Raw genomic sequence first — 57,362 nt, 5'->3', positions numbered from 1 at the left:
CCCACGGTCGAGAGCATGTTGAGCCAGTCCCAGCCCAGCCCTCCGGGGTAGGTGAAGACCCGGCGTGGCATCCCGACCAGGCCCGTCAGGTGCATCGGCAGGAAGGTGATGTTGAAGCCTGCGAAGCTGAGCCAGAAGGCCCAGCGGCCCAGGCGCTCGCTCAGCATCTTGCCGGTGACGACGGGGGCGAAGTAGTAGACGCCCGCGATGACCGGGAAGACGAAGCCGCCGAAGAGCGTGTAGTGGAGGTGCGCCACGACGAAGTAGGTGTCGTGCACCACCCAGTCGAAGGGGGCGACGGCGACCATGACTCCGGTGAGCCCGCCCGCCGTGAAGATGGCGAGCGAGCCCGCGATCCAGAGCATCGGCAGGCCCATCTTCACCCGCCCCACCATGAGCGTCGCCACGAAGGCGAAGAGCTGGATGCCCGTGGGGATCACCACCGCCTCGGAGGCCGCCGAGAAGAAGCCGAGCGACATCGTCGGCAGGCCCGTGGCGAACATGTGGTGGACCCAGAGCCCGAAGCTCAGGAACCCCGTGCCCACGGCGGAGAGGACGATCCACGAATAGCCCACGATGGGATGGCGCGCGAAGGTCGGCACCACCATGGCGGTGAGCGCGATCGAGGGGAGGAAGATGATGTAGACCTCCGGGTGGCCGAAGATCCAGAAGAGGTGCTGCCAGAGCAGGGGGTCGCCGCCCTTCTCGGGGTTGAAGAAGGGCCAGCCGAGGGCGCGCTCCAGCTCGAACAGGAAATCCCCGGCGATGAGCGGCGGGAAGGCGAAGAGGATCATCCCGCCCACGACCAGCACGTACCAGGCGTAGAGCGGCATCAGGTTCACGCGCATCCCGGGCGGGCGGCACTTCAGGACGCCGACGATCAGCTCCACGGCGGCGGCGATGGAGGCGACCTCGATGAAGGACAGGCCCAGGAGCCAGATGTCCGGGCCCATCCCCTCCTCCTGCATGGAGACGGGGGGATACATGAACCAGCCGGACTGCGGGCCGACGCCGAAGAGGATGGAGCCCAGGACGAAGACGCCGCCCACGAGGAAGCTCCAGTAGCCGAAGGCGGAGAGGCGCGGGAAGGGGAGGTCGCGGGCCGACAGGAAGGCGGGGAGGAGGAGGATCGAGACCGCCTCGAACATCGGCACGGCGAAGAGGAACATCATCGCCGAGCCGTGCATGGTGTAGAACTGGTTGTAGGTGCCGGCCGAGAGGAAGTCGTTGTCGGGCACCGCGAGCTGGACGCGCATCAGGAGCGCGAGGACGCCCGCGCCCAGCATGAAGGCGAAGCAGGTGGCCGAATACCAGACGCCGACGGTCTGGTTGTTGACGTCGGACAGGATGCGCCAGCCCTTGGGCCCTTCCCACACCTTCCGCAGACGGTCCTCCTGCGCGCCCCGGAGCTTCGGCTTCACGGGCTCGGCCAGCATCTCCTCGGTCGGCGGGTAGGGACCGGAGGGGGCCGGGGCCTCGTAGAGGTCGGCGGGCGCAGACCCGAGGCGGGGGGGATCGGCGGTGGTCACTTGAGGCCCTCCAGCCAGGTGGCAAGCGTCAGGAGCTCCGCCTCGTCCATGTGGTTGTAGCCGGGCATCTCCACGCCGGGCTTGAACGCCTCGGGGTGGGCGATCCAGTCGGCCAGCGCCTCGGCGGTCATGGGGAGGACGCCGGCCGCCAGCGTTCCGCGCCCGCCGACATGGGTGAGGTCGGGGCCGACCTCGCCCCGCGCCTCGGTGCCCCGGAGCGCGTGGCAGGCGCCGCACCCCTGCTCCTGGAAGATGGCGTGGCCCTCGGCCTGCCGGGCGTTCTCCGAGATGCCCTCCGCCTCGGCGGCGAGCCAGCCGTCGAAGTCGGCGGGCTCCATCGTGACCGCCTGGAAGGCCATGAGGGCGTGGGAGAGCCCGCAGAACTCGGCGCATTGGCCGCGGAAGGTGCCGGCCTCCACGGGCTCCATGGAAATGTGGTTGACGCGGCCCGGGATCATGTCGGTCTTGCCCGCGATGCCGGGGAGCCAGAAGGAGTGGATCACGTCGGCCGCATGAAGCTCCAGGTCGCTGCGCTGGCCCACGGGAAGGCGCACCTCGTTGGCCGAGACGACGGGCTCGGTGGCGCCCTCGGGCCAGTATTCCACGCGCCACCACCACTCCTCGCCGGTCACGCGCAGGCGCAGGCCGTCGCCGGGCTCGCGCTGGTGGGGCATGATCGAGAGGCCATAGGCAAGGAGCGAGGTCAGCACGACCAGCGGCAGGCCGATGCCGCCCGCGACGATGGTCCCCTCGGCGAGCTTGCGGGACATCGGGTGGGGGTGGCGGCGGGTGACGAGGAAGAACAGGCCGTTGATGAAGAGCCAGAGGACGACCGAGCCCGCCAGCATGACCCAGAACAGCCAGCCGAGCTGGATCGCGTCCTCGCCGCCGGGGGAGAGGGCGGATTGCGGGCCGTCGCAGGCGGCGAGAAGGATCAGCGCGAGCGGCGCAACTCGCCGGACGGGAGCGGCCAGGGTGGTCGTTCCGGCTCGGCGTTGCATTCCGTCTCTCGCATGGCCCGTTGGGGATGCGAGCTAGACCGGCGTGAGGGCGCGGAAAGGGGAGGTCAGGCCTCCCGGCGGCTGACCTCGATGGTGGCGTGGCGGAGGCCGTGGGCCTGGACGAGCCTCTCGCGCAGGGCGTGCAGCGCCGACTCGTGGTCGGTGCCGGGCGTGATGCGGGCGTCGAGGGTGACGAGGGGGCGCTCGGGCGTCAACGACCAGAGGTGGACGTGGTCCACCTGCACGACGCCCGGCACGTTCTCCACGAGGTCGGCCGATATGGCCTTGGGGTCGAAGCCCTCGGGCGTGCCTTCCATCAGGATGTGCCAGGCCTGCCCGGCGAGGACCCAGGCGCTCCGCAGGATCAGGACGGCCACGAGGACGGACAGGAGGGGGTCGATGGGCGTCCAGCCGGTCGCGAGGATCACCCCGGCCGCGACGATGGCGCCGACCGAGCCCAGCATGTCGCCCAGCACGTGCAGCACCGCGCCCCGGATGTTGAGGTTCTCCTGCGAGCCGCCGTGGAGGAGCCCGAAGGCCCCGGCGTTGACGAGGAGGCCGAGGACCGCGACGGCGAGCATGGTGCCGCCCAGGACCTCGACGGGCTCGGCGAGGCGGCGGACCGCCTCGACCACGATCCAGAGGGCGACGACGATCAGCGCCGAGCCGTTCACGAGGGCGGCGAGGACCTGGAAGCGGTGGTGCCCGAAGGACCGTTCCGGGGTCGCGGGCCGCTTGGCCACCCGCGCGGCCCACCAGGACAGCGCGAGGGCGGCGGAGTCGGTCAGCATGTGCCCCGCGTCGGCGAGAAGTGCGAGCGACCCGGAGAGCACGCCCGCGACCGCCTCGGCCACCATGAAGCCGCCGGTGAGGAGGAGGGCGAGGAGAAGCCGCCGCTCGTCGCCGTGGTGGTCGTGGGCGTGGGCGTGGCGCATCGTCATGTGCCCGTGGTCGTGGCCTGCGTGACCGTCCTCCTGCGCCGGGGCCACGTGGTCCGGCGTCCCGTGGGCGTGCGGCGCGTGGTCGTGGGGATGGGCGCTCATGCGGGGCGGTCCTCCGTCGGGTCCTGGCCTGTCGTGCTCCGATCCGGCGGCGACCGCAACCGCCCGCGGTCGCATCTGGCGTAGGGCGGGCTTCAGCCCGCCATGCGAGGTCGGCGCTCCCCTTTCGGGTGAAGGACGGCGGGCTGAAGCCTGCTCTACGGGAGACGGCTGCGGGGCCCGTCGGGTTCCTCACCCCGGCGCGCGAAGCTCGAACCCGGCGGAGGCCGAGCGGCCCTCGGCGTCGATCACGGTGATGCGGGAGAAGCCCGGGCCCAGTTCCTCGAAGGGCAGCTCCCGCTGACGCGAGGTGGCGACCGGGCGGCCGTTGGCGAGCCAGGTGAAGGGCGGCGTGCCGTCCGTGACGCGGGCGGTCAGCGCCTCGCCCTCGACGGTCGCCCCGTCCGGCGGGAAGGCGAGGGCGGGGCCGCCCGCGTCCGGGACCTCGTCGCCGCGAAAGCGCCGGAGCGGCGCGGGCAGGGCCTCGTTGCCGACGATCAGGGTCGCGGGCGGGGGCGGGGGGAGGGGGGTGACGGGGCCAAGACGCTCGAAGGCCGCGAAGAGGATGGGCGCCGCGAGGTCCGCCCCGAAGGCCCCCGGCACGGGCGTCCCGTCCGCGCGGCCCATCCAGACGCCCACGACGTGCCGCCCGTCGAAGCCCATGGCCCAGGCGTCCCGGTGCCCGTAGGAGGTGCCGGTCTTGAAGGCGATCCCCTCGCCGCGCACGCCCCAGGGGCGCGGGGTGTCGCGCAGGATGTCGGCGACCTCCCAGGCGGCGACCTCGCCCAGGACGCGGCGGGGGGCGAAATCGGGGGTCGGCTCGGGCAGGGCCCGGAGGTCCACCGACTCGCCGCCGTTCGCGATCGCCGCGTAGACGGCGGTCACGTCGCGCAAGCTCAGCCCCACGCCGCCCAGCGCGATGGCTAGGCCCGGGGTCCCGGCGCTCCCTTGCGGGAGTTCCGGAGAGGCCCCGGCGGTCCGCAGCCCCGCCATCAGGTGAGCGGGGCCGAGCGCGTCCAGCACCTTCACGGCGGGGATGTTGAGCGACATCTGCAGCGCCTGCCGCACCCGCACCTCGCCCCGGAACATCCCGTCGAAGTTCCGGGGCCGCCAGCCGCCGAAATCCGTGGGCCGGTCGGCGATCAGCGTCTCGGGATGCAGGAGCCCCCGGTCGAAGCCCAGCCCATAGATCAGCGGCTTCAGCGTCGATCCGGGCGAGCGCCGCGCCTCGGTCATGTCGAGGAAGCCGCGCCGGGCGTCGTCGGTGAACCGCGAGGAGCCGACCGAGGCGAGGATCTCCCCCGTCTGGTGGTCGGCGACGAGGATCGCGACCTGCAGCCGCTCGCTCCCGTCCCGCACCGCCCCCGCCGCGAGCCGCTCCAGCCGCGCCTGCAGCACGGCGTCAAGCGTGAGCGAGATGACCGGCGCCAGCGGCGTCTCGGCCCGAGCGCGGTCGGCGAGGTGGGCGGCGAGCATCGGGAAGGGGAGGCGGGCGGCAGGCACGGGCTCGGTCAGCGCGGCCTGCGCCTCCTCGGCATCGAGCACCCCGTCGCGGGCCATGCGGGCGAGGACGCGGTCGCGGGCGGCGTGGGCGGCGTCCGGGTGGCGGTCGGGGCGGCGCGCCTCGGGCGCCTGTGGGATCGCGACGAGCAGCGCGGCTTCGGCGGGAGTAAGGCGCGAGGGCGGCTTGCCGAACCAGGCGAGCGAGGCGGCGCGAACGCCTTCGAGGTTGCCGCCGAACGGGGCCCGTTCGAGATAGAGCTCCAGGATGCGTTCCTTGGAGAGCCGTCGTTCCAGCGCCAGCGCGACGCGAATCTGTCGCAGCTTGCCGGCCCAGCGCCCGGTCCCGCTGTCCTCCAGCACCCGCGCCACCTGCATGGTCAGCGTCGAGCCCCCCGAGACCACGCCCCCCGACCGCACCGCTTGCACCGCCGCGCGGCCCATGGCCCGCCAGTCCACGCCGTCGTGCTGCCAGAAGCGCTTGTCCTCGTAGCGGACGAGCATATCCACGTAGCCCGGGTCGATGGCATCCAGCGACACGCCCATCCGCCATCGCCCGTCCGCGACCGTGTAGGCCCGGAGGAGCCGCCCATCGCGGTCCAGCACCTCGGGCGACTGGGCGGCCACGAGCGGCGGCAGGACCGTCGCGTCGACCCAGGCGTCGAAGGCGTCGCGCCCTGCCGCCAGCCCGAAGAGGGCCAGCGCCAGGGCGAAAAGGGCGAGCGCGCCCCGTCTCACGGCTGGACCGTGACCTCGCCCGTCGCGCCCTGCGCCCGCATGGCGGGGCGGTACATGTCCTCCACGGACGCCGCCGGGTGGTGATAGCGGCCCGGCGTCACGGCGCGGACCACGTAGGCCACCTGGAACGGGTCCTGCGACTCCCAGTCCACCGCCGCGAGGAAGCGGTCGTCCCGCGCCTCGGCGTTGGCGGGCTGGATCGCGGTGAGCCAGGAGAGAGCGCCGGTGTCCCCGCCCGAGAGGAGGTCCGGGTTGTCGATCTCGAACCCGCCGGGCAGCGGGTCGTTCACCATCAGCCGCGCCGCCTGGAAGCCCATCGGCGTGACCTTCAGCACCGCGACGAGCCGCGTCCCCACCGCCACGCTGCCGGGCGAGGCGGGCTCGCCCTCCATGGTGTAGTAGGTCCGGTCGATCGCCCAGCCGGTGCCGCCCGCCGGACCCGGCACCTCGGGGACGCCGAGCGCGGTCACGGTCAGGTCCACGTCGCGGTCGCCGGTGTTGGCGATCCGCAGCGGCTCCTCGTTGCCGTCCACATGGGCGGCGACGGGACCGGTGGGGGCGACGCCGTTCACGGTGATGCCGGATTCTCCTGCGTCCTGCGACAGCGCGTGGGCGGCGAGCAGGGTCCACACCGACTCCTGCGTCGAGGCGGGCTGGTTCACGCTCGCCCCCACCTCGGAGGAGAGGCGATCCAGGTTGACCGCCGTGCTCCCCGCCTCGGCGGCGAGGGTCAGGACGGCGGCCTGGTCGCGCCGCTGGGTCCCGTAGTCGGCGCGCCAGATGGACTGGAGCGGGTCAGGCGGGGTGGCGTCCAGCATCTGCCCGGCCTGCGCGAAGAGCCGGTCCGCGCGCGGCTGATCCCCGTAGGCCGCCAACGCCGCGCCGAGCTGCGCCACGGCGAGCGGGGTGGCGAACTGGTCGGCCTTGGCGTCGGCGTAGTAGCGGAGGTCGCCCACCAGCGCCTTGCCCTCCCGCGCCAGCACGAGGAGCGCGTAGGCGAGGTCCTGGCCGCCCTGCTCGAAGTCGCCATAGTAGGCGACCTGGTTCTTGAGGTTGTTGATCGCCGATTCCCAGGCCGCGTCGGGGACCTCGTGACCCTGAGCCCGCGCGCGGCTCAGGAAGTCGGTGACATAGGCGTCGAGCCAGAGGTCGCCGGAGGTGGGTCCCCAGAGCCCGAAGGCGCCGCTCGAGTCCTGGTTGGCGAGGACCAGGGTGATGGCATCGTCCACCTTCTTGTCGAGGTCAGCGGCGGGCGCGATCTCCAGCGCCCGGGCCACATCCGACAGGTAGAGGAGCGGCATCGCCTGCGACGTCACCTGCTCGGTGCAGCCGTAGGGCACGCGGTCGAGCGAGGTCAGCAGCCCCGCCACGTTGAGCCGCGCGAGCGGGCCGACCGACAGCGAGGCCTCGCCCGTGCCGGGCGCGAAGCCCGACAGCACGGTGTGGTCGAAGGTGAAGGTCTGCGACGGCTCCAGCGTGAAGCGATGCGTCTGGGCCACGAGCGGGTCGCGGGCGGCGACGGCGAGGGTGTAGGTGCGATCCAGCACCTCGCCCGAGGGGGTGGTGATGCGGACGGTGACATCCTGCGTTCCGGCCTCGGAGGCCGTCAGCCGGTAGTCGCGCCGCCACGTCCCCTTGGCCGCGAGGTCCACCAGCGGCACCTCGCGCGTCATCGGGATCTGGAGGCCTTCGGAGGTCAGGACCTCGACCTTGTAGGTGCCGCCCGTGCCCTCGGTCTCCGTGAGGTCCACGCGCAGGCGGCTCTCGTCCCCGGGCGACAGGACGCGGGGAAGGGAGGCCGTCAGCACCACCGGGTCGCGCACGATCACCTCGTCCTCGGCCGAGCCCACGCCCCGGGGCGACCATGCGACCGCCATGAGCCGCACGGTGCCGTTGAAGGCGGGGAGGTCGAAGGAGACCTCGGCATGGCCCTGGCCGTCCACCGTCACCGGCCCCTCGAAATAGGCGAGGAGCTGCTCCGTCGGCGGGGGCGACCGCATCCCCATGCCGCCGGCGTCGCCGCCCTCGCGCAGGATGCCCATGGCCCCGCCGCCCGGCTCGATCAGCCGGCCGTAGAGGTCGCGCAGCTCCACCCCGAGGCGGCGCTGGCCGAAGTAGTGGCCCGCCGGATCGGGGCTCTCGAAGCCCGTGAGGTTCAGGATGCCCACGTCCACCGCCGCGAGCGTGACATAGGCCTGCTCGCCCGCCGCGACGCCGTTCACCTGCAGTCCGACGGCGAGCGGCCCGCGCGGGCGCACCTCGTCCGGTGCGTCGATGCCCACCGAGAGATGCCGGTCGCCGGGGTCCACCTCGGCATAGGCAAGGCCCAGCGCGCGGGTGGGCGACCGGGCGTCCCCCGTCGCGCGGCCGTCCACGGGCCGCAGCAGATGGGCCGCGACATAGGCCCCCGTGCCCCACTCGTCGGTGACGGGAAGCTGCACCGTGGTCTCGCCCGGCTGCACCGCGACCGCCTGCATCGCCACGACTCGGTTCGACAGGACCGACACTAGCGCCGTGCCCATGCCCTCCGAGACGATCCGCAGCGTCGCGGTGTCGCCGGGCCGGTAGGCCTCGGCATCGAGCGAGACCTCCAGCCGGTCGGGCGACTCCTCGGCCGCGACCGGCGCGTACCAGCCTGCGTAGAAGGTCGCCGATGCCGCCGCGTAATCGCCGTCCGTCCTCTCGACCAGCACCTCGTACTCGCCCCACTCCACGGGGACGTTCAGGGCCACAGGCCCGTTCAGGTCCATCTCGCCCGAGCCCACCCGGACCCGGCGCGTCTGCGGCTCCCAGCTCCAGCTCCCGTCCAGCGAATACCACTGGTAGCGCGTTTCCAGCCGGTTCACCGTCCAGGCGACGTGCATCGGCACGGGCTGGAGGTCGGGCCCCAGGCCCACGACCTCGATCCGCGCCGTGGTGCTCTCCCGCACGTCTGTCGGCAGCCTGAGCCCCAGGATCGGCCGGTCCGGCGCCACGGGCACCGTCAGCGTCCGCTCCACGGGCCGCCCCGACGACTCCACCGCCCGCACGGCGACCCTGGCCTCCAGCGGCTGCGTCGCGCCCTCTTCCACGAAGGGCAGCGCCACGTCGAGCCGCGCCGCTCCCGTGGCGTCGGTCACCGACCCGCCGAAGCTCTCCATCCGCGTCTCGAAGGGCGCGTCGTGCAGGCCCCAGGTCCAGCCCGCGAAGCCCTCGACCTCCTCGGCCGCCGAGAGCGTCACCTCGCCCTCCAGCGTCAGGTCGGCGGCGGGCGCCCCGAAGAGCCAGTCCGCCTGCACGCCCACGGGAACCGTGCCGTTCAGCGCCGCCCCTTCCGGGCCGGTCAGCTTCACGTCCACCCGCTCCGGCAGGAAGTCCTCGACCAGCAGGCGCGTCTCGGTCAGCGGCTCGTCGGCCTCCGGGTCCGCCTTGACGGCGAGCCGCCACGTCCCGCGCGGCGCGTTCCCGGCGATGTCGAAGGCAAAGACGTGCCCGCCCGCCGCGTCGATGGTGGAGGTCGTGCGCGCATACTCCACCCCATCGGGGCGGGTCAGCACCGCCGTCAGAGGCACGCCCTCGACCGCCTGCGCCTTGTCGTCCCGCAGCAGCGCCGTCGCGTGGATCGTCTCGCCCGCGCGGTAGGCGCCCCGGTCGGTGGTCAGGAACGCGTCCATCGGCCCCGCCGCCTCGCGTCCCTCGACGCCCCGGTCCGAGAGGTCGAAGGCCGGGTCCATCAGCGACAGGAAGGCCATGTCCGTGGGCGCCTCCGGGTCGCCGGTCGTGACCGTCACCAGAGCCGGCGCCGCGCCCCCCTCGCCGCGCGTGAGGCCGGCCGCGAACTGCGCGACCCCGTCGGCGTCCGTCGTGGCGACCCCCAGCTCCCCGTTCGACCGCGACAGCAGCGTCACCTGCGCGCCCCCGACCCCCGAGGCATCGGCCAGCGACCGCACCGCGACGGTGAGCCCGTCCTCCCCCTGGAACGTGGCGAGCCCCAGGTCCGACAGCACGAACCACTGGGTCGTGGCCGGCCGGTCGTCCAGGTTCTCGCCCGGGACTCCGGCCGCGAGCATGTAGACCCCGGCGGGCTGCCCCGCCAGCGCCTCGGCCAGCGGCACCTCCGTCGTCACGTCGGCGTTGAGCGCGCCCCTGGCGACCTCGACCGTTCCCTCCCAGACCGGGGTGCCGATGTTCCTCTCGAACCAGTCGCGGTCCCATTCGTAGAGCGGCGCCGAGAACGACCCCTCCACGAGCGACCTCAGCAGGTTGCGGTCGTTCACGCGCGAGATGCTGAGCGCGACCTCATCGAGGTTCACCGTCTCGACCGGGATCGCCGCCGGGCCGCCCTTGGGCAGGACATAGGCCTGCGACAGCACCCGCACGGCGGGCGAGCGGTCGCGGACATAGAAATCGAGCGGGATGCTCTTGGCCAGCGCCTCGCCCGAGGCCGAAGGCAGCCCCTCGCGCAGCGTGACGGTGACGCGCTGGCCATGCGTCAGCCCCTCGACGCAGAGCTGCCCCTCATCCACGGAAACCGTGAGCGCGTCCGAGGGCAACTGCACGAAGGGCGCGTAGTCGAAGCCCTGGCGCAGCCCCTCGTTGAAGAGGACGCAGGCGCGCGGCTCGGCGGCGTCGCTGTCCACATGGCTCTCGGAGACGTTGAAGCCGAAGAACCCAACCACCCGGTCGAGCGCCGCTTCCACCTCCGCCGAGGGATCGAGCCGATAGGCCAGCCGCAGCGCCGGCACGGTCTCCTGCCCCCGCCCATCGGCCTCGAGCGCCTGCGCCAGCATCAGGAGGCCCTGCGCCTCCTCGGTGGCGTCGCGCCCCCGCATCGTCGCCGCCAGCGCCGCCGGCAGCGCCCGGGCGCGGGCGGCGCTCCCCTCGTCGGTGTCGGTCGGGACCAGCAGCGCGAGCCGCGCGTAGTCGCGCCAGAGCCCGGGGTCGTCCGTCAGCGCGATGGCCGCGCCGGTGAGCTTGAGCGCGAGGAGCGTGTCGCCCTGCGATTCCCAGTCCCGCGCCCAGGCGATCAGGTCGTTCGAGGAGTTCTCGTCCGACGAATGCTCCCGCCCGATCTCGCGGCCCAGCGTCTCGGCCGACTCGAAGTCGTAGGACTGGAGGAAGTTCAGTTGCGCAACCCGCTGCGCCGCGTCGGCGAGCACGGCGGCGTCGGTGTCGAGGACCCGCCCCGAGATGCCCCCCGCGAAGGGCCGCACCTCGCCCACGCCGCCCTTGGGGAAGCAGGAGGAGGCCGCCGTGTTGTAGGTGAAGGCCACGCAGGACGAATCGGCGAGGCAGGTCGCCTGGCAGGCGTCCAACGTCACGTCGAACATCTGCGACAGGTCGGATCCGTAGAAGTCCACGTCGCGCGAGATGGCGACCCGGCGGTCCGGCACCCCGTCCGGGGAGGCGTCCTGGGCGAGGGCCGGCGAGGCCAAGGCGAACAGGCCGGCGGCGATCAGGCGGCGCATGACGAATCCCCCTCTGAAATGCGGAGGCAGGATCGCACCACGGCCCGGTTCCTGTCCACGATCCTGAGGGTCGGGTTATCCCCACCCCTAGGGCCGTTGACCTGGCCTTAACCTCTGCCTGCTAGGCCTGGCGAGGGGGCGGCCGCCGCCCCAGCGCAGAGAAGGGGAGGGTTCCCATGCACCATGGCGTCAAGCAGCCGAAATACGGCATCCCCGTGCGGGTCGCCCTGAGCAACGGAGAGGCGCTCATGGGCCTCGTCTACGTCCGGTGGGGCCAGCGCGTCCGCGACGCCCTGAACGAGAGGGAGCCTTTCCTCGCCCTCAAGACGGTCGAGCAGCTCCGCCTCGTCAACAAGACGGCCATCGTCCATGTGGACCTCCTCACGATGGACGAGATCTCGCGCCAGCAGGGCCTCTTCCCCGAGATCGACTTCGAGTATCTGAGCCTCAACCCCTGCTAGGACATCGCCGCGCGGGGCAGGCGTAGAGCGGGCTTCGGCCCGCCATGCTCCGCCTGTCATGCGCCGTGTCGTCCGCCAAGCTCGACGGCGGGCTGAAGCCCGCCCTACGGCGCTCCGCAGATGCGCAAGGCTCCGGCTCCGCCCCCGCGTGGGACCCGCCGGGCATCCTCCGCCGTTCTGGAAGGGCGACCCGGCAGAGGAGCACGGCCATGGCCACGGAAGCGGACCGGACCTACCCACCCCTCGACACCCTCAAGGAGGTGGGCGATGGCCTCTGGATCGTGGACAGCGTCCTCTCGCTGGCGGGAGTGCCCCTGCCGGTCCGCATGACCGTCGCGCGCCTCGCCGATGGCGGGGTCTGGCTGCACTCGCCCACCCGCCTGACCCCCTCCCTGCGCGAGGAGGTCGAGCGGCTCGGCCCCGTCGCCCATCTCGTCGCGCCGAACTCGGCGCACTGGGTCTTCGTCAAGGACTGGCAGGCAGCCTTCCCCGAGGCCACGACCTGGGCCGCGCCCGGCCTCCGCGACCGGGGGCAGGTGAAGCGGTCCGGCCTCCGCATCGACCACGACCTCGCCTCCTGGCCGCCCGAGGACTGGGCCGCCGACCTCGACCAGCTCCTCGTCACCGGCGGGATGGGCCTGCGCGAGGTCGCCTTCCTCCACCTCCGAAGCCGCACCCTGATCCTCACCGACCTCGTCCAGAACTTCGAGGCCGACAAGCTCAGCCCCTCGATCCGCCCCTTCGTCCGCCTCGGCGGCGGCCTGGCCCCGGACGGCATGGCGCCCCCGCACTACCGGACGGCGATGAACCTGCGCCGCAAGGAGGTGCGGGAGGCCGCGCGCCGGATTCTCGACTGGGCGCCCGAGCGGGTCGTCTTCGCCCACGGCGCCTGGTTCGACCACGACGGCACCCGCCGCCTGCGCCGCTCGCTCCGCTGGCTGTTGTGAGCTGGCTCGTCCAGAGCCGGCTGGTCAACTCGCCCTTCGCGGACCCGGGCCTCCTCCTCTCCTTCCTGTTCCGCCCCCGGGTCATCCTCTTCGACCTGGGCGACCTCTCCGCCGTCGCCCCTCGCGAGCTCCTGCGCGTCACCGATGCCTTCGTCAGCCATCGCCACATGGACCACTTCGCGGGCTTCGACCGCCTGCTGCGCCTTCGCCTGAACCGCGCGGACACGATCCGCCTCGTCGGCCCCCCGGGCATGACGGCGGGCGTGAGGGCCAAGCTCGACTCCTACACCTGGAACCTCCTCGACGAGACCTCCACCGACTTCGCCGTCCTCGTCGCGGACTACGACGGCGACCACCTCGGCCCCTGGACCGCCTTCCGCGCCCGCGACGCCTTCCGCCCGACCGAGGCTGGCCCCGCCGGCCTCCCGCCCGGCCTCGTCCTTCAGGAGGACGACCTCCGCATCGAGGCCACGACGCTCGACCACGGCCTCCCCTGCCTCGCCTTCGCCTTGCAGGAGCACGTCGGCGTCAACGTCTGGACCGAGGGGCTGTTCGAGCTGGGCCTGACCCCCGGCCCCTGGCTCCAGGCCGCCAAGACCGCCGTGCGCCGCCACGACCCCGACGACACGCCCATCGAGGCGGGAGGGCGCGCCATCCCCCTCGGCGCCCTGCGCGAGCGCGCCTTCCGCATCGCCCCGGGCCAGCGCCTCGCCTACGTCACCGACGCCGCCTTCACCCCCGGGAACGCCGACAGGATCGTCGCCCTCGCGAAGGACGCCCACCACCTCTACATCGAGGCCGCCTTCCTCCACGAGGACGAGGCCCTCGCCACGGCCCGCAAGCACCTGACCGCCCGGCAGGCCGGCACCCTCGCGCGCGAGGCCGGGGCGCGGCGCCTCACGACCTTCCACCACTCCCCCCGCTACCTCGAACGCCGCGAGGACCTCGCGCGCGAGGCCGAGACCGCCTTCGGGGGGTGATCCCGCACCCTTCGGAATGCGCTGGCGCCCAGGCGACGATAACGCTACGCCGACGCCCGTCCCGAGAGAGGCCATCCCCATGAGCAGCAACGAGGACAGCCTCAAGGGCTTCGTCCTGGCGACCAGCGTCTACGTCCTCTGGGGCTTCCTGCCCCTCTACATGAAGGCGCTCGCCCACATCCCCCCGGCCGAGGTCATCGTCCACCGCATCATCTGGTCCATCCCGATCGCGGCCGTCGTGCTGATCGCCACGGGACGGACGGCGGACCTGCGCCGCGCGCTGAGGACCCCCCGGATGCTCGGCATGGGCCTCGTCACGGCGGCGCTGATCTCGGTGAACTGGGGCACCTACGTCTGGGCCATCGGCTCGGGCCACGCGCTCGACGCGGCGCTGGGCTACTACATCAACCCCCTCTTCAGCGTGTTCCTGGGCGCGCTCCTGCTGGGCGAGCGGCTCACCCCCCTGCAATGGGCCGCCGTGGCGCTGGCCGGGGCCGCCGTGGCGGTGCTGACCTGGGACGCGGGACGCCTCCCCGTCGCGGCGGTCAGCCTCACCCTCACCTGGGGCTTCTACGCCTACTTCAAGAAGATGCTCCCCATCGGCCCGAACCAGGGCTTCCTGCTGGAGATCCTGATCCTCCTCCCTCGTCTCTCCTCTACCTGGGCTGGCTGGTGGCCACCGGGCGCAGCCACCTCTTCGCCGGCAGCGGCACCGACACCGCTCTGCTCCTCGGCTGCGGGATCGTCACGGCGGTGCCGCTCCTCCTCTACGCCAACGGCGCCAAGCTCCTGCGCCTCTCGACCATCGCGATCCTGCAATACATCGCGCCGACGATGATCTTCCTCACCGCCGTCTTCCTCTTCGGCGAGGAGTTCGGCCAGGCCCGCATGATCGCCTTCCCGATGATCTGGGCGGCGCTGGTCCTCTACACGGCGGCCATGCTGCGCCGCTCCCGCCGGCCCGAGCCCGCGCCCGCCCGTTGACTCCCCCGACCCCCGCCCAGATAGTCGCGCCGCGACAGGGCAGGGGGCGGCGATGGACGAGCACTACGGGCAACTCGACGGCGAGAGCGTGCGGGCCGTCACCCTGGAGAGCGGCGCCCTCAAGGCCCGCCTCATCACCTACGGCGCCCGCCTGACCGAGCTCTGGGTCCCCGACCGGCGGGGCAATCCCGCCGACATCGTCCTGGGCCACGACTCCTTGGACGACTACGTCGCCTCCAAGGCCTATTTCGGCGCCACCGTGGGCCGCTACGGCAACCGGATCGCCGGGGGACGCTTCCTTCTCGACGGTGTCGAATATCAGCTCGACTTGAACGAGGGCGCGAACCACCTGCACGGCGGCCACCAAGGCTTCGACCGCAAGAACTGGACCCTCGGCCACCTGACTCCCACCAGCGTGACCTTCCACGCGACCTCCTGGGAGGGCGAGATGGGCTATCCCGGCCGCTGCGAGCTCACCTCGACCTACGAGCTGACCGACGAGGGCCTCCGCATCGTGATGACCGCCGAGACCTCGGCCCCCACGGTCCTCAACATGGTCCATCACTCCTACTTCAACCTCGCGGGCGAGGGGGACGTGCTCGCGCAGGAGCTGCGCCTCGCCGCCCCCTTCTACACACCCGTGGACGCGGAGCTCCTCGCTACAGGCGCGATCCTCCCCGTCGCCGGCACGCCCTTCGACTTCATGGCCTCGAAGCCCATCGGCCGCGACATCGCCGGCGCGCCGGGCGGCAAGGGCTACGACCACAACTGGTGCCTGTCCGAGGCCGGCGTCGCCCTGCGCGACTGCGCCGAGGCCCATGACCCCACCTCGGGCCGCCGCATGACCCTGCGGAAGAACCAGCCCGGCGTGCAGGTCTACACGGGCGGCTACCTGAGCGCTTCGATGCCCGGCAAGCGGGGCGAGACCCAGCACCAATACGGCGGCTTCACGCTGGAGACGCAGAAGTTCCCGGGCACCCCGAATCACCCGCAGTTCCCGTCCTGCGTCCTCCGGCCGGGCGAGACCTACCGCCACGAGATGCTGTTCACCTTCGCCGCCGACTGATTCGCCGCCGAAACCGCAAGCCCCGCAAGCCCTTGCCGCGCCCGACCCGGGCCGGGCCGCCGTGGCGCGCAGGACACATCCAAGCCGAACCGCTCGGGGCGACGCAACGCCCGTAGCTATTACGAATCGTTAACCCGTCCCTGGGACACTCCTCCTCAATGGCAAGGAGGATTCCCATGCCCATCGTCATCAAATGCCAAGGGCGCAGCCCCGAGAGCCGCGCCCCACGACACCCGGACATCGCGTCCGGGGACAACCATAGACTTGCCGACCCCGAGGGGTCAGGCCGCCTTCGCGTTCAGGGTGACCGAGGTGCCCCAGGGATCGGCCAGATGCCGCTGCCCGCCCGTGCGGGTCAGGAGCGCATCCATCGCGGAGCCGTCCGCGAGGATTTCCACGTCCGCGAGCCCCGTCGAAGGGTAGGTCCGACGACCCGCGCCCCGGCTGTTCCAGACATTGGCGCCGAGATGGTGGTGATAGCCGCCCGATCCGAGGAAGGCCGCGCCCGGATAATGCGTCATGACGTCGAAGCCGAGCGCGCCGTGGTAGAACTCCTCGGCCTCGGCCACGTTGCCGACCTGGAGGTGGACGTGGCCGACGACGGTGCCCTCGGGCGCGCCCGTCCAGGGACCGTCCGCCGAACCCGCGACGCCGTTCACGTCCATGGGCAGGGTGTCCATCTTGATCTCCCCGCCCTCGCGCGGCCAGGCCTCGCGGGGCTTGTCGGCATAGACCTCGATGCCGTTCCCCTCGGGGTCGGCCAGATAGACCGCCTCGCTCACGAGGTGGTCCGAGGCGCCCTGCAGCGGCAGCCGCGACTCGGCCGCGTGGCGCAGCCAACGGCCCAGGGCATCGCGGGAGGGCAGGAGGAAGGCGGTATGGAAGAGCCCCGCCTCGCGGGCGGAGCGGCGGCGGGCCGAGCGGTCCTCGCGCAACTCGAGGATCGCCCGGTCGCCCGCGCCAAGGAGCGCCACGCCCTCGTCCCCGCGCAGGACCTCGAGGCCGAGGGCCGTCCGGTAGAAGTCGCGCACGGCGGCAAGGTCGTTCACGGTCAGCGCGACGCGGCCGATCTCGAGGGGGGCGGAGGCGGTGGACATGGCAGGTCTCTCCCGGAAAGGCGGCCCTCAGCGGGCCGCGCGGTTGGTGAGGGCGAAGGCGCCGTCGCCGAGGAGCGCCTGGACAAAGAGGGCGACGGTCCAGAAGGCCGGGTATTCCCAGCCGCCGTTCGGGGCGCTGAAGAAGAAGCCGTTGGAGCCGTGGCCGAAGTAGGCGGCGCCGACCATGACGGGGACGAGGGCGAGCGAGACCCAGCGCGTGTAGACGCCCGCGATCAGGGCGAGGCCGCCGAACAGCTCGGCCGCGATGGTGAGATAGGCGAGGACCCCCGGCAGGCCGATGGAGGCGAAGTATTGCGCGGTCCCGGCGGGCGTGAAGACGGTGATCTTCATCCAGGCATGGGCGACGAAGAGCACGCCCATGGCGACGCGCAGCAGGAGCGCGGCGGTGTCGGCCTGCGAGGCCTCGGAGCGGAGGGCGGCGGGATTGGCGTAGGTCATGGCAGGGTTCCTTGGGTTGAGGGCCCGTTCGGGCTGGCCCCACCCATATGCACTACGCCCGGGCTGGCGATAATCCGGCTGGACGGCAGAACATTGCATCCCGTCAGGAAGGGATCAGCGGCCATGGCGCAACGCGTCGGCCAAGGCATCGCTCAGCAGTCGCACCTTGGCCGGGAGGTGTCGGCCGGAGGGCGTCATCGCATAGATGCCCAGCGGCGCGCTCTCGTGGCCCTCCAGCAGGCGGACGACACGCCCTGCGAGCAGCGACTCGGTGGCCACGAAGTCCGGCAGGCAGGCGATGCCGAGCCCCGCCTCCGCGACCGTCAGGCAAACGCTGGCGTTCGAGAAGGTGAGCCGCCCCGAGACATGGACGGGGCCCTTGGCATAGGTCCAGCGGTGCGGATCGCGGCGGTTGGTGTCGATGATGCAGTCGTGCTCCGGCAGGTCCTGCGGCGTCCGTGGGGTGCCGCGAGCGGCAAGGTAGCTGGGCGACGCGACGGTGATGCTCCGCGCCTCGGCCAGCTTGCGGGCCACCAGCGAGGAATCCGCCGGCTGTCCCACCCGCACCGCGAGGTCGAAGCCCTCGTCCACGAGGTTGACCAGCCGGTCGGTGAAGCTCACGTCGAGGCCGATCTGCGGATGCGCCGCCGCGAAGTCGGTGAGGATGCCGGCGAGGCGCAGCGTCCCGAAGGTCAGCGGAGCGGTCACCCGCACCGTCCCGCGCGGCTCGCTCCCCTGGTCGCGCACCTCGGCATCGAGCGCGTCGAACTCGTCGAGCAGGTTCCTGAGGCGGTCGTAATAGGCCTGCCCCGCCTCGGTCGGGGCGAGCGCCCGGGTCGTGCGGTGGAGGAGGCGGACGCCCAGTTCCGACTCCAGCCGGGAGACGAGCTTGGAGGCCTGCCCCGAGCTGGTGCCGAGCCTCTGCGCCGCGCCCGCGAAGCTGCCGGCCTCGACCACGGCGGCGAACATGCGGTCACAGGAAAGGCGGTCCATGGCGGCTCCGGGTTGGAATGCCCGGAGCCTAGACCGGGGCAGGCTGCCCCGGAAGCCGCGTCAGGCCGCCTTCTGCTCGGCCGCCGCGTTGATCGTCGCCTCGGCGAGGTCGGTCAGGATCTTGTCGGTCCTCTCCTCCTCGGCCAGCGTCTCGCGCAGGAGCCGTTCGCCCTCCGCGTTGCCGAGCTGCCGCGCCCAGGCGGCGAGGGTGCCATAGCGGGTGATCTCGTAATGCTCGATGGCCTGCGCGGCGGCGAGGAGCCCCGCGTCGAGCGCGGCGGAGTCCTTGTACTCCTCCATGATCTCCTCGGCTTCCTCGATGATGCCGTCCATCGCGGCGCAGGTCTTGCCCTGGGCGCGCTTGCCGATGGTCTCGAACACCTGCTGGAGCCTCTCGATCTGCCCCTCGGTCTCCTCGCGGTGCGTCTCGAAGGCCTGCTTGAGCTCGGCGCTCTGGGCCGCGCGGATGTTCTTCTTGAGCGCCTGAAGGATCTTGCGCTCGGCGTAGTAGACGTCGCGCAGGGTGTCGTGGAAGAGCTTGTCGAGGTTGGCGGCGGGCATGGCCGTCTCCGTGCTGGTGTCCGTGAACCTCTCGAACGCCGGCCGCCGCGACCTGTTCCCCCGTCCCGCGCGGGAGGCCGCCGACGCCCGCCGGCCATTCCCCAAGAGGCGGAACTTCGTCCGGGGCGGCTTGTTCGGGAAGGGCCACCAACGAGGAGGGCTTTTCATGTTCCTGCGCGTCGACCGGCTCCAGGTGGAGCTGCCATCCCCCAAGAAGCAGGACCCCAACGCCGCCGCGGCTCTCCAGGAACTCCTGGGCGGCAAGTACGGGGAGATGTCCACGCTCGGGAACTACATGTTCCAGAGCTTCAACTTCCGCTCCAAGTCGAAGCTCCGCCCCTTCTACGAGTTGGTGGCCGCTATCACCGCGGAGGAGCTGGGCCATGTGGAGCTCGTCTCGAACGGGGTCGCCATGCTGGCCAACGGACCGGACTCGGCGGCGGACGACTCGGGCGACGGCGGCGACATCTCGAGGGCGCCCTTCGAGTCGATGCAGGACATCCGCAGCGCGGCGAGCTTCTTCTCGCATGGCGGAGGAGCGGTGCCGGTGAACTCCAACAGCATGAGCTGGAACGTGGACATGGTGACGACCACCGGGAACGTGGTCTTCGACCTCCTTCACAACTTCCACCTCGAATGCGGGGCGCGGCTCCACAAGCTGCGGGTCTACGAGACGCTGTCCGATCCCACCGGGCGCGAGGTCTGTGGCTACCTGCTGGTGCGCGGGAGCGTCCATGCCCATTCCTACGCGCTGGCGCTCAAGAAGCTGACCGGGGTCGCCATCGAGCAGATGCTGCCCACGCCGAACATCCCGCTCGACAAGATCCCGGAGTGCCAGAAGTACCTGGCCGAGGGCTCGCACCGGCGGCTCTACACCTTCTCGCCCGGCGACTACCAGGCGATCCGGGGCATCTGGGAGGGCGAGATGGCGCTGCCGGACGACCCTCCGGGCGAGCTCCAGGTCGTCGAGGGGATGCCGGACGGCGGCAAGATCCACGACCTCGTGGGCCAGCCCTCGGCCTTCACGCCGGACTACGCGCCCGAGGAGTTCTACGAGATCGCCCAGCGGCTGACGCAGAAGGCCCATCAGGGCGCCGGGTCGCTCTGACGCTCGCGCTGGCCGAAGGCGGTGCTAAGGTCCCTCCGTCACCACGGAGGGACCATGTCGATCTACGAGATTTGCGACCCGCGCTTCGGGGCCCTGATCCAGGGCTCCGCCCGGCTCGACCACCTCGGCACCGGCCTGCGCTGGGCCGAGGGGCCGGTCTGGTTCCCCGCGCACCAGGCGCTCTACCTGAGCGACATCCCCAACGACCGCATGATGCGCTGGACCGAGGGGACGGGGCTCACCGTGTTCCGCTCCCCCGCCGGCTACACCAACGGCCACACCCGCGACCGCGAGGGGCGGCTGGTGAGCTGCTCGCATGGGCTGCGGTCGGTGGTGCGGACCGAGCACGACGGGACGACCACCGTGCTGGCCGAGAGCCATGACGGGAAGTGGCTCAACTCGCCCAACGATCTGGTGGTGGCACGGGATGGGTCGGTCTGGTTCAGCGATCCCACCTACGGGATCCTCTCGGACTACGAGGGCTACGAATCCGTCCCCGAGCAGGACGAGAACGCCGTCTACCACATCCCGGCCCGGCGGCGGGGAGCCGGAACGGGTGGCGACCGGCTTCGTCCAGCCCAACGGGCTCGCCTTCTCGCCGGACGAGTCGCGGCTCTACGTCGCGGACAGCGGGAGGGCCCCCGACGGCTCGATCTTGGGGCTCCTGCGCGTCTTCGACCAGGAGGCAGGGCGGTTGGTGAACGGGCGTGACTTCGCGAAGCTGGAATTCGGCGTTCCGGACGGGCTGCGGGTGGACGCAAAGGGGCATGTCTGGTGCTCCGGCGGAGAGGCGGTGCACGTCTTCCACCCGGATGGAACGCTGCTGGGCCGGATCCGGGTGCCGGAGGAGGTGGCGAACCTCTGCTTCGGAGGGCCGCGCGGGAACCGGCTGTTCATCGCGGCGACGACGTCGGTCTATGCGATCTACGTGAACGCGAAGGCGCCGAGTTGACCTGAAGGATTGGGAGGAAATTGGAGCGGGCGAAGGGATTCGAACCCTCGACCCCAACCTTGGCAAGGTTGTGCTCTACCCCTGAGCTACACCCGCCCGCTCCGTGGAGGCGTATCTAACGAGGGGCGCAGGGGGCTGCAAGGGGGAAAACGCGGTTTTCGCTGCGTTGCCGCGAAGTCTCCGAAAAGGTTGGAAACCTCGGCCGAGACGGCGCCCGGGCGGACCCGGGCGCCGGTCGGGATCAGCCCAGCTCGACCAGCAGGTCCTTGGCGTCGATCTGCGCGCCGGGGGCGACGTGGACGGCCTTCACGTTGCCGTCGCGGTCGGCGTGGATGCCGGTCTCCATCTTCATCGCCTCGATGGTAAGGAGGAGATCCCCGGCGCGCACCGGCTTGCCGGCTTGGGCCGCAACCGTGGCGACCACCCCCGGCATCGGCGCCCCGACGTGGAGCGGGTTGCCGGACTCGGCCTTGAGGCGGCGCGGGTTCTTGGCGGCGGCCGAGCGGTTCGGGACGCGGATCGTGCGCGGCTGGCCGTTCAGCTCGAAGAAGACGCGGACGTCGCCTTCCTCGGTGGTCTCGCCCACGGCCTGGAGGCGGACCTCCAGGGTCTTGCCGGGGTCGATCTCGGCGCTGATCTCCTCGCCGGGCTCCATGCCATAGAAGAAGGTCTTGGTCGGCAGGACGCGCACAGGACCGTAGGTCTTGTGGCGGCTCACGTAGTCCGAGAAGACCTTGGGATACATGAGATAGCCGTTCAGGTCCTCGTCATCGAGAGGGGGCACGTTCAGGTCCTTGGAGGCCTTTTGGCGCACCGCCTCGATGTCCACCGCCGGCATATGGGCGCCGGGACGGTCGGTCGAGGCGGGCTCGCCTTTCAGAACCTTGCGCTGGATGGGGGCGGGCCAGCCGCCCGGCGGCTGGCCGAGGTTGCCCTTGAGCATGTCCACCACCGACTCGGGGAAGGCCACCTCGACGGCGGGGTCCTCGACCTGCGCTCGCGTGAGCCCCTGCGCCACCATCATCAGGGCCATGTCGCCCACGACCTTGGAGGAGGGCGTGACCTTGACGATGTCGCCGAACATCATGTTGGCGTCGGCATAGGCCTGCGCGACCTCGTGCCACCGCTCCTCCAGCCCGAGGCTGCGGGCCTGGGCCTTGAGGTTGGTGAACTGCCCGCCCGGCATCTCATGGAGGTAGACCTCGGAGGCGGGGGCCTGCAGGCCGGACTCGAAGGCGCAATACTGCTGGCGCACGGCCTCCCAGTAGTTGCTGATCGTGCGGATCGCGGCGATGTCGAGGCCGGTGTCCCGGTCGGTGTGGCGCAGGGCCTCGACGATGCTGCCCAGGCAGGCCTGCGAGGTCCCGCCCGAGAAGGCGTCCATGGCGGCGTCCACCGCGTCCACCCCGGCGTCCGAGGCGGCGAGGATCGTCGCGGCGGCGGCGCCCGACGTGTCGTGCGTGTGGAAGTGGATCGGCAGGCCGACCTCCTCCTTGAGCGCCTTGATGAGGACACGTGCGGCGGAGGCTTTGAGAAGGCCCGCCATGTCCTTGAGGCCGAGGACGTGCGCGCCGGCGGCCTCCAGCTCCTTGGCCATGGCGACGTAGTACTTGAGGTCGTACTTGGCGCGGCTGGGGTCGAGGATGTCGTCCCGTGTAGCAGATCGCCGCCTCGCAGACCTTGTTGGCCTCGACCACGGCGTCCATGGCGACGCGCATGTTCTCGACCCAATTGAGCGAGTCGAAGACGCGGAATACGTCCACGCCCGACTCGGCGGCCTGGAGGACGAAGGCGCGGACCACGTTGTCGGGGTAGTTGGTGTAGCCCACGCCGTTCGAGGCGCGGAGCAGCATCTGCGTCATGATGTTCGGCATCCGCTCGCGTATGTCGCGGAGGCGCTGCCAGGGGCATTCCTGCAGGAAGCGGTAGGCCACGTCGAAGGTGGCACCCCCCCAGCATTCGACCGAGAGGAGCCCCGGCATCATCTGGGCGTAGGCGGGCGCCGCGTTGATCATGTCGATGGAGCGCATCCGGGTGGCGAGCAGCGACTGGTGCCCGTCCCGCATGGTCGTGTCGGTGACGAGGAGCCGGGTCTGCGCCTTCATCCAGTCGGCGACGCCCTTTGGCCCCTTCTGGTCAAGGAGTTGCCGGGTTCCGGCCTGCCAAGTCCCGAGCATCTGGACTGGCGGCTTGGCCTTGCGGGCGTCGGCGGCGGGCTTGGAGCGGCCGGCCGTCTCGGGGTGCCCGTTGACGGTGATGTCGGCGATGTAGGTCAGGATCTTGGTCGCCCGGTCCTGCCGCTGGCCGAACTGGAAGAGCTCGGGCGTCGTGTCGATGAACTTGGTGGTGTACTCGTTCGACAGGAAGGTCGGGTGCTTGAGCAGGTTCACCACGAAGTCGATGTTCGTGCTGACGCCCCGGATGCGGAACTCGCGCAGCGCGCGGTCCATGCGGGCGATGGCCATCTCGGGCGTGGGCGCGCGGGCGGTGACCTTGGTCAGGAGCGAGTCGTAGTAGCGGGTGATGACCGCGCCGGAATAGGCCGTGCCGCCGTCGAGTCGGATGCCGGGGCCGGTGGCGCTGCGGTAGGTCTGGATGCGGCCGTAGTCGGGGATGAAGTTGTTGGCCGGGTCCTCGGTCGTCACGCGGCACTGGAGCGCGTGGCCGTCGAGCTTGATCTGGTCCTGGGAGGGGACGCCGGTGGCCTCGGCGAGGCTCTTGCCCTCCTCGATGAGGATCTGGGCGCGGACGATGTCGATGCCGGTGACCTCCTCAGTCACGGTGTGCTCGACCTGGACGCGGGGGTTCACCTCGATGAAGTAGAACTTGCCGGAGTCCATATCCATCAGGAACTCGACGGTGCCGGCGCATTCGTAGTTGACCGCGCTGGTCAGGCGGACGGCCATCTCGCAGACCTCCTCGCGCTGCTCCTGCGTGAGGTAGGGGGCGGGCGCCCGCTCCACGACCTTCTGGTTGCGGCGCTGGACGGTGCAGTCGCGCTCCCAGAGGTGGTAGATGTGGCCCTGCTTGTCGCCCAGGATCTGCACCTCGACGTGGCGGGCGCGCAGGATCATCTTCTCGAGGTAGCCCTCGCCGTTGCCGAAGGCGGCCTCGGCCTCGCGGCGGCCCTCCAGCACCTTGGTCTCGAGCTCGTCCTCGCTGAGGATGGGCCGCATCCCGCGACCGCCGCCGCCCCAGGAGGCCTTGAGCATCAGCGGGTAGCCGATCTCGGCGGCCTCGCGCTTGATGGCCTCCATGTCGTCGCCCAGGACTTCGGTCGCGGGGATGACGGGGACGCCGGCCTGGATCGCGACCTTGCGGGCCGAGGCCTTGTCGCCCAGGGCGCGCATCGTCGCGGCGGTCGGGCCGATGAAGATGATGCCCTCGGCCTCGCAGGCGTCCACGAGGGCGGGGTTCTCGGAGAGGAGGCCGTAGCCCGGGTGGATCGCGTCGGCGCCGGACATCTTGGCCACGCGGATGATCTCGGGGATGCTCAGGTAGGCCTGAACGGGGCCGAGGCCCTCTCCGATGCGGTAGGCCTCATCCGCCTTGAAGCGGTGGAGGCCGAGCTTGTCCTCCTCGGCGTAGACGGCGACGGTGCGCTTCCCGAGCTCGGTCGCGGCGCGCATCACGCGGATGGCGATCTCGCCACGGTTGGCGACAAGGATCTTCTTGAACTCGGGCATGGACGGGCTCCGGTTGAGGCGCGGGCACATTAGGCGCGCTGCGGTGCGGCGCAAGGGCGCTTTACGTCGTGGAAGCGGGGTTGGGCGACAGACGCGCCATCGGCTTGAGCGGAGGCCCTGCGTGCCACATCACGGTCAGTCGTGGAACGTAACACGAACGAGAGCTTCCATCGAAGCGTGGGGCGCATTATGTTCCCCCTCCATGACCGCTTCGCCCGATCCCGACCTGCCCCTCTCGCGCCGCGCCATGGCGGCGGCGATGCCCCGAACCCCGTATCTCGACGGCCTGAACCCCGCGCAGCGCGCGGCGGTCGAGGCGCTGGACGGGCCCGTGCTGATGCTGGCCGGGGCGGGCACCGGCAAGACCAAGGCGCTGACGGCTCGGATCGCGCATCTGCTGACGACCGGACGGGCGCGGCCGAACGAGATTCTGGCGGTGACCTTCACCAACAAGGCCGCGCGGGAGATGAGGAACCGCGTGGGCTCCATGGTGGGCGAGGCGGTGGAGGGGATGCCCTGGCTCGGCACCTTCCACGCGATCTGCGTGAAGCTCCTGCGACGGCACGCGGAACTGGTGGGGCTCAGGTCGAACTTCACGATCCTTGACGACGACGATCAGGTGCGGTTGCTGAAGCAGCTCATCGCGGCGGCGGGGATCGACGAGAAGCGGTGGCCGGCGCGGCAGCTCTCGCACATCATCGACGGGTGGAAGAACCGGGCGGTGTCGCCGGACAACATCCCGGCGGCGGACGTGGCGGCCTTCGATCACAAGGGGGTCGATCTGTATGCGGCGTATCAGGCGCGGCTGAGGGACCTGAACGCGGTCGACTTCGGCGACCTGCTGCTGCACATGATCCGCATCTTCCGCGAGAACGAGGACGTGCTGGAGCAATACCAGCGCTGGTTCCGCTACATCCTCGTGGACGAGTACCAGGACACCAACATCGCCCAGTACCTCTGGCTGCGGCTGCTGGCGCAGGGGCATCGGAACATCTGCTGCGTGGGCGACGACGACCAGTCGATCTACGGCTGGCGCGGGGCGGAAGTCGGCAACATTCTGCGGTTCGAGCAGGATTTCCCGGGCGCGACTGTGGTGCGGCTGGAGCAGAACTACCGCTCCACCCCGCATATCCTCGCCGCTGCCTCGGCGGTGATCGCGGGGAACAAGGGGCGGCTGGGGAAGACGCTTTGGACCGCGTTGGGCGAGGGGGAGAAGGTCCGGCTCATCGGCCACTGGGACGGCGAGGAGGAGGCGCGCTGGGTCGGCGAGGAGGTCGAGGCGATGCAGCGCGGGACGCGCGGCATGGAGCCCATCGGCCTCGACGGCATCGCCATTCTCGTGCGGGCGTCGCACCAGATGCGGGCCTTCGAGGACCGCTTCCTGACCATCGGGCTGCCGTATCGCGTGATCGGCGGCCCGCGCTTCTACGAGCGGCAGGAGATCCGGGACGCGATGGCCTACTTCCGGCTGGCCGTGTCCCCGGACGACGACCTGGCGTTCGAGCGGATCGTGAACACGCCGAAGCGGGGCCTGGGCGACAAGGCGATGCAGACCGTGCAGGTCTGCGCCCGTCACCACCGGGTGTCGCTGCTGGACGGCGCGCGGATCGCGGTGGAAAACGGGGACCTTGGCGGCAAGGGCGGTCGGGAGCTGCGGGTCTTCGTCGAGGCCATGGAGCGCTGGCACCGGCAGATCCGGGACGAGGCCGACACGCATGTCGAGCTCGCGCAGATGATCCTGGACGAGTCGGGCTACACGGCGATGTGGAAGGCCGACAAGTCCCCCGACGCGGCGGGGCGGCTCGAGAACCTCAAGGAGCTGGTGAAGGCGCTGGACGAGTTCGAGAACCTCCAGGGGTTCCTGGAGCACGTCGCCCTGGTCATGGACAACGCGAGCGAGGACGGGGACGAGAAGGTCTCGATCATGACGCTGCATGGGGCCAAGGGGCTGGAGTTCCCGGCGGTGTTCCTGCCGGGGTGGGAGGACGGGCTGTTTCCCTCGCAGCGGTCGATGGACGAGGGGGGCGTGAAGGGGCTCGAGGAGGAGCGCAGGCTGGCCTATGTCGGCATCACGCGGGCGGAGAAGGTGGCGACCATCTCCTTCGCGGGGAACCGGCGGGTGCATGGGCAGTGGCAAAGCTCTCTGCCGAGCCGCTTCATCGACGAGTTGCCCAAGGACCATGTCGAGGTGCTGACGCCGCCGGGGCTCTATGGCGGAGGCTACGGCGCGGCGGGGATGGCGATGAGCGCCTCGCCCGTGCTGCAGACCGCGAGCGAGTCCGTGCTGGCCGACCGGGCGGCGCGGGCGGATGTCTATGCGTCCCCCGGCTGGCGAAGGTTGCAGGCGCGAGCTCAGGTCCGGCCGCTGCGAGAGCCGCAGGAGTCGCGCAGCATCACCATCGACGCGACGGCCGTCAGTTCCTTCACCGTGGGCGACCGGGTGTTCCACCAGAAGTTCGGCTATGGCCGGATCGTCGGAGCCGAGGGCGACAAGCTCGACATCGACTTCGAGAAGGCGGGCGAGAAGAAGGTCGTGGCGAAGTTCGTCGTGCCCGCCAGCGGGGGCGGGGACGACGTGCCGTTCTGATCCTTGCGCTGCCATGATGCCTGTCTCCTGGGTTGATGGGGACAGGATCGCAGGGGGCGGTTAACGGGGCGTTACAGCTACGGGCGTTGCGTCGGGGTCTGGAAAAGCCTTGGAAAACAAGGAGCGATCCTTAACGGGCTGTTAAGGGTCGCTAGGGATAGTGGGGAGCGACGAATCGGGTCGGAGGCGTGGGGCGCGCCTCGGGGCACACCCGGTACCCATGTCGGATGCGACATGGTGCGCTGCAGCGCGCCCGATGCCTCGGATTCGGGCCCGAGTGCGTTCACTTGCAGGTCGCACCTTGCCGAGTCGGATCGAAGGTCACCGGAGGACCTGACGACGATCGACGAGGCTGCGCGGACATTGCGCGAGATGTACCTTGACCCGGCAACCGACAAGGCGGTCTCGGTGCACCTCTTTGGTATCCGCCATGCTGCACACCTTGAGGGCATGTCCCGGAAGGAGGTCGCGGCACGGGCCGAGGTCCCTGTGACCTATGCCACCGAAATCCGCAAAGGCATCAACCTCGCTGCCTATGTCAGGGAGAGGTGGGCCGCTCCGCCCTTGCCGGGAAGCGTCCCTCAGATCGCCTTCAGGATCGGCCAGAGCGTCGCCACGAGCAGCGCCGCCATGGTGACGTTGAAGGCGCGAAGCCGCGCGGGAGAGGTGAGGAACCGGCGCATCTCCTGCCCCAGCGCGGCCCAGGCCCAGACGGAGGGCAGGCCCAGGACGAGGAAGACCAGCGCGACGGTCACGACCTCGGTCGAGCGGCCGAAGGTGTAGGCGGCGCAGGCGGTGAGGGCCATGGCCCAGCCCTTGGGGTTGACCCACTGGAAGGCGCAGGCCTCGAGGAAGGTCATGGGGCGCGCGTTGCCCTTGGCCTCGTCCAGGTGCGGATCGGAGCTGGCGATGCGCCAGGCGAGCCAGAGCAGGTAGGCGACCGAGGCGGCCTTGAGGACCGCCTGGCTGCCCGGGACCGCGTGGAAGAGGCCCGAGAGGCCGAGCCCCACGGCGACGATCATGGCCGAGAAGCCGAGCGCCACGCCCCAGATGTGGGGGACCGTGCGGCTGACGCCGAAGTTGGCGCCCGAGGTCATCAGCATGAGGTTGTTGGGCCCCGGCGTGATGAGCGACACGAAGGCGAAGCCGGCCAGCGCGGGGAGGAGGTCGAGCGTCGTCATGGGGCACCTCTCGGATCGGGGGCACTCTGGCGCATCCGAGGGCGCATGTTGTTGCGGAATTGTGCGATGCGGGCGTATCCTCGCAACCCATGGGAGAGATGGACGCCATCGACGAGCGGATATTGCGCGAGCTGCGCCGGGATGGGCGGCTGTCGAACCTTGGGCTGGCGGAAAGGGTGGGGCTCTCGCCCTCGGCGACGCTGCGGCGGGTGCAGGAGCTGGAGCGGCGCGGGGTGATCCGCGGCTTCCGGGCGGTGGTCGATCCGGCGCAGGTGGGGCGGGGCTTCGTCGTCTACGTGACGGTGGCGCTGTCGGACCACAGCAAGGCGGCGCAGCGGGGCTTCGAGGGCGTGATGGCGCGGAGCGCCGAGGTGGCGGAGTGCCACACGGTCGCGGGGACCTTCGACTACCTGCTGCGGGTCGAGGCGCGGGACCTCGGGGCCTACAAGCTGTTCCACGACGACGTGCTGGGAACGATCCCGACGGTGCGGGCGATTACCAGCGTCATCGTCATGGAGAGCCCGAAGGACGAGCGCGCATAGCGACCCGGTCGAGGACGTGGACGGCGAGGCCGGCGAGCAGGCCCCAGAAGGCGGCGCCGACGCCGAAGGCCGCGACGCCCGAGGCGGTGACGGCGAGCGTGACGACGGCGGGGACGCGCGTGAGCGGCTGCGCCATGGCTCCGGCGAGCGCGCCGGTCAGAGGGCCGAGGAGGGCGATGGCGACGACGCCGGCCACGAGCTCGGGCGGCAGCGCGGCGATCGCGGCGATGACGAGGGGGGAGGCGAGGCCGAGGGCGACCCAGACGGCGGCGTAGGCGAGGCCTACCGTCCAGCGCCGCGTCCGGTCGGGGTGGACGTCGTCGCCCAGGCAGATCGCGGCGGTGATGGCGGCCATGCTGATCGGGTGGGCGCCGAAGAGGCCGGCGACGGCGGAGAGGAGGCCGGTGGCGGTGAGCGCCGGGCCGACCGGGGGCTCGTAGCCCGGCGCGCGGAGGGTGGCGAAGCCGGGGAGGTTCTGGCTCGCCATGGTGACGAGGGCGAGGGGGATGGCGAGGCCCACGGCGGTGCCGGCGTCGAACTGCGGGGTGACGAGGACGAGGTGGGGTAGGCCCGCGACCTCGGGCGCGTGGGCGGCGCCGGTCAGGAAGGCGAGCGTCAGGCCCACGGCCAAGGCCACCAGCACCGCCCAGGCGGGGTTCCTCAGGCGCACGAGCGCGAAGGCCAGGACCATCGGGCCGACCAGGGCGGGCGCCTGCGCGGCTGAGGGGGCGAGCTTGAGGACGAAGGGAAGGAGGACCCCGGCCAGCATCCCGGCGGCGATGGCGTCGGGGATCAGTGCGACAAGGCGGCCGAGCGGGCGGATCAGTCCCATGGCCGCGATGATGAGGCCCGCGAGGACGAAGGCGCCGGTGGCCTGCTCCATGGAGAGGCCCTCGGTCGCCGCCACGAGCGCCGCGCCGGGGGTGGACCAGGCGAGGACCATGGGGATGCGCGCCCACCAAGAGAGGCCGGCGCTGCCGATGGCCTTGGCGAGGGCGACGGCGAGGACCCAGGAGGCGGTCTGCGCTGGCGTCGCGTGGACCGCCGCCGCCGCCGCGAGGACGAGCGCGATGGTGGAGCCAAAGCCCACCAGGGCCGCGACCAGGGCCGCCGAGAGGAGGGACGCGCGCATGGAACTCCGCCTTGCCGTTGCGGCGCGCACCATGACGGGGAGCCTTGGCGGGGGGAAGAGGTCAGCCTTCGGCCAGGAGGTTCTGCGCGGCCTTGATGCCGTCGATGAGGCGCTGCACGTCGGCCGAGCTGCGCCGGCTGTAGGCGATGCGGGCCATCTCCACGAAGTCCCAGTCCGGCTGCGCGGCCCGGGCCCGCGCGGCGTGATGCCGGGCGGGGCCGGTCTCGCCCGCCAGCGCGAAGGCGGCGGCGAGGCGCATCTCCTGCCGGGGGCTGAGGGTCGGGAGCCGGAGGAGAAGTCGGGCGGATTCGGCGTAGCGGCCCAGGAACAGCAGCGCCTCGGAATGGAGCGAGTCGTAGTAGATGGGCCAGAGCGGGTTCATCTCCTTGGCCTTCTCGATCCGGCCCAGCGCCGCCTCGGAGTCGCCGCGCCAGACCAGCACGATGGCCAGGCCGAACTGGGCGTCGGCGTCGTAGGGGTTGAGCGCGACGGCCTTGGTGGCCGCGCTCTCGCCGGCGTCGAACTCGCCCAGGGTGGCGTGGCAGTAGCCCAGGATGCCGTGGCAGCGCGATTCGTCGGGCGAGAGCTCCACGCCCTGCATGGCGTCGGCCCGCGCGCCCAGCTTCACCTCCTGGGGCGCGAGTCCGTAGTCATGGAGCGAGAGGCTCGCGAGGGCGCGGTAGGAGTAGGCGATGCCGAAGGCCGGGTCGGCCTCGATGGCGGCGGCGAACTGGGCGAGCGCCCTCTCGTTGACGCCGGGGCCGTAGCTGCGGAGCAGGGCCTTGCCCCGGGCGAGGTGCTCGAAGGCGGTAAGGTCGCCCGGGCCCCGGTGCAGGCTGCTGCGGTAGCCAGCCTCCTCGATGGTGGTGAAGAGCCGGCCGACGATGCGCCGGGGCACGAGGTCCTGGAGCGCGAGCAGGCCCGAATCGCCCGCGTCGAAGCTGTCGCCCCAGAGGACGTCGCCGGTGGCCGCGTCGTTGAGGGCGAGGGCGATGCGGAGCTGGCCGCCGACCAGCCGGGCGGTCCCGTCCACGAGGTAGGCCGCCCGAAGGCGCGCGCCGATCCCGGAAAGCGGCAGCCCCGCGCGGGCGGCGGCGAAGGCCGAGTGGCGGGCGACCACGGTCAGGTTGCGGAACCGCGCCAGGCCGTTGGTGACCTCCTCGATCAGGCCGTCGAGGATGGGCCCCCGGTCCGGGTCGCCGGTCTCGTTGGCCAGCGGAAGGATCGCGATATGAGGCCGCCGCCAGAGCGGAGGGACGCCGCCCACGACCGGGGCGACGGCGAGCGGCGGGTCGGCCGCGTCGGGGACCAGGATGAAGCCCCGCCGCGCGACGGTGCGGATCAGCCTCTGGTGCTCGTCCCCGAGGCTGCGGCGGATGTCGCGGATCGCCTGGGTCAGCGAGTCCTCGGAGACGATCACGCCGGGCCAGACGGTCCCGAGCAGCTCGTCCTTGGACATGACGCGGCCGGAGTTGCGCGCCAGCTCGCAGAGGAGGCGGAAGGACTTGGAGCGAAGGGGCAGGATGACGCCGTCGCGCGTCAGGGTCCCCCGGGCCATGTCGAGGATGGCCCCTCCCAGGACGATGACACTAGGCTCGACGCTGTCGTCCAAGTTGGGTCTCCGACCCTATCCCGGAAGGATGGGGACGGGGACCCGTGGCTGTCAAGAACCCCAGCGGCTCGCCCGGTTCCGGGCGCGGGTCAGGGCGGGGTGCTCGGGCTCGGGCCGGGGGGTGGGTGGCAGGCCCAGGTCGTCGCGCAGATGCGGCGGCATCCGGGCCAGGGCGTCCTCGGCCTCGCGCTCGGCGGCGCGGGACCGCGACCCGCCGATGAACGAGGCGGGATGGGCGGCGAACAGGTCCTCGAGGGTGCCGAGGAGGCTCCAGCTCGGGCTTCTTGGAATCGTCAACATGGCAATCTCCCGTGAAAGGCGGGCGTCGAGGGGGCGCCCGTCACGGGACAGGATGCGGGCATCCGCCGCCGGCGTCCTGAGAGGACGGTGAAACTTGGCTGAAATCGGGAAAGAAGAACGGCGGTCGCCCAGGGAGGAGAGGGCGCCGCCGTCCGGTAGGGGCCTGCCCAGGGAGGAGGAGAGGGCGGCCGTTCCGATCAGTGCGCGGCGCGACCCGGGAGGAGATGGGTCGGCCGCTTTTCCGCGCGGCATCCCGGGAGGAGGTGGGACGCCTGCGAAATCCGTGCGGCGGAGCCTGGGAGGAGGTAGGCCCCGCCGCGGGTCGCCTCTGCCCCGGGAGGAGGTGGGGCGTCGGCGAATTCCGTGCGGCGGGACCAGGGAGGAGGAGAGGTCCCGCCGCGTCGTGCTCGGAGCGGCCCAGGGAGGAGGAGCGGGCGCCCCGGCGAAGTGGTCCTGGCCCCTGGGAGGAGGGAGCCGGGACCGGAAGGGATCAGGCGCCGTAGGCGGCCGCGCGGGCGACCGCCGCGATGTCGGCGGAGCTCAGCCCGAGGTCGTTCAGCTCGCGCTCGTTGAGCTGGCCGAGCTCGTTGACGGTGGCGCGGTAGAGCCGGTACTTGGCCACGCGCTCGGCAAGGTCGGCGCGCAGGTCGGCGAGGCGCTGGGCGAAGGTGGCGCCGGCTTGGGCGCGGTGGGTGTCGTGGGCGAAGGCCATCGGTCTGCTCTCTTTCTTGTCGTCCGCCGCCTTGGCCCCGTGCCGTGGCGGCCGCGCCTGTTAGCGCTGTCGGGAGCACAGATAAGCGAATGCTGCGGGTGCACAATGGCGGAAAGAGGCAATGCTGCCATGCAGCAATTGCATGAGCCTTGTTGACCTTTTCTTAGGGGTCTCGTGCCTTGGCCGGGCTTCGGGGCGACTCGGTCGCGGGCCTGCGACTCCGGGGGTCTTGCGCTTTGCCCGAAGGGGGATGAGGTTCGCGCGCGAATTGAGCGGGCCGCATGACGGGCGTGCGCCCAGGGTGCGTCGGCGGCGCTGATCCGCACGGACCCGACGGGATGGGGCCGCTCTGCAACAGGAGTATGACGGATGGCCCCGACGAAGGATGAGGTGATGGCGGCTCTGGCCCGGGTGACGGTCCCCGGAGGCGGCGACCTTGCGGGGAGCGGCTGGGTGCGCGCGCTCGCGGTCGCGGGCGGGGCGGTGCGCTTCGTGATCGAGGCGCCGAGCGCGGACCTCGCTCGGGGGCTGGAGCCGGTGCGCGCGACGGCCGAGTCGGCCGTGCGGGGCCTGCCGGGCGTGACGAGCGTCTCGGTGGTGCTCACCGCGCATGGACCGGCGGCGCGGCCGCCTCAGCCCGCCCCCAGCTCGGCGCCGCCGTCGCTGAGCATCGGGCGCCACCCGACGCCGCAGGCGGGGCCGCAGGCGGTGACCGGGGTGGACCGCATCCTCGCCATCGCCTCCGGGAAGGGCGGGGTGGGCAAGTCCACCGTGGCCGCGAACCTTGCCGTGGCGCTGGCCCGCGAGGGACGGCGGGTCGGGCTGCTCGACGCCGACATCTACGGGCCGTCGCAGCCGCGCATGATGGGGGTGTCGAAGCGCCCGGCCTCGCCGGACGGAAAGACCATCGAGCCGTTGCGCGCCCACGGCGTGACGATGATGTCCATCGGCCTGATGGTGGACCCGGACAAGGCCATCGTCTGGCGCGGGCCGATGCTGATGGGGGCCCTCCAGCAGATGCTGACGCAGGTGAACTGGGGCGGGCTCGACGTGCTGATCGTGGACCTGCCGCCCGGGACGGGGGACGTGCAGCTCACGCTCTGCCAGCGGACGAACCTGACGGGGGCCATCGTGGTCTCCACGCCGCAGGACGTGGCGCTGATCGACGCGAGGAAGGCCATCGACATGTTCAGGACGCTCAAGACCCCGGTCCTGGGCCTGATCGAGAACATGAGCACCTTCGTCTGCCCCAACTGCGGGCACGAGAGCCACGTCTTCGGGCATGGCGGCGTCGAGGAGGAGGCCCGGCGCGACGGCATCCCCTTCCTCGGGCGGCTGCCCATCGACCTGCAGACCCGGATCTCCGGCGACGAGGGGGTGCCGGTCGCGACGGGGGAGGGACCCATGGCCGAGGCCTGGCGCGGGATCGCGCGGCGGCTGGTCCAAGGCGGCATGGCCTAGGGACCGGTCCCAGGAAATCCCGGACCGGCGAGGCGCGGCCTGCGACTCGGCCCGGTCGGGCCAAGCCAAGGAGGCGCGATTCGTTCCCGCCTCACTTGCCAGCTTTGTATCATAAATACCTGAAATATTTGCATTTCAAGCATAGCGCGAGTCGCGTGGCGACCTACCCTCTTGCCAGGTCTTGGTTAAGCAACCGTGAACCGGCAGATCTCCGCCGGGCGGTTTTTCCACAGCCCGGCGGAAGGGACGGCGATCACCGCTCGTTGATTTGCGCGGGAAATCCGGACTCTCCACAAACCTATCCACAAGCGGAAAGCGCTTGGACTGTGGCATTCGCGCTTCGCTTGGCCTGGGCCCCAATATTCCCCTTGAGTGCCATGATTTCCCATGGCATCCCTTGGGCGTCGGAGGCGAGCGGGATAGCAAGGGGCGTCAAAAGAACCCCGAACGAGAAGCAGTCATACAGGCAAATCCATTCCCTCGCCTTCGATACGAGAGCAGGACAGTCGAAGCGAAACGCCACAGGCGAACGAATCCGGCGCGCGAGCGAGCAGCATCCCCCCAGGTGCGCGCGCAGTCGGACTTCCCGAGAGGGAACGAAACGGCGGATCAGGTGTGGCAGCCCTTGATCCGCCGTTTTCGCGTCTCGGGACCAGAGGCACCAAGGGGGTTGGACGGACGGGGCTTTGGCGGGCACGAGCTTCACGGGCGAGGAACGGGCGAAGGTCGACGGCAAGGGCCGCATGTCGATCCCGGCCGAGTTCCGCAAGGTCCTGATGGTCGGCGACCCCGAGCGCGGGGAGGGCGGCGCCTACCGTCTGCAGCTCAATTATGGCGACCATCTCGGGAACCGCCTGGAGGTCCGCACCGTCGCCGCGCACGAAGCCATCGCCCAGCGCATCGCAGAGTGGGAGCCCCAGGATGACGACGAGGAGGCCGAGAAGGACGCGACCGCCCACTTCATGCTCACGCAGAGCCAGTCCATCGAGGTGGACCGCGACGGTCGCATCGTGCTGCCGGCCCGCTTCCGCGCGCGGCTCGGCCTGACGGAGGGCGAGGTCGCCTTCGCCGGCAAGGGCGGCTGGTTCGAGATCTGGGCGGCGGAGACCTACGAGTCCGAGGTGCAGGCGCGCCACCGCGAGTTCCTGGCCAGCAAGCCCAAGAACTACAATCCCCTCACCGCCCTCAACCGCAGACGCTGAGCCATGGCCGCCCCGCACATCCCCGTGCTGCTGCGACCTCTCTTGGAGGTCTGCGCCCCGGTCCGGGGGACTTGGGTGGATGGCACCTTCGGTGCGGGGGGCTATGCGCGGGGCCTCGTGGAGGCCGGCGCCGCGAAGGTGATCGGGATCGACCGGGATCCAGCGGTCCACGGGATGGCACGGGACTGGCTTCCGGGATTTCATGGAACCATCGTCCTGCGCGAGGGGACCTTCTCGGAGCTCGACCACATCGCGGAGGAGGAGGGGGCCGAGCGGGTCGACGGCGTCGTGCTGGACCTCGGCGTCTCGTCCATGCAGATCGACACGGCGGAGCGGGGGTTCTCGTTCCAGAAGGACGCCCCGCTCGACATGCGGATGTCCCAGTCGGGCGAGAGCGCGGCGGACATCGTGAACGGCGCCGACGAGGCGGTGCTGGCGGACCTCCTCTATCTCTACGGCGAGGAGAAGGCCTCGCGCCGGATCGCCCGGGCCATCGTGGCGGCGCGGCCCGTGGAGACGACGCTCCAGCTCGCCGAGATCGTGGCGGGGTGCCTGCCGCGCCAGAAGCCTGGCGAGAAGCACCCGGCGACCCGGACCTTCCAGGCGCTGCGGATCGCGGTGAACGACGAATATGGCGAGCTCGCGCGCGGGCTGGAGGCGGCCGAGAGGGCGCTGGCGCCGGGGGGGCTCCTGGCGGTGGTGAGCTTCCATTCGGTCGAGGACCGGATGGTGAAGCGGTTCCTCCAGATCCGGTCGGGCCGGATGGGGCAGGGCAGCCGGCACGCGCCCGAGGCCGAGGCCGAGGCGCCGGCCTTCGAGATGGTGACCCGCAGGTCGGTCGAGCCCGACGAGGCGGAGCTGGCCTTGAACCCGCGCGCTCGCTCGGCGAGGCTGCGGGTCGCGCGCCGGACGGCGGCGGCCGCGCGGCGGGTCGACGAACACGAGATCGGGATGCCGATCCTGGAACGAAGAAGCCGGAAAACCGGCGAGGGACGCTTGAGGCGATGAGGGGGACGAGCAGGTGAAAGGTCTGATCTATGTCGGGCTGGCCTTGGCCGTCATGGGCCTGGGCTTCTGGGCCTATCGGGAGAACTACGCCACGCAGGCGAGCCTGAAGGACGTGCGCGAGGTCAAGGCCGAGATCGCCGCCGCGCAGGCGCGGCTCGACCGGCTGGACGCGGAATGGGCCTATCTCAACCGGCCCGACCGGCTGCGCGACCTCGTGGAGCTGAACTTCCAGCGGCTGGAGCTCCTGCCCATGCGGCCCGAGGCCTTCGCGACGGTGGAGCAGGTCCCCATGCCCGACGCGACGCTGGGCACCGTCGTCTCCTCCTTCATCGTGTCGTCGGACGGCGGGGCCGGCACGGAGGAGCCGCTGTGACCACGCGGGAGCTCATGGCGGTCGCGGTCGCGCTCGGCGGGCGGCTGCGCGGGATGCTCCGGCGGCCGGAGCGGGCGGCCCGGCCCAAGGGCAAGGATCGGTCCCGGGTGCGGCTCGTCCTCCTCGGCGCGGGCTTCGCGGCGGCCTATGCGACGGTGGGCGGGCGCATGGCCGTGCTCGCCTCCTCGGAGCCCGAGGAGCCGGAGGAGACCGGCGGCCTCGAGGCCCCGATCCTGAGCACCCGCGCCGACATCACCGACCGCGAGGGGCGCATCCTCGCCACCAACCTCGCCACGGACGCGCTCTATGCGCAGCCCGAGGAGATGACGGACCCGGCCCATTCGGCGCACGAGCTGGCCGCGATCTTCCCGGACCTGGAGGAGGACAGGCTCCTCCACGACTTCACGAGCGGGCGGAAGTTCCTCTGGATCCGCCGCCAGATCAGCCCCGAGCAGGTCCAGGCGGTCCACGACATCGGGGACCCGGGCCTTCTGTTCGGGCCGCGCGAGATGCGGCTCTACCCGAACGGGCCGGTCGCGGCGCACATCCTGGGCGGCGCGAGCTACGGCCGCGAGGGGGTCGACTCGGCCGAGGTGATCGGCGTCGCCGGGGTGGAGCGCTACTTCGACGAGCGGCTGCGGGACCCGGCGCGGCAGGACGAGCCGCTGGCGCTGTCCATCGACCTGACGGTGCAGGCCACCATGGAGGAAGTGCTCCAGGGCGGCATGACGATGATGAATGCCAAGGGCGCGACCGGCATCCTGATGAACGTCCATACGGGCGAGATCCTCGCGATGGCGTCGCTGCCGGACTTCGACCCGAACCAGAGGCCGCCGGTCGCCACGAGCGGGGACCAGTCGGACAGCCCGCTCTTCAACCGGGCGATCCAGGGGGTCTACGAGCTGGGATCGGTGTTCAAGATCTTCGCGGTCAGCCAGGCGCTGGACCTCGGGCTGGTGAACCCGAGCACGATGATCGACACGGCCGGGCCGCTGAACTGGGGCCGCTTCCACATCAACGACTTCCACAACTACGGGGCGCAGAACTCGGTCACCGAGGTGATCGTGAAGTCGTCGAACATCGGCACGGCCCACATCGCGCTGATGATCGGGGCCGAGCGGCAGCAGCAGTTCCTGCGGTCCCTGGGGCTCCTGGAGCCCACGCATGTCGAGATGACCGAAGCGCGGACCGGGCGCCCGCTGACGCCGAAGCAGTGGTCCGAGATCAGCCTGATGACCATCTCCTACGGGCACGGCGTCTCGACCTCGCCGCTGCATCTGGCGGCCGCCTATTCGACGATCGCCAACGGTGGGCTCACGGTGACGCCGACGCTGGTGCGGCAGGACGACCATGTCCCCGGCCCCCGGGTGATGAGCGAGCGCGCCGCCGATGAGGCGGTCGAGATGCTCCGGCAGGTGGTTTCGCGCGGGACGGCGACCTTCGCCGACGTGCCGGGCTACGAGGTGGCGGGCAAGACCGGGACGGCCGACAAGCCGCGTCCGACGGGGGGCTACTACAGCGACAAGGTGATCGCGACCTTCGCGGGGATGTTCCCGGCGAGCGATCCCCAGTATGTCCTCGTGGTCAGCCTCGACGAGCCGGTCGAGACCTCGGGCACCGAGCCGCGCCGCACGGCGGGCTGGACCGCCGTTCCCGTCGCGGCCGAGCTGATCCGGCGGGCGGCGCCGCTCCTGGGCCTTCGCCCCGAGGTTGAAGTCGCTTCGGGGGACGGTGTAGGTCCCTCCGCGAACTGACGCGGAGGGCCGGGATGGCTGAGACGAGGACCCTGGCCGAGCTCGGCCTGACCGCGCCGGGCGGGAGGGAGGTCCGGGTGACGGGCCTTTCGGTGGACAGCCGGGCGGTGGAGCCGGGGCATCTCTTCGCGGCGCTGCCGGGGTCGGTGATCCATGGGGCGCATTATGTCGAGGCGGCGGCGCTGCGGGGCGCGGCGGCGGTCCTCACGGATGCCGAGGGCGCGCGGATCGCCGAGGGCAAGCTCGGGGATGCCGTTCTGGTGCTGGCCGAGGACGCGCGGCAGACCTTCGGCGCGGACCTGCGCGCTGTGGTTCGGGCCACATCCCGAGACGGTGGTCGCTGTCACGGGAACCAACGGCAAGACCTCGGTCGCAAGCTTCTGCCGCCAGATCTGGATGGCGCTGGGCTACAAGGCGGTGAATCTCGGGACCGTGGGGATCGAGGGGGCCTGGACCCATCCGCTGCGGCACACGACGCCCGATCCGATCACGCTCCACAAGGTCCTGGCCGAGGCGCGGCGGGCGGGCGTCACGCACGTCGCCATGGAGGCGTCGTCGCACGGGCTCGACCAGCGGCGGCTCGACGGGGTGTGGCTCGCGGCGGCGGGGTTCACGAACTTCACGCAGGACCACCTCGACTACCACAAGACCTTCGAGGCCTATTTCGCGGCCAAGATGCGGCTGTTCCGGGCGGTGCTGCCCGAGGACGGCGTGGCGGTCGTGAACTTCGACGACCCGGCGGCGACGGCGGTCACCGGCATCTGCGTGGCGCGGGGGCTCGAGGTGATCGGGACCGGGGCGCATCAGGGCGCGCGGCTGCGGCTTCTGGGGCAGAGGTTCGACGCGACGGGGCAGGACATCCGCTTCGAGTGGCAGGGCCGGGCGCGGCAGGCGCGGCTGGAACTGATCGGCGGCTTCCAGGCGGCGAACGTGCTGGTGGCGATGGGCCTCTGCATCGGGGCGGGCGAGGACGCGGAAGAGGTGTTCAAGGCGCTGCCGGAGCTCCAGACGGTGCGGGGGCGGATGCAGCCCGCGGCGCGGCGGGCGAACGGGGCCTCGGTCTTCGTCGATTATGCGCATACGCCGGATGCGGTGGAGACGGCGCTCAAGGCGCTGCGGCCCCATGTGATGGGGCGGATCGTCGCCATCGTCGGCGCGGGCGGGGACCGGGACCGGGGCAAGCGCCCGCTGATGGGCGCGGCGGCGGCGCGGAACGCGGACGTGGTGATCGTGACGGACGACAATCCGCGCTCGGAGGAGCCAGGGAGCATCCGGGCCGCCGTGCTGGAGGGTGTCCGAAGCGCCGGGGGAAGCGACGTGGTCACCGAGGTCGGCGACCGGGCCGAGGCGATCCTGCGGGGCGTGGACGCGCTAGGCCCCGGGGACGCGCTGCTGATCTGCGGCAAGGGGCACGAGACCGGGCAGATCGTGGGCAACGACATCTATCCCTTCGACGACGTGGAGCAGGCGAGCGTCTCGGTCGCTGTGCTGGAGGGCCGCGCATGAGCCTCTGGACCTCTCGGGACGCGGTGGCGGCGACGGGCGGCGCGTCCACGCGCGAGTGGGAGGCGGATGGCGTCTCCATCGACACCCGGACGATCCGGCCGGGCGACCTCTTCGTGGCGCTGAAGGCCGCGCGGGACGGGCACGAGTTCGTCGCGCAGGCGCTGGAGAAGGGCGCGGCGGCGGCGCTGGTGACGCACCGGCCCGAGGGGGTGGCCGAGGACGCGCCGCTCCTGATCGTGCCGGACGTGCAGGCGGCGCTGGAAGACCTTGGGCGCGCCGGGCGAGCCCGGAGCCGGGCGCGGGTCGTCGGGATTACCGGATCGGTCGGCAAGACCTCGACCAAGGAGATGCTGCGGGCGGCGCTCGCCACGCAGGGCAGGGTCCATGCGGCGGAGGCGTCGTACAACAACCACTGGGGCGTGCCGCTGACTCTGGCGCGGCTGCCGGTGGATGCGGACTATGCGGTGATCGAGATCGGGATGAACCACCCCGGCGAGATCGCGCCGCTGGCGAAACAGGCGCGGCCTCATGTCGTGCTCATCACGACCGTTGGTGCCGCGCATCTGGAGGCCTTCGGCTCCGTCGAGGGGATCGCGGAGGAGAAGGCCGCCATCGCCGAGGGGCTGGAACCGGGCGGAACTGCGGTGCTGCCGGCGGATGTGGCGCAGCTTGCGATCCTGAGGGCCGCCGCCGAGCGAGCGGGGGCCAGGGTCGCGACCTTCGGGACCTCGGAGGGTGCGGACTACCGGCTGCTCGACCTGCGGGTCGGGAACGGGGCCAGCGTCGGGCGCGCGGTGGCGCGGGGGACGGACGTGCACCTCAAGGTCGGGACCGAGGGGGCGCATTTCGCGGTCAACGCGTTGGGGGCGCTGGCGGCGGCCGAGGCTCTGGGCGCCGATGCCGCGCTGGCGCTGAACGGGCTCGCCGGGTGGACGCCGCCCAAGGGGCGGGGCGGGCGTGAGGAGATCCCCTGGGGCGACGGGCGGGTCATGCTGCTCGACGACGCGTTCAATGCCAACCCGATCTCGATGGCGGCAGGGCTCGCGGTGCTGGCCGGGATGGTGCCCGAGGACGGCGCGGGGCGTGTCGCGCGGGGGCGGCGCATCGCCATCCTGGGGGACATGCTGGAGCTCGGGCCGAACGAGGCGGGGCTTCATGCGGGCCTCGCGGAGGACCCGGCGATGGAGAGCGTCGCGGTCGTCCATTGCGTCGGACCCCGGATGAAAGCGCTGCACGAGGCCCTGCCGGAGGAGCGGCGGGGTCGATGGGCCGAGACGCCCGAAGCGCTGATCGACGGCCTCGGGCGGCTGCTGGACGCGGGCGACATCGTGCTCGTGAAGGGCTCCAAGGGAAGCCGCGTCTCTCTCGTCGTTGACGCGATCCGCCGGATCGGGCAAGGCGCGCCGTCCACAAAGGGGAGCTGAGACCGGATGCTCTACTGGCTGACCGCCCTGTCCGACGGGGGCGACGTGTTCAACCTGTTCCGCTACATCAGCTTCCGGGCCGGCGGGGGCCTTCTTCACGGCGCTGGTCTTCGGGTTCCTCTTCGGGCGGCCGCTGATCGACTGGCTGCGCGTCAAGCAGGGCAAGGGCCAGCCGATCCGCGCGGACGGGCCGCAGACCCACTTCGCCAAGGCGGGGACGCCGACGATGGGGGGCCTCCTCATCATCAGCGCGCTGCTGACCTCGACGCTGCTCTGGGCGCGGTGGGACAACCCCTTCGTCTGGATGGTGCTGTTCGTGACGCTGAGCTTCGCGCTCCTGGGCTTCGCGGACGACTACGCCAAGGTGACCAAGCAGACGACGGCGGGCGTCTCGGGGCGCATCCGGCTGGCCATCGGGTTCCTGGTCGCGGCCATCGCGGGGTCTGGGCGGCGGCGTTCCATCCGGCGGAGCTGTCGAACCAGCTCGCCTTTCCGTTCTTCAAGGATGCCCTCCTGAACCTCGGCATCCTGTTCGTGCCCTTCGCCATGCTGGTGATCGTGGGCGCGGCCAACGCGGTGAACCTGACGGATGGGCTCGACGGGCTGGCGATCATGCCGGTGATGATCGCGGCGGCGACCTTCGGCGTCATCGCCTACGCGGTCGGGCGCGCCGACTTCAGCGAATACCTCGGCATCCATCGAGTTCCCGGCGCGGACGAGATCGTCATCTTCACCGCGGCGCTCATCGGCGGGGGACTCGGCTTCCTGTGGTACAACGCGCCTCCGGCGGCGGTGTTCATGGGGGACACGGGGTCGCTCGCCCTGGGTGGCGCGCTGGGCGCCATCGCGGTCGCGATCAAGCACGAGATCGTGCTGGCCATCGTCGGCGGCCTGTTCGTGGTCGAGGCGCTGTCGGTCATCATCCAGGTCCTCGTCTACAAGAGGACCAAGCGGCGGGTCTTCCTGATGGCGCCGATCCACCACCATTTCGAGAAGCGCGGCTGGGCCGAGCCGCAGATCGTGATCCGGTTCTGGATCATCTCGCTCATCCTGGCGATGATCGGCCTCGCCACCCTGAAGGTCCGATAGATGCGGGTCCGGCGGCCGGTGGAATCGGACCGGGCGGGCTGGGACCGCCTCTATGCGGGCTATGCCGAGTTCTACGGCGTGACCCAGACGCCCGAGATGAGGGACCGCGTGTGGGGCTGGATCCACGACCCGGCGCACGAGGTCGAGGCCTTCGTCGTGGAGGGGGAGGGGGCCCTCGTGGGCCTGACGCATTTCCGGGCCTTCGCCCGGCCGCTCTCGGCCACCACGGGCGGGTTCCTCGACGACCTCTTCGTCGCGCCCGACGCGCGGGGCGGCGGGGCGGCCGAGGCGCTGATCCGGGCCGTCGCCGAGGTGGGGCGCGAGCGCGGCTGGTCGGTGATCCGCTGGATCACGGCTGGGGACAACGCCCGGGCGCGGAAGCTCTACGACCGGGTGGCGCGGCAGACGCCCTGGGTGACCTACGACCTGGTTCCCTGAGGCCGGCTTGCGGGGCGATGCCCGCCCGGGGATAAGGCGCCGAGGCAGCAGCAAGGGGGCAGGGCCATGATCCCGGTTCAGGGTGTCGAGGGGAAATGCGTGGCGGTGCTGGGCCTTGGGCGCTCCGGGCTGGCCACGGCGCGGGCGCTGCGGGCCGGCGGGGCCGACGTGGTGGCCTGGGACGACGGCGCGCCGGCGCGGGAGAAGGCCGAGGGCGAGGGGATCGAGCTGCGGGACCTCTCCAAGGCGAAGGCCTGGGAGGGGGTGGCGCTGCTGGTGACCTCGCCGGGGATTCCGCATCTCTACCCGAAGCCGCATCCCGCCATCGCCGCCGCCAGGGCGGCGGGCGTGCCGGTGGACAACGACATCGGCCTGTTCTTCCGGTCCTTCGCGACGCGGGAGTGGGACTCGTTCGATCAGCGGCCCAAGGTCGTGGCGGTCACGGGATCGAACGGCAAGAGCACGACGAGCGCGCTGATCCACCACATCCTCGCCGAGAGCGGGCGGCCGACGCAGTTGGCCGGGAACATCGGGCGCGGCGTGCTGGACATCGAGCCGGCGCGGGATGGGGAGGTCGTGGTACTGGAGCTGTCCTCCTACCAGACCGATCTGGCGCGCGCTCTGACGCCGGACGTCGCGGTGTTCACGAACCTGAGCCCGGATCACCTGGACCGGCACGGGGGCCTGGGCGGCTACTTCGCGGCGAAGCGGCGGCTCTTCGCCGAGGGCGGGCCGGACCGGGCGGTGATCGGCATCGACGAGGACGAAGGGCGATACTTGGCGAACCAGCTTTCCGAGGGGAAGGGCGACGACCGGGTGATCGAGGTGTCGTCCGGGCAGAAGCTGGAAGGCGCGGCGTGGTCCGTCTTCGCGCGGAAGGGGTTCCTGGCGGAGTGGCGGCGCGGCAGGCAGGTGGCCTCGGTGGACCTGCGGGACGTGAAGGGGCTGCCGGGCGCGCACAACCACCAGAACGCCTGCGCGGCCTGGGCGGTGGCGCGGAGCCTCGGCCTTGGGCCGCGCGCCATCGAGGCGGCGATGCGGAGCTATCCGGGGCTGCCGCACCGGAGCCAGCGGATCGCGGAGAGGGACGGGGTGGCCTTCGTCAACGACTCCAAAGCGACCAACGTGGATTCGGCGGCCAAGGCGCTCCAGGCCTTCCAGAAGATCCGCTGGATCTGCGGGGGGCTGGAGAAGGAGGGGGGCCTCGGGCCGCTGGTGCCGTTCCTGGGCACGGTCGTGAAGGGCTACGTCATCGGGCGCGAGGCGGCGGGTTTCGCGCGGCAGCTCCCGGGGATCGAGACGGAGATCTGCACCACCATGGCGCGGGCCGTCGAGCGGGCGGTCGAGGAGGCCAAGCCGGGCGAGACGGTGCTGCTGGCCCCGGCGGCGGCGAGCTTCGACCAGTACGACAACTTCGAGAAGCGGGGCGAGGATTTCGCGGCCGAGGTCCGGCGGCATCTGGGCTAGGCAAGGGTCGGGCATGGGTGGGACTGGGTTCCTGGGCGTGTCGCGCTCAGGGTCGCCGAGGCCGGTTAACGATCCGTTACACCAACGGGCGTTGCGGGGCGGCGAGAAAAGCCGAGGCAAATCAAGGCCGAATTGTTGACCGCGCCTTAACCTTCGTCGCAGGACCGCGAATCGGCACCTGAACCGCCCTGGTCCAGGTGGGGAGAACCTGCCTTGGGGCCAGGCCGGACGGGGTGCTATCGCATCGGCATTTGATGGAGTGCCTGATGCAGACCCGATTGACCCTTTCCGTCGTCACGCTCGTCGTTCTGTCCGGCGCCGCCCAGGCGCAGGTGGCCGACCGATCCGGGCTCTTCTTCGAGGATTACCGGGGCACCGGAAGCTCCGACGTCGCGATCGACCCGTCCGGCGTGGTGCACGCGGCCTATGTCCATTACGAGCCCACCGCCGAGGGCGCGGCGGCGGTCTACGCCTCCTGCGCGGGCGAGGCCGGGGCCTGCGCGACCTCCGGGCCGTGGAGCCTCGTGGAGCTGATGCCGGCCGCGCATGACGTGCAGGTCGCGGTGACGCCCGAGGGGCAACCCCGCCTGCTGATCGTCACGGATTCGGTCGGGCAGCCCGGCGGGCTCGACTACTCCTATGCGGAGTGCGACGACGCCTGCTCGGTGGCGGCGAACTGGAGGATCAGCCTCATCGCGACGAGCTGGGATGCCATGGGCATGGCCTTCGCGACCGACACCATGCCGCAGCGGAGCTTCGTGCTGGATGCGCAGGGGCATCCCCGGTTCATCTACTCGGACCGCAACTACTCCATCGAGCCGGACCATTACGGCACCTTCTACATGAGCTGCGACACGGGCTGCACGGACCCGGGCAACTGGACCGAGACCGATCTCGCGCGGCATTCGGACTACGACACCGAGATCTTCGACGCCCCCGCGCTGGCCCTGACGGCGGATGGGCGGCCCCGGGTGGTGGCGCGCGTCTTCGCGCTGCCCGGGCCGGGCGAGGAGGAGGGCAAGGAGGGGCTCTATTACCTGGCCTGCGAGTCCAACTGCACCGAGACGCCGAGCTGGACACGGACCTGGATGATCGACGCGGGCGGCGGCACCTATCCCTCTCCGACCTGGGACCTGCAGATCGACGGGCAGGGACGGCCACGCGTCGCCTTCTTCGCCGGCGACGGCATGGAGCAGGAGGACCTGTCGCATTCGCTGATCTATCTCTGGTGCGACGAGGCCGACTGCCTGGCGGATTCGGCCTGGAACGGCTCGGTCATCGCCAACGAGAGCATCGGGGAGGGGGCCTCGCTGGCGCTCGATGCCGAGGGGCGTCCGCGCATGGCCTTCCTGAATGCCTCGAGCGAGCTGGGCTACGCCTGGTGCGACGAGGCCTGCGAGACGCCCGACGGGGTCTGGGACGCCGTGTTCGTCGAGGGGCAGTCGGACCTGACCGGCGTGCGGCCGACGGCGCTGCCCTTCACCTGCGACGGGGAGCTGTGGAACGGTCTGGCGCCCCAGCTCACGCTGCTGCCCGACGGCGCGCCGATGGTGACCTACGACCTGACCGTGCAGGGGCGCTGCCTCTATCACGAGGAAGGCAGGCCCGAGGACGAGATCGACTACAGCTTCCACGAGATCTGGCATGGAGCCCGGATGGTGGCCTTCCCCGCGCCGTGAGGCGGGATCAGGCGCGGGCCCGGATCGCCCGCGCCGCAGCATCCGCCGAGGACCAGGCCCACTGGAAGTTGTAGCCGCCGAGCCAGCCGGTCACGTCCACGCATTCGCCGATGAAGAAGAGGTTGGGGACGGCCTTCGCCTCCAGGGTCCTGGAGTCGAGGGCCTTCGTGTCGATGCCGCCGAGCGTGACCTCGGCGGTGCGGTAGCCCTCGGTGCCGGTGGGCTTGAGGCGCCAGTCGGACAGGGAGCGGGCCAGCGCGTCGAGGCGGGCGTCGGAGAGGCCGGCGAGGTTGCCCGAAAGGTGCAGCTCGGACGCGAGGTGATCCGCGAGGCGGGCGGGGAGATGGCGGGCGAGGGCGGTCTTGGGGCTCTGCTTGGGGGCCTCGCGCTTGGCCTCGCGGAGAGCCTGGGCCCAGTCGGTGCCGGGGAGGAGAGAGACGGCGAGATCCTCGCCCTCGCGCCAGTAGGAGGAGGCCTGGAGCATCGCCGGGCCGGAGAGGCCCCGGTGGGTGAAGAGCATGGCCTCGTCGAAGGCGGGGCCGTTCGCGCGCGCCCGGACGGGGACGGCGACCCCGGCGAGGGGGCCGAACCGCTCCTCGCCGAAGGTGAAGGGGACGAGGGCGGGGCGGGTCTCGGTGATGGGTAGGCCGAACTGCTCGGCGATGCGGTAGGCCAAGCCGGTCGCGCCCATCTTGGGGATCGACTTGCCCCCGGTGGCGACGACGAGGCGCCGGGCCTGGAGCGTTTCGTGGCGGCCGTCGTGGACGGTGGCGAGCGTGAAGCGGGTGCCGTCATGGGAGAGTCCCGTGACGACGGTGGAGAGCTGGACGCGGGCGCCGGCGCGGTCGCATTCGGCGAGGAGGAGGGCGATGATGTCGCGGGAGGAGCGGTCGCAGAAGAGCTGGCCCAGGGTCTTCTCGTGCCAGGGGATGCGGTGGGACTCCACGAGGGCGAGGAAGTCCTGGGCGGTGTAGGAGGCGAGAGCCGACTTGGCGAAGTGCGGGTTCGCGGACAGGAACGCCTCGGGGCGGGCGTGGAGGTTGGTGAAGTTGCAGCGCCCGCCGCCGGAGATGCGGACCTTCTCGGCGGGGCGGCTGGCGTGGTCGAGCACGAGCGCGCCCGGGCCGCAGCGGCCCGCGCAGAAGAGGCCGGCGGCGCCGGCGCCGAGGATGATGGTGTCCGCCTCCATGGGGGTCAGGGCTTGGCGCAAGCGGGCCGCCGGGGCAAGGGGTCGGGGGCCCGTGGCGGGTCGTGATCGGGTCGGGCTGATTTCCGCCTAGCGTGGCGACGGCGATTCCGTTATCGTTACCCACAGACCCGGGCGCACCGGGCGCCGAACCCGGGACCAACCGGGCGGCTTGGGGCAGATGGCGGTGCTTCGTGACAGAGATGGTTCATGGGCTGGCCCCGGCGCGGACCAGCGATCCGGTCCTTCCGCGCTGGTGGCGGACGATCGACAAGCTCACGATGTCCTGCATCCTGGGCCTGTTCGGGATCGGGCTGCTGCTGGGCCTCGCGGCCTCGCCGCCTCTGGCCGCGCGCAACGGGCTGCCGCCCTTCCACTACGTCGAGCGCCAGGCGATGTTCGGCGGCGCGGCCATGGTCGTGATGCTGCTCGTCTCGATGATGGGTCCCAAGGCGGTGCGGCGGCTGGCGGTCGTGGGCTTCGCGTTGAGCTTCGTGGCGCTGGTCTGCCTGCCCTTCCTGGGGACCGACTTCGGCAAGGGCGCGATCCGGTGGTACTCGCTGGGCTTCGTGTCGTTCCAGCCCTCGGAGTTCCTGAAGCCCGGATTCGTGGTGCTGGCGGCCTGGCTGATGGCTGCCGCGACGGAGCGGGACGGTCCGCCGGGGAAGCTGTGGTCGTTCGGGCTCATGGTCATCATCGTGACCATGCTCGCGCTCCAGCCGGACTTCGGGCAGGCGGCGCTGGTGCTGTTCTCCTGGGGGGTCATGTACTTCGTGGCGGGGGCGCCGATGACGCTGCTCGCCGTGCTCGCTAGCGTCGTGGTCGTCTCGGGCACCTTCGCCTACGAGCATTCGGAGCACTTCGCGCGCCGCATCAACGGCTTCCTGAGCCCGGAGGTCGATCCGCGGACGCAGCTCGGCTACGCGACGAATGCCATCCGCGAGGGCGGGTTCTTCGGCGTGGGCGTGGGCGAGGGCGAGGTGAAGTGGTCGCTCCCCGACGCGCATACCGACTTCATCATCGCGGTCGCGGCCGAGGAATACGGGCTGATCCTCGTGATGCTGATCATCGCGCTCTACGCCTTCATCGTGGTGGGGTCGCTGGTGCGGCTGATCGGGGAGAGGGACCCGTTCATACGATTGGCCGGGACGGGGCTGGCCTGCTCCTTCGGGGTGCAGGCGATGATCAACATGGGGGTCGCGGTGCGGCTGCTGCCCGCCAAGGGGATGACGCTGCCCTTCGTGAGCTACGGGGGGTCGTCGCTGATCGCGGGCGGGATCGCGGTGGGGATGCTGCTGGCCATGACGCGCACCCGACCGCAGGGGCGCATGGGCGAGATCCTGGGGGCGCGGGAGCGTTGAGCCGGCACCTCGTCATCGCGGCGGGCGGCACGGGGGGGCATATGTTCCCCGCGCAGGCCCTGGCCGAGACGATGCTGGCGCGCGGCTGGCGGGTTTCCCTCAGCACCGACGCACGGGGCGCGCGCTACGCGGGCGGGTTCCCGAAGGAGGTTGCGCGCGAGGTCGTGGCGAGCGCCACGCCGGCGCGGGGCGGGGCCGTGGCGAAGGTCGCCGTGCCGTTCCGGGTGGGGGGCGGGATCGCGGCGACCGTGTCGCGGATGATGCGGGACCGGCCCGACGCCGTGGTGGGCTTCGGCGGCTATCCGTCGATCCCAGCGCTGACGGCGGCGACCCTGCTGCGGTTGCCGCGCATGATCCACGAGCAGAACGGGGTGCTGGGGCGCGTGAACAAGGTCTTCGCGCGGCGCGTGGATGCCGTGGCTTGCGGGACCTGGCCCACGAGGCTGCCGGACGGCGTCGAGGGGGTCGATGTCGGCAACCCGGTGCGGCAGGCGGTGCTGGACATGGCGGGGGCGGGCTACGTGCCGCCGGGCGAGGTGGCGCTGCACGTTCTCGTCATCGGCGGAAGCCAGGGCGCGCGCATCCTGTCGGACGTGGTGCCGCCCGCGCTCGCGGCGCTGCCGCACGGGATGAAGGTGCGGCTGCGGGTGAGCCAGCAGGCACGGCAGGAGGACGTTGAGAGGGTCACGTCCTTCTACCGCGACCAGGGCATCCAGGCCGAGGTCCACACCTTCTTCGAGGACGTGCCGGAGCGGATGGCGCGGGCGCAGGTGGTGATCGCGCGGGCCGGGGCCTCGACCATCGCGGACCTGACCGTGATCGGGCGGCCGGCGATCCTGATCCCCTATGCCGCCGCGGCCGAGGATCACCAGACGGCGAACGCGCGCGGGTTGGAGCAGGCGGGCGGGGCGGAGGTCATGCCGGAGGCGGGCTTCGCCGCCGGGGCGCTGGCGACGCGGCTGGGGGCGCTGCTGTCGGACCCGGGACGCGCGTCCGCGATGGCGCGGGCCTCGCTGGCCTACGGGAAGCCTGACGCAGCGGAACGGCTGGCGGAACTTGTGGATAACTTGTCTCGGAACCAGAAGGAGGGCCGTGCTTGATGGACGGAGGTCATTCCATGCAGCGGCCGACCAAGCTGCCCCAGAACGTGGGGCCGATCCACTTCGTCGGGATCGGCGGGATCGGCATGAGCGGCATCAGCGAGGTGCTGCTGACGATGGGCTACACGGTCCAGGGCTCGGACGCGCGGGAGAGCGACATCACCAAGCGCCTCGCCAAGCTGGGCGCCACGATCCAGATCGGGCAGCGGGCCGAGAACCTGGAGGGCGCGGAGGTCGTGGTGATCTCCTCGGCCATCAAGCCGGGGAACCCGGAGCTGGACGAGGCGCGGCGCAAGGGCCTGCCAGTGGTGCGGCGGGCCGAGATGCTGGCCGAGCTCATGCGACTTAAGTCGAATGTCGCCATCGCCGGGACGCATGGGAAAACCACGACCACGACCATGGTGGCCACGCTGCTCGAGGCGGGGGGGCTCGATCCGACGGTGGTGAACGGCGGGATCATCCATCGCTACGGCTCCAATGCCCGGATCGGGCAGGGGGATGGATGGTCGTGGAGGCCGACGAGTCGGACGGGACCTTCAACCGGCTGCCCGCGACCATCGCCATCGTGACCAACATCGACCCCGAGCACATGGAGCATTGGGGGGACGATCGAGAACCTCCGGCGCGGCTTCTACGACTTCGTGTCGAACATCCCGTTCTACGGGCTCGCGGTCTGCTGCACGGACCACCCCGAGGTGCAGGCGCTGGTGGGCCGCGTGACCGACCGGCGGGTGAGGACCTTCGGCTTCAACGCGCAGGCCGACGTGCGGGCGACGCGGCCCACCTACGAGAACGGCACGGCGCAGTTCGACGTCTTCCTCCAGGCCGAGGGGGACGTGATCGAGGGCATGACCCTCCCGATGCCGGGCGATCACAACGTGAGCAACGCGCTCGCGGCGATCGCGGTGGCGCGGCACCTCGGCATGGACAAGGAGACGATCCGGTCGGCGCTCGCGTGCTTCGGCGGCGTGAATCGGCGCTTCACCAAGGTTGACGAGGTCGACGGGGTCACGATCATCGACGACTACGGGCATCACCCGGTCGAGATCGCGGCGGTGCTCAAGGCCGCGCGGCAGGCGAGCAAGGGGCGGGTGATCGCGGTGCACCAGCCGCACCGCTACACGCGGCTGTCGAGCCTCTTCGAGGAGTTCTGCACCTGCTTCAACGAGGCCGACGTGGTCGGCATCGCCGAGGTCTATGCGGCGGGCGAGGCGCCCATCGAGGGAGCGTCGCGTGACGATCTCGTGGGCGGGCTGATCCGGCACGGGCACCGGCACGCGCGGGCGGTGCACGGCGAGGAGGACCTCGCGCGGTTGGTGAAGGAGCAGGCGCGGCCGGGGGATATCGTCGTGTGCCTCGGCGCGGGCAACATCAGCGCCTGGGCGCACGGGCTCCCCGCGCGGCTGCGCGGCCAGGCGGCATAGGCGAGGGAGGACGAGATGGCTCCGTCGGTTCTTGCGAGTTGCCTCTGGGTGCTGGCCGCGAGCGGGACCGCGATGCTGCCGATGCGGCGGCAGATGGTGCCGGGGCTCCTGCTGCTCGCCACGGCGCCCGTGCTGATGGTCTGGATGGCTGCTCAGGTGGGCTGGTGGGCCGGGGCGCTGGCGTTCCTCGCGTTCCTGTCGATGTTCCGCCGGCCGTTCGGGGCGCTGCTCCGCTGGGCGCGGGGGAGGACGGCATGAGCGCCGCCCTGGTCCTGGCCTGCCTGTGGTTCGTGACGGCGAACGTGATCGCGATGCTGCCGTCGCGCGACGACCACTGGCGGTCGGCCACCTTGCTGATCGCCTGCGGGGTGCCTCTGCTGGGCTGGCTCACCGTCGAGCACGGGCCCATCGCCGGGATGCTGGCGCTGGCGGCGGGGGCGTCGATCCTGCGCTGGCCGTTGATCTTCCTGATGCGGCGGCTGCGTGGCCTGACCGCGTCGCCGCACCAGGACCCGGCGGAGTAGGGGACGCTACTCGGCGGGCACGGGCTCCTTCGCGCGGCGCTCCTCGGGCCTCGGGGCCTCGCGGGCGGGGGGCTCGGCGAACCTCGTCGGCGTCGCGGTCTCCTCGCGGCGGGTCTCGGTGGCCTTGCGGTCCCATTCGGTTCTAGTCCAGCACATGACCTCTCTCCTCTGCTGAACCCGCTCCCTTCGAGCCCTTCTCAGGTAATCCGGCGTGACATACGAGCAAGCTGACGCGACCACCGTTCCAAGGCCCGCGGGGTTCCGCGGGACGATCACCCCCGGGCGGCCGCTCGCGGACCTGACCTGGCTGCGCGTGGGCGGGCCGGCGGATGCGCTGGTGCAGCCGGCGGACGTCGAGGACCTCTCGGCGTTCCTGGGGGCGCTGCCGCCGGAGGTGCCGGTGTTCCCGATGGGGGTGGGCTCGAACCTCATCGTGCGGGATGGGGGCGTGCGGGGCGCGGTGGTCCGGCTCGGGCGCGGGTTCAACGGGATCGCGGTGGAAGGGTCGCGCGTGAGGGCGGGGGCGGCGGCGCTCGACGCCCACGTCGCGCGCAAGGCGGCGGAGGCGGGGCGGGACCTGACCTTCCTGCGGACGATCCCGGGGACGGTCGGCGGCGCGGTGCGAATGAACGCGGGGTGCTACGGGGCCTACGTGGCGGACGTGCTGGTCGAGGTCACGGCGGTGCTGCGGGACGGGACCGTCGTGACGATCCCGGCGGCGGAGCTGGCGCTCGCCTATCGGTCTAGTCGGATGCCGGAGGGAGCGGTTGTCACGGAAGCCGTGTTCGAGGCGCCGGAGGGGGATCCCGCGACTCTGGTCGCGCGCATGGAGGAGCAGCTCGCCAAGCGCGACGCGACGCAGCCGACGAAGGATCGGACCGCAGGATCGACCTTCCGCAACCCGGCGGGCTACAGCAGCACCGGTCGGGCCGACGACACGCACGAGTTGAAGGCCTGGAAACTGATTGACGACGCCGGGATGCGGGGCGCGCGGCGCGGCGGGGCGATCATGAACCCCATGCACGCGAATTTCCTCACGAATGCGGGCGGCGCCACCGCCGCCGACCTCGAAGGATTGGGCGAGGACGTGCGGAAAGCGGTTTACGATCACGCCGGGGTGAGGCTAGAGTGGGAAATCATGCGGGTCGGCGACCCCGCGTGACGTTAAGGATGATCTGAGTGGCGGAGCGGTCCCGGCTGGAGGGGCCGCATTCATAATGACGGGCCGAAGGGCCCGCGAATGGGGCAGTTTAGGGCATGTCGGGCAGGACAGGTCCCAGAGTCGCCGTCCTGATGGGCGGTCCATCGGCGGAGCGCGAGGTCTCGCTCTCCTCCGGGCGCCAATGCGCGGCGGCTCTGCGGGAGGCGGGCTTCGAGGCCCTGGAGGTGGACGCGGGGCCGGACCTCGCGCAGCGCCTCGTGGAGATGAGGCCGGACGTGGCGTTCAACGCGCTGCATGGCCGCTGGGGCGAGGACGGCTGCGTCCAGGGGCTCCTCGAATGGCTCAAGGTTCCCTATACCCATTCGGGCGTGCTGGCCTCGGCGCTGGCCATGGACAAGGCGCGCGCCAAGGACGTGTTCGCCGCCGCCGGGCTCCCGGTGGTGAGGAGCGTCCTGGCGCGGCGGGACGAGGTCTGCGCCCGGCACGTCATGGCGCCTCCCTACGTGGTCAAGCCCAACAACGAGGGCTCCTCGGTCGGGGTCTACATCGTGCCCGAGGGCGCGAATCGGCCGCCGCAGCTCGCCGCGTCCATGCCGGACACGGTCATGGTCGAGACCTACGCGCCGGGGCGGGAGCTCACGACGGCGGTGCTGGGCGACCGGGCGCTGACCGTCACGGACATCATCACCGACGGCTGGTACGACTACGACGCGAAGTACGCGCCGGGCGGATCGCGCCACGAGGTGCCGGCGAAGGTGCCGCGGGAGGTGTTCGACGCCTGCCTCGACATGGCGCTGCGGGCGCATGAGGCGCTCGGCTGCCGGGGGCTGTCGCGGACGGACTTCCGCTGGGACGAATCCAAGGGGCTGAAGGGCCTGGTGATCCTCGAGATCAACACGCAGCCCGGCATGACGCCGACCTCGCTCGCGCCCGAGCAGGCGGCGGCGGCGGGGATCGACTTCCCGGCGCTCTGCCGCTGGCTGGTGGAGGACGCCTCGTGCGGACGCTGAAGCTCCTCTGGCAGTTGACGATCCCGTCGCTGGTGCGGCAGCCGGCCCAGCCCTCGCTGGGCCTGCGCCGCGACCCGGCGCCCTCCGTCTGGTCCTATCGCTACCAGCGGCTGATGCTCACGCCCTTCTACCGGCGACTGGTGAAGGTGGGGCTGCCCGTGGGCGCCGTGCTGGCCGTCGCGGCGCTCTGGCTGGCCTCGGACGACCACCGCGCGCTGGTGGCGGCCAAGTACGACGCCATGATGGACGCCGTGCGCGAGCGGCCCGAGTTCATGGTCACCGCCGTCGAGATCGCCGGCGCCGACCGGGCCCTGACGGCGGCCATCAACGAGGTCGCGCGGATCGACCTGCCGGTGTCGTCCTTCGACCTCGACCTCGATGCGCTGCGGCGCAAGGTGACCGACCTGACGGCGGTGCGCTCGGCGCAGGTCAAGGTGAACCCGGGCGGAACCCTGGAGATCGCCGTGGTGCAGCGCGTTCCCGTGGCCGTGTGGCGCTACGCGGATGGGCTGCGCCTGATCGACGGCGAAGGGGTGATGACCGGCATGATCGCCGAGCGGGCGGACCGGTCCGACCTGCCGCTGATCGCCGGCGACGGCGCCAAGGACGCCATCGACGAGTCGCTGAGGCTCTTCTCCGCCGCCGCGCCCATCGCGCCGCGCGTGCGCGGCCTCGTGCGGATGGGCGAACGTCGCTGGGACATGATCCTCGACAACGACCTGCGCATCCTGCTGCCGACCCACGATCCGGTCCCGGCGCTCGAGCGGGTCATCGCGCTCGACCAGGCGCAGCAGATCCTCGACCGCGACGTCGGGGTCGTGGACATGCGACTGGGCGACCGCCCCACGCTCCGACTGAACCCCGTCGCCGCGGCCAGCCTGCGCGAGGCCATCGCCGCGAACGAGACCGTCTCCGTCGCGCCCATCCAAGAGGACCACTGATGCGCCCCCTCTATCAGACCCAGCGTGCCATGCGCGCCATCCGGAGGGCGGCGCTCCAGCGGGGCGTGATCGCGATCCTGGACCTCGGGACCAGCAAGATCGCCTGCCTCGTGCTGCGCTTCGACGGGCCGGAGCGGGCGGGCGGCGCCGACGGCGTGGGGCCCATGGCCGGGCAGACGCAGTTCAAGGTGATCGGCCATGCCGTGACCCGGTCGCGCGGGATCCGGTTCGGCGAGGTCGACTCGATGGGCGAGACCGAGCGGGCGATCCGCACGGCCGTCCAGCAGGCGCAGAAGGACGCGCAGGTGCGGGTGGACCACGTCATCGTCTGCCTGTCCGGCGCGCGGCCCGAGAGCTTCGCCCTGAGCGGCGAGGCCGAGGTGGAGGGGTCCGCCGTGACCGGCTGGGACATCGGGCGGGTGCTCGGCTCCTGCGACGTGCCGGACGTGGGCCTGGGCCGCGAGGTCCTGCACGCGCAGCCGGTCAACTGGGCGCTGGATCACCGCACCGGGATCACGGACCCCCAGGGGCAGGTCGGCCGCCAGCTCACGGCGGACCTGCACCTCCTGGCGGTGGACGCGGCGGCCATCGAGACGCTGCTCCTCTGCCTCAAGCGCTGCGACCTCGAATGCGCGGGCCTCGCCTCCTCGGCCTACGTCTCGGGCATCGCGAGCCTCGTGGAGGACGAACAGGAGCTGGGCGCGGTCTGCATCGACATGGGAGGCGGCTCGACGGGGCTGTCGATCTTCATCCGCAAGCACATGATCTTCGCCGACTCCGTGCGGCTGGGCGGGGAGCACGTGACCGGCGACATCTCCATGGGCCTGCAGGTGCCCATGGCGCAGGCGGAGCGGATGAAGACGCTCTATGGCGGGGTCGTCGCGACGGGCGTGGACGATCGCGAGCTCATCCCCATCGGCGGCGACACCGGCGACTGGGAGCACGACCGGCGCGTCGTGAGCCGCACGGAGCTCATCGGCATCATGCGGCCGCGCGTGGAGGAGATCCTGGAGGAGGTCCGGGCGCGGCTCGACTGGGCGGGGTTCGACCAGCTTCCGTCGCGGAGCATCGTGCTGACGGGGGGCGGGAGCCTGATCCCGGGGCTCGACGGGTTGGCCGCGCGCATCCTGGGGCAGAAGGTGCGGCTAGGCCGGCCGCTCCGGGTGCAGGGGCTGCCGCAGGCGGCGACGGGGGCGGCCTTCTCGGCGGCGGTGGGCCTCACGCTCTTCGCGGCGCATCCGCAGGACGAATGGTGGGATTTCGAGATCCCGCCGGATCGGCAGTCCGCCCGCTCGTTCCGGCGCGCCGTGAAGTGGTTCAAGGACAACTGGTGACGGCGGGAATTCGCCGATGCAGCCGTGCAACGCTCCTGTGGCCTGATTATCCCCATGGAGATCGAGCGGCAGGTGTGTTTTTGGCGTGACGGGACGGAAGGGCGCCGGTAGAGTCGAGGGCACCGCCAGCAAGGTCCATAATGGGCCCGATCGGGACAGGGCGGCGGCCGTTCGAACGAGACGGCTCGAAAACACGAACGACACAGGCGGACAGCGCGATGGCACTCAATCTTTCGCTTCCGGGGCAGGAGGATCTCAAGCCCCGGATCACCGTGTTCGGCGTCGGCGGGGCCGGCGGCAACGCGGTGAACAACATGATCGACAAGCAGCTCGACGGGGTCGAGTTCGTCGTCGCGAACACCGACGCCCAGGCGCTGAAGCAGTCGAACGCGCCGCAGAAGGTGCAGATGGGCGTGAAGGTCACCGAGGGGCTGGGCGCGGGCGCGCGTCCCTCCGTCGGGGCCGCCGCCGCCGAGGAATCCATTCAGGAGATCGTGGACCACCTCGCCGGGGCCCACATGTGCTTCATCACCGCCGGGATGGGCGGCGGCACCGGGACCGGCGCCGCGCCGATCATCGCGCAGGCCGCCCGCGAGCTGGGCGTGCTGACCGTCGGCGTCGTGACCAAGCCCTTCCAGTTCGAGGGCGCCAAGCGGATGCGCCAGGCCGAGGAGGGCGTCGAGGCGCTCCAGAAGGTCGTGGACACGCTGATCATCATCCCGAACCAGAACCTGTTCCGGCTGGCGACGGAGAACACGACCTTCACCGAGGCCTTCGCGCTGGCCGACGACGTGCTCTACCAGGGCGTGAAGGGCGTGACCGACCTGATGGTGCGGCCGGGCCTCATCAACCTCGACTTCGCGGACGTCCGCGCCGTGATGGACGAGATGGGCAAGGCCATGATGGGCACCGGCGACGGCCGAGGGTCCGGACCGCGCGACCCACGCCGCCGAGAAGGCCATCGCCAACCCGCTCCTCGACGAGATCAGCCTCAAGGGCGCCAAGGGCGTGCTGATCAACATCACCGGCGGCTACGACATGACGCTCTTCGAGCTCGACGAGGCCGCGAACAAGATCCGCGAGATGGTGGACGAGGACGCCAACATCATCGTGGGCTCGACGCTCGACACCGACATGGGCGGACGGATGCGCGTCTCGGTCGTCGCCACGGGGATCGACGCCTCGGGCAGCCGCCTGGAGACGCCGATGCCGCGCCGCTCCATGAGCGCGCCGGGCCGCGTCGACGAGCAGCCCCAGCGCGCGCCCGCGCCGCAGCCGCAGCCGGTCCAACGCGCCGCCGCCAC

Annotated in this window: 40 protein-coding genes, 1 tRNA gene and 9 pseudogenes (1 of these 50 running past the window's edge); 32 read left to right on the top strand and 18 right to left on the bottom strand. The window is 71.3% G+C overall.

Annotated elements, in window-relative coordinates; all coding sequences use genetic code 11:
* The 5 genes from RUMESO_RS09585 to RUMESO_RS09565 all read right to left on the bottom strand — a co-directional run.
* Positions 1 to 1,436, bottom strand: partial view of a cbb3-type cytochrome c oxidase subunit I gene (locus RUMESO_RS09585; protein WP_082483560.1) — the 5' portion only. 1,066 nt of this gene lie to the left of the window's left edge; 1,436 of the gene's 2,502 nt are visible here — the first part of the coding sequence; its start codon is at positions 1,434 to 1,436; the stop codon falls past the left edge of the window.
* 89 nt (positions 1,437 to 1,525) lie between these two features.
* The gene (locus tag RUMESO_RS09580) at positions 1,526 to 2,530 is read right to left on the bottom strand and encodes a cytochrome c oxidase subunit II (protein WP_051521182.1); all 1,005 of its coding nucleotides are present in this window, start codon (positions 2,528 to 2,530) and stop codon (positions 1,526 to 1,528) included.
* Positions 2,531 to 2,595: 65 nt separating this feature from the next.
* A complete protein-coding gene (locus RUMESO_RS09575; protein ID WP_037279918.1) occupies positions 2,596 to 3,573 on the bottom strand; it encodes a cation diffusion facilitator family transporter in 978 nt (325 codons plus the stop codon).
* A gap of 189 nt (positions 3,574 to 3,762) precedes the next feature.
* The gene (gene pbpC, locus RUMESO_RS09570; RefSeq protein WP_037279916.1) at positions 3,763 to 5,808 is read right to left on the bottom strand and encodes a penicillin-binding protein 1C; all 2,046 of its coding nucleotides are present in this window, start codon (positions 5,806 to 5,808) and stop codon (positions 3,763 to 3,765) included.
* A complete protein-coding gene (locus tag RUMESO_RS09565; protein ID WP_037279914.1) occupies positions 5,805 to 11,255 on the bottom strand; it encodes an alpha-2-macroglobulin family protein in 5,451 nt (1,816 codons plus the stop codon). The genes pbpC and RUMESO_RS09565 overlap by 4 nt, the downstream gene beginning before the upstream one ends.
* 176 nt (positions 11,256 to 11,431) lie before the next feature.
* Here RUMESO_RS09565 and RUMESO_RS09560 point away from each other — a divergent pair, with 176 nt between their 5' ends.
* The 5 genes and pseudogenes from RUMESO_RS09560 to RUMESO_RS09540 all read left to right on the top strand — a co-directional run bounded on the left by RUMESO_RS09560 (position 11,432) and on the right by RUMESO_RS09540 (position 15,693).
* Entirely contained in the window at positions 11,432 to 11,716 is a 285-nt protein-coding gene (locus tag RUMESO_RS09560) for a DUF6812 domain-containing protein (protein ID WP_037279912.1), read from the top strand.
* A gap of 209 nt (positions 11,717 to 11,925) precedes the next feature.
* Positions 11,926 to 12,663 carry a DUF4336 domain-containing protein gene (locus RUMESO_RS09555; RefSeq protein ID WP_037279910.1) on the top strand — a complete coding sequence of 246 codons (738 nt, stop codon included), beginning with the start codon at positions 11,926 to 11,928 and terminating at the stop codon, positions 12,661 to 12,663.
* Positions 12,660 to 13,643, top strand: coding sequence for a ribonuclease Z (locus RUMESO_RS09550; protein ID WP_037279908.1), 984 nt, complete (start codon positions 12,660 to 12,662; stop codon positions 13,641 to 13,643). The genes RUMESO_RS09555 and RUMESO_RS09550 overlap by 4 nt, the downstream gene beginning before the upstream one ends.
* Before the next feature lie 79 nt (positions 13,644 to 13,722).
* Positions 13,723 to 14,627 (top strand): annotated as a pseudogene (rarD, locus tag RUMESO_RS09545) (EamA family transporter RarD).
* 52 nt (positions 14,628 to 14,679) lie between these two features.
* Complete coding sequence (locus tag RUMESO_RS09540) at positions 14,680 to 15,693, top strand: aldose epimerase family protein (protein ID WP_037279907.1); 1,014 nt, start codon at positions 14,680 to 14,682, stop codon at positions 15,691 to 15,693.
* Between the two features lie 281 nt (positions 15,694 to 15,974).
* On the opposite strand, the gene RUMESO_RS09535 is transcribed toward RUMESO_RS09540, so the two are convergent.
* From RUMESO_RS09535 to RUMESO_RS09520, 4 genes are all read right to left on the bottom strand, one after another.
* Entirely contained in the window at positions 15,975 to 16,790 is an 816-nt protein-coding gene (locus RUMESO_RS09535) for a VOC family protein (protein ID WP_037279904.1), read from the bottom strand.
* A 27-nt stretch (positions 16,791 to 16,817) separates the two neighbouring features.
* Positions 16,818 to 17,249: a DoxX family protein gene (locus RUMESO_RS09530; protein ID WP_037279902.1), complete on the bottom strand. Its 432-nt coding sequence runs from the start codon at positions 17,247 to 17,249 to the stop codon at positions 16,818 to 16,820.
* Between the two features lie 114 nt (positions 17,250 to 17,363).
* Complete coding sequence (locus tag RUMESO_RS09525) at positions 17,364 to 18,242, bottom strand: LysR family transcriptional regulator (RefSeq protein WP_037279900.1); 879 nt, start codon at positions 18,240 to 18,242, stop codon at positions 17,364 to 17,366.
* Between the two features lie 60 nt (positions 18,243 to 18,302).
* Positions 18,303 to 18,803 carry a YciE/YciF ferroxidase family protein gene (locus tag RUMESO_RS09520; RefSeq protein WP_037279899.1) on the bottom strand — a complete coding sequence of 167 codons (501 nt, stop codon included), beginning with the start codon at positions 18,801 to 18,803 and terminating at the stop codon, positions 18,303 to 18,305.
* Between the two features lie 166 nt (positions 18,804 to 18,969).
* Here RUMESO_RS09520 and RUMESO_RS09515 point away from each other — a divergent pair, with 166 nt between their 5' ends.
* The 3 genes and pseudogenes from RUMESO_RS09515 (at position 18,970) to RUMESO_RS09510 (ending at position 20,863) form a co-directional block, all read left to right on the top strand.
* Entirely contained in the window at positions 18,970 to 19,911 is a 942-nt protein-coding gene (locus RUMESO_RS09515) for a manganese catalase family protein (RefSeq protein WP_037279929.1), read from the top strand.
* Positions 19,912 to 19,965: 54 nt separating this feature from the next.
* Positions 19,966 to 20,331 (top strand): annotated as a pseudogene (locus RUMESO_RS28130) (SMP-30/gluconolactonase/LRE family protein); the annotation flags it as partial.
* The gene (locus tag RUMESO_RS09510; RefSeq protein WP_342670754.1) at positions 20,228 to 20,863 is read left to right on the top strand and encodes an SMP-30/gluconolactonase/LRE family protein; all 636 of its coding nucleotides are present in this window, start codon (positions 20,228 to 20,230) and stop codon (positions 20,861 to 20,863) included. The pseudogene RUMESO_RS28130 and the gene RUMESO_RS09510, both read left to right, overlap by 104 nt.
* A 21-nt stretch (positions 20,864 to 20,884) precedes the next feature.
* On the opposite strand, the gene RUMESO_RS09505 is transcribed toward RUMESO_RS09510, so the two are convergent.
* Together RUMESO_RS09505 and RUMESO_RS09500 are read right to left on the bottom strand one after the other, a co-directional pair.
* A tRNA-Gly gene (locus tag RUMESO_RS09505) sits at positions 20,885 to 20,959 on the bottom strand.
* 145 nt (positions 20,960 to 21,104) lie between these two features.
* Positions 21,105 to 24,549, bottom strand: a pseudogene (locus tag RUMESO_RS09500) (pyruvate carboxylase).
* 202 nt (positions 24,550 to 24,751) lie between these two features.
* Between RUMESO_RS09500 and RUMESO_RS09495 the strand changes: the two are divergent.
* Together RUMESO_RS09495 and RUMESO_RS28490 are read left to right on the top strand one after the other, a co-directional pair.
* Positions 24,752 to 27,136: an ATP-dependent helicase gene (locus tag RUMESO_RS09495; protein ID WP_037279897.1), complete on the top strand. Its 2,385-nt coding sequence runs from the start codon at positions 24,752 to 24,754 to the stop codon at positions 27,134 to 27,136.
* A gap of 234 nt (positions 27,137 to 27,370) precedes the next feature.
* Positions 27,371 to 27,670 (top strand): annotated as a pseudogene (locus RUMESO_RS28490) (HTH-like domain-containing protein); the annotation flags it as partial.
* Positions 27,671 to 27,717: 47 nt separating this feature from the next.
* Here the strand turns inward: RUMESO_RS28490 and RUMESO_RS09490 are convergent.
* Positions 27,718 to 28,317, bottom strand: coding sequence for a LysE family translocator (locus RUMESO_RS09490; RefSeq protein ID WP_037279896.1), 600 nt, complete (start codon positions 28,315 to 28,317; stop codon positions 27,718 to 27,720).
* 89 nt (positions 28,318 to 28,406) lie between these two features.
* On the opposite strand from RUMESO_RS09490, the gene RUMESO_RS09485 reads away from it, so the two are divergent.
* Complete coding sequence (locus tag RUMESO_RS09485; protein ID WP_037279894.1) at positions 28,407 to 28,859, top strand: Lrp/AsnC family transcriptional regulator; 453 nt, start codon at positions 28,407 to 28,409, stop codon at positions 28,857 to 28,859.
* Here RUMESO_RS09485 and RUMESO_RS09480 read toward each other — a convergent pair.
* From RUMESO_RS09480 to RUMESO_RS09465, 4 genes are all read right to left on the bottom strand, one after another.
* Positions 28,828 to 30,024, bottom strand: coding sequence for a benzoate/H(+) symporter BenE family transporter (locus RUMESO_RS09480; RefSeq protein ID WP_425414892.1), 1,197 nt, complete (start codon positions 30,022 to 30,024; stop codon positions 28,828 to 28,830). The two genes, RUMESO_RS09485 and RUMESO_RS09480, sit on opposite strands and share 32 nt — an antisense overlap.
* A 28-nt stretch (positions 30,025 to 30,052) precedes the next feature.
* Positions 30,053 to 31,603 (bottom strand): winged helix-turn-helix domain-containing tetratricopeptide repeat protein, encoded by a 1,551-nt coding sequence (locus RUMESO_RS09475; protein ID WP_051521181.1) that lies wholly within the window; start codon positions 31,601 to 31,603, stop codon positions 30,053 to 30,055.
* 51 nt (positions 31,604 to 31,654) lie between these two features.
* Positions 31,655 to 31,903, bottom strand: a complete 249-nt coding sequence (locus RUMESO_RS09470) for a hypothetical protein (RefSeq protein WP_037279892.1) — start codon at positions 31,901 to 31,903, stop codon at positions 31,655 to 31,657.
* A gap of 490 nt (positions 31,904 to 32,393) precedes the next feature.
* A complete protein-coding gene (locus RUMESO_RS09465) occupies positions 32,394 to 32,615 on the bottom strand; it encodes a DUF1127 domain-containing protein (protein ID WP_037279891.1) in 222 nt (73 codons plus the stop codon).
* A 369-nt stretch (positions 32,616 to 32,984) separates the two neighbouring features.
* On the opposite strand from RUMESO_RS09465, the gene RUMESO_RS09460 reads away from it, so the two are divergent.
* The 11 genes and pseudogenes from RUMESO_RS09460 to RUMESO_RS09410 all read left to right on the top strand — a co-directional run bounded on the left by RUMESO_RS09460 (position 32,985) and on the right by RUMESO_RS09410 (position 46,016).
* Positions 32,985 to 34,076, top strand: coding sequence for an Mrp/NBP35 family ATP-binding protein (locus tag RUMESO_RS09460; RefSeq protein WP_037279889.1), 1,092 nt, complete (start codon positions 32,985 to 32,987; stop codon positions 34,074 to 34,076).
* 686 nt (positions 34,077 to 34,762) lie between these two features.
* On the top strand, positions 34,763 to 35,278 hold the full coding sequence (locus tag RUMESO_RS09455) for a division/cell wall cluster transcriptional repressor MraZ (RefSeq protein WP_037279888.1): 516 nt from the start codon (positions 34,763 to 34,765) through the stop codon (positions 35,276 to 35,278).
* Between the two features lie 3 nt (positions 35,279 to 35,281).
* Complete coding sequence (gene rsmH / locus RUMESO_RS09450; RefSeq protein ID WP_037279887.1) at positions 35,282 to 36,286, top strand: 16S rRNA (cytosine(1402)-N(4))-methyltransferase RsmH; 1,005 nt, start codon at positions 35,282 to 35,284, stop codon at positions 36,284 to 36,286.
* A 13-nt stretch (positions 36,287 to 36,299) separates the two neighbouring features.
* Complete coding sequence (gene ftsL / locus RUMESO_RS09445) at positions 36,300 to 36,659, top strand: cell division protein FtsL (RefSeq protein WP_037279886.1); 360 nt, start codon at positions 36,300 to 36,302, stop codon at positions 36,657 to 36,659.
* Between the two features lie 53 nt (positions 36,660 to 36,712).
* The gene (locus tag RUMESO_RS09440; RefSeq protein ID WP_245639214.1) at positions 36,713 to 38,413 is read left to right on the top strand and encodes a peptidoglycan D,D-transpeptidase FtsI family protein; all 1,701 of its coding nucleotides are present in this window, start codon (positions 36,713 to 36,715) and stop codon (positions 38,411 to 38,413) included.
* A 14-nt stretch (positions 38,414 to 38,427) separates the two neighbouring features.
* Positions 38,428 to 39,919, top strand: a pseudogene (locus RUMESO_RS09435) (UDP-N-acetylmuramoyl-L-alanyl-D-glutamate--2,6-diaminopimelate ligase).
* Positions 39,916 to 41,343: a UDP-N-acetylmuramoyl-tripeptide--D-alanyl-D-alanine ligase gene (locus RUMESO_RS09430; RefSeq protein WP_037279885.1), complete on the top strand. Its 1,428-nt coding sequence runs from the start codon at positions 39,916 to 39,918 to the stop codon at positions 41,341 to 41,343. The pseudogene RUMESO_RS09435 and the gene RUMESO_RS09430 overlap by 4 nt, the downstream one beginning before the upstream one ends.
* Positions 41,344 to 41,349: 6 nt before the next feature.
* Positions 41,350 to 42,432, top strand: a pseudogene (mraY, locus tag RUMESO_RS09425) (phospho-N-acetylmuramoyl-pentapeptide-transferase).
* Entirely contained in the window at positions 42,433 to 42,870 is a 438-nt protein-coding gene (locus RUMESO_RS09420; RefSeq protein WP_037279884.1) for a GNAT family N-acetyltransferase, read from the top strand.
* A 48-nt stretch (positions 42,871 to 42,918) separates the two neighbouring features.
* A pseudogene (gene murD, locus RUMESO_RS09415) lies at positions 42,919 to 44,337 on the top strand (UDP-N-acetylmuramoyl-L-alanine--D-glutamate ligase); the annotation flags it as partial.
* A 266-nt stretch (positions 44,338 to 44,603) separates the two neighbouring features.
* Complete coding sequence (locus tag RUMESO_RS09410; RefSeq protein WP_037279882.1) at positions 44,604 to 46,016, top strand: hypothetical protein; 1,413 nt, start codon at positions 44,604 to 44,606, stop codon at positions 46,014 to 46,016.
* Between the two features lie 7 nt (positions 46,017 to 46,023).
* Here RUMESO_RS09410 and RUMESO_RS09405 read toward each other — a convergent pair whose 3' ends face one another.
* A complete protein-coding gene (locus tag RUMESO_RS09405; RefSeq protein WP_037279881.1) occupies positions 46,024 to 47,205 on the bottom strand; it encodes a BaiN/RdsA family NAD(P)/FAD-dependent oxidoreductase in 1,182 nt (393 codons plus the stop codon).
* A 191-nt stretch (positions 47,206 to 47,396) separates the two neighbouring features.
* Here RUMESO_RS09405 and ftsW point away from each other — a divergent pair, with 191 nt between their 5' ends.
* From ftsW to RUMESO_RS09380, 5 genes and pseudogenes are all read left to right on the top strand, one after another.
* A complete protein-coding gene (gene ftsW, locus RUMESO_RS09400; RefSeq protein ID WP_037279880.1) occupies positions 47,397 to 48,563 on the top strand; it encodes a putative lipid II flippase FtsW in 1,167 nt (388 codons plus the stop codon).
* Between the two features lie 41 nt (positions 48,564 to 48,604).
* The gene (locus RUMESO_RS09395) at positions 48,605 to 49,663 is read left to right on the top strand and encodes a UDP-N-acetylglucosamine--N-acetylmuramyl-(pentapeptide) pyrophosphoryl-undecaprenol N-acetylglucosamine transferase (protein WP_051521180.1); all 1,059 of its coding nucleotides are present in this window, start codon (positions 48,605 to 48,607) and stop codon (positions 49,661 to 49,663) included.
* 17 nt (positions 49,664 to 49,680) lie between these two features.
* Positions 49,681 to 51,087 (top strand): annotated as a pseudogene (gene murC, locus RUMESO_RS09390) (UDP-N-acetylmuramate--L-alanine ligase).
* A gap of 15 nt (positions 51,088 to 51,102) precedes the next feature.
* On the top strand, positions 51,103 to 51,345 hold the full coding sequence (locus RUMESO_RS09385) for a DUF2484 family protein (RefSeq protein ID WP_037279875.1): 243 nt from the start codon (positions 51,103 to 51,105) through the stop codon (positions 51,343 to 51,345).
* Positions 51,342 to 51,611 (top strand): DUF2484 family protein, encoded by a 270-nt coding sequence (locus RUMESO_RS09380; RefSeq protein ID WP_037279873.1) that lies wholly within the window; start codon positions 51,342 to 51,344, stop codon positions 51,609 to 51,611. Before RUMESO_RS09385 ends, RUMESO_RS09380 begins: the two co-directional genes overlap by 4 nt.
* Positions 51,612 to 51,617: 6 nt before the next feature.
* On the opposite strand, the gene RUMESO_RS25080 is transcribed toward RUMESO_RS09380, so the two are convergent.
* A complete protein-coding gene (locus tag RUMESO_RS25080) occupies positions 51,618 to 51,767 on the bottom strand; it encodes a hypothetical protein (RefSeq protein WP_156362832.1) in 150 nt (49 codons plus the stop codon).
* Between the two features lie 55 nt (positions 51,768 to 51,822).
* On the opposite strand from RUMESO_RS25080, the gene murB reads away from it, so the two are divergent.
* The 5 genes and pseudogenes from murB to ftsZ form a co-directional block, all read left to right on the top strand.
* Complete coding sequence (murB, locus tag RUMESO_RS09375; protein WP_051521179.1) at positions 51,823 to 52,773, top strand: UDP-N-acetylmuramate dehydrogenase; 951 nt, start codon at positions 51,823 to 51,825, stop codon at positions 52,771 to 52,773.
* Positions 52,774 to 52,868: 95 nt separating this feature from the next.
* A complete protein-coding gene (locus tag RUMESO_RS09370) occupies positions 52,869 to 53,783 on the top strand; it encodes a D-alanine--D-alanine ligase (protein ID WP_082483547.1) in 915 nt (304 codons plus the stop codon).
* Positions 53,771 to 54,724, top strand: coding sequence for a cell division protein FtsQ/DivIB (locus RUMESO_RS09365; RefSeq protein ID WP_082483545.1), 954 nt, complete (start codon positions 53,771 to 53,773; stop codon positions 54,722 to 54,724). The genes RUMESO_RS09370 and RUMESO_RS09365 overlap by 13 nt, the downstream gene beginning before the upstream one ends.
* On the top strand, positions 54,724 to 56,058 hold the full coding sequence (gene ftsA / locus RUMESO_RS09360) for a cell division protein FtsA (protein WP_037279869.1): 1,335 nt from the start codon (positions 54,724 to 54,726) through the stop codon (positions 56,056 to 56,058). The genes RUMESO_RS09365 and ftsA overlap by 1 nt, the downstream gene beginning before the upstream one ends.
* A gap of 218 nt (positions 56,059 to 56,276) precedes the next feature.
* Positions 56,277 to 57,362 (top strand): annotated as a pseudogene (gene ftsZ, locus RUMESO_RS09355) (cell division protein FtsZ); the annotation flags it as partial.

This window comes from Rubellimicrobium mesophilum DSM 19309 (assembly GCF_000600335.2).
GTDB classification, from domain to species: Bacteria; Pseudomonadota; Alphaproteobacteria; order Rhodobacterales; family Rhodobacteraceae; genus Rubellimicrobium; species Rubellimicrobium mesophilum.
Note: the sequence above shows the minus strand (reverse complement) of the source record. Positions and strands in the feature narration are given on the sequence as shown.

Excerpts from the sequence above, each read along its gene's own strand:
- RUMESO_RS09580 (WP_051521182.1), bottom strand. The coding sequence starts at position 2,530 with ATGCAACGCCGAGCCGGAACGACCACCCTGGCCGCTCCCGTCCGGCGA.
- RUMESO_RS09575 (WP_037279918.1), bottom strand. The coding sequence starts at position 3,573 with ATGAGCGCCCATCCCCACGACCACGCGCCGCACGCCCACGGGACGCCG.
- RUMESO_RS09565 (WP_037279914.1), bottom strand. The coding sequence starts at position 11,255 with ATGCGCCGCCTGATCGCCGCCGGCCTGTTCGCCTTGGCCTCGCCGGCC.
- RUMESO_RS09560 (WP_037279912.1), top strand. The coding sequence starts at position 11,432 with ATGCACCATGGCGTCAAGCAGCCGAAATACGGCATCCCCGTGCGGGTC.
- RUMESO_RS09555 (WP_037279910.1), top strand. The coding sequence starts at position 11,926 with ATGGCCACGGAAGCGGACCGGACCTACCCACCCCTCGACACCCTCAAG.
- RUMESO_RS09540 (WP_037279907.1), top strand. The coding sequence starts at position 14,680 with ATGGACGAGCACTACGGGCAACTCGACGGCGAGAGCGTGCGGGCCGTC.
- RUMESO_RS09535 (WP_037279904.1), bottom strand. The coding sequence starts at position 16,790 with ATGTCCACCGCCTCCGCCCCCCTCGAGATCGGCCGCGTCGCGCTGACC.
- RUMESO_RS09530 (WP_037279902.1), bottom strand. The coding sequence starts at position 17,249 with ATGACCTACGCCAATCCCGCCGCCCTCCGCTCCGAGGCCTCGCAGGCC.
- RUMESO_RS09525 (WP_037279900.1), bottom strand. The coding sequence starts at position 18,242 with ATGGACCGCCTTTCCTGTGACCGCATGTTCGCCGCCGTGGTCGAGGCC.
- RUMESO_RS09520 (WP_037279899.1), bottom strand. The coding sequence starts at position 18,803 with ATGCCCGCCGCCAACCTCGACAAGCTCTTCCACGACACCCTGCGCGAC.
- RUMESO_RS09515 (WP_037279929.1), top strand. The coding sequence starts at position 18,970 with ATGTTCCTGCGCGTCGACCGGCTCCAGGTGGAGCTGCCATCCCCCAAG.
- RUMESO_RS09510 (WP_342670754.1), top strand. The coding sequence starts at position 20,228 with ATGGGCTGCGGTCGGTGGTGCGGACCGAGCACGACGGGACGACCACCG.
- RUMESO_RS09495 (WP_037279897.1), top strand. The coding sequence starts at position 24,752 with ATGACCGCTTCGCCCGATCCCGACCTGCCCCTCTCGCGCCGCGCCATG.
- RUMESO_RS09490 (WP_037279896.1), bottom strand. The coding sequence starts at position 28,317 with ATGACGACGCTCGACCTCCTCCCCGCGCTGGCCGGCTTCGCCTTCGTG.
- RUMESO_RS09485 (WP_037279894.1), top strand. The coding sequence starts at position 28,407 with ATGGGAGAGATGGACGCCATCGACGAGCGGATATTGCGCGAGCTGCGC.
- RUMESO_RS09480 (WP_425414892.1), bottom strand. The coding sequence starts at position 30,024 with ATGGTGCGCGCCGCAACGGCAAGGCGGAGTTCCATGCGCGCGTCCCTC.
- RUMESO_RS09470 (WP_037279892.1), bottom strand. The coding sequence starts at position 31,903 with ATGTTGACGATTCCAAGAAGCCCGAGCTGGAGCCTCCTCGGCACCCTC.
- RUMESO_RS09465 (WP_037279891.1), bottom strand. The coding sequence starts at position 32,615 with ATGGCCTTCGCCCACGACACCCACCGCGCCCAAGCCGGCGCCACCTTC.
- RUMESO_RS09460 (WP_037279889.1), top strand. The coding sequence starts at position 32,985 with ATGGCCCCGACGAAGGATGAGGTGATGGCGGCTCTGGCCCGGGTGACG.
- rsmH (WP_037279887.1), top strand. The coding sequence starts at position 35,282 with ATGGCCGCCCCGCACATCCCCGTGCTGCTGCGACCTCTCTTGGAGGTC.
- RUMESO_RS09440 (WP_245639214.1), top strand. The coding sequence starts at position 36,713 with ATGCTCCGGCGGCCGGAGCGGGCGGCCCGGCCCAAGGGCAAGGATCGG.
- RUMESO_RS09430 (WP_037279885.1), top strand. The coding sequence starts at position 39,916 with ATGAGCCTCTGGACCTCTCGGGACGCGGTGGCGGCGACGGGCGGCGCG.
- RUMESO_RS09420 (WP_037279884.1), top strand. The coding sequence starts at position 42,433 with ATGCGGGTCCGGCGGCCGGTGGAATCGGACCGGGCGGGCTGGGACCGC.
- RUMESO_RS09410 (WP_037279882.1), top strand. The coding sequence starts at position 44,604 with ATGCAGACCCGATTGACCCTTTCCGTCGTCACGCTCGTCGTTCTGTCC.
- RUMESO_RS09405 (WP_037279881.1), bottom strand. The coding sequence starts at position 47,205 with ATGGAGGCGGACACCATCATCCTCGGCGCCGGCGCCGCCGGCCTCTTC.
- RUMESO_RS09395 (WP_051521180.1), top strand. The coding sequence starts at position 48,605 with ATGTTCCCCGCGCAGGCCCTGGCCGAGACGATGCTGGCGCGCGGCTGG.
- RUMESO_RS09385 (WP_037279875.1), top strand. The coding sequence starts at position 51,103 with ATGGCTCCGTCGGTTCTTGCGAGTTGCCTCTGGGTGCTGGCCGCGAGC.
- RUMESO_RS09380 (WP_037279873.1), top strand. The coding sequence starts at position 51,342 with ATGAGCGCCGCCCTGGTCCTGGCCTGCCTGTGGTTCGTGACGGCGAAC.
- RUMESO_RS25080 (WP_156362832.1), bottom strand. The coding sequence starts at position 51,767 with ATGTGCTGGACTAGAACCGAATGGGACCGCAAGGCCACCGAGACCCGC.
- RUMESO_RS09370 (WP_082483547.1), top strand. The coding sequence starts at position 52,869 with ATGTCGGGCAGGACAGGTCCCAGAGTCGCCGTCCTGATGGGCGGTCCA.
- ftsA (WP_037279869.1), top strand. The coding sequence starts at position 54,724 with ATGCGCCCCCTCTATCAGACCCAGCGTGCCATGCGCGCCATCCGGAGG.